This window comes from Ramlibacter sp. (assembly GCF_050250995.1).
In the GTDB taxonomy this organism is placed as follows: domain Bacteria; phylum Pseudomonadota; class Gammaproteobacteria; order Burkholderiales; family Burkholderiaceae_C; genus Ramlibacter.
The window spans coordinates 1-54,205 of sequence record NZ_JBFWNP010000007.1; the positions used below are offsets into that span (position 1 = coordinate 1).

58 protein-coding genes (1 of these 58 cut by a window edge) are annotated in these 54,205 nt (G+C 67.3%); 25 read left to right on the plus strand and 33 right to left on the minus strand.

Translation table 11 applies throughout. The features are described 5' to 3' along the window. Window positions 1–85: 85 nt before the first annotated feature. The gene (locus AB7E83_RS07710) at window positions 86–862 is read right to left on the minus strand and encodes a hypothetical protein (protein WP_428567374.1); all 777 of its coding nucleotides are present in this window, start codon (window positions 860–862) and stop codon (window positions 86–88) included. Between the two features lie 194 nt (window positions 863–1,056). Next, window positions 1,057–1,530 carry a hypothetical protein gene (locus AB7E83_RS07715; protein WP_428567376.1) on the minus strand — a complete coding sequence of 158 codons (474 nt, stop codon included), beginning with the start codon at window positions 1,528–1,530 and terminating at the stop codon, window positions 1,057–1,059. 154 nt (window positions 1,531–1,684) lie between these two features. On the opposite strand from AB7E83_RS07715, the gene AB7E83_RS07720 reads away from it, so the two are divergent. Beyond that, entirely contained in the window at window positions 1,685–2,128 is a 444-nt protein-coding gene (locus AB7E83_RS07720; protein WP_428567379.1) for a hypothetical protein, read from the plus strand. Between the two features lie 321 nt (window positions 2,129–2,449). On the opposite strand, the gene AB7E83_RS07725 is transcribed toward AB7E83_RS07720, so the two are convergent. Then, complete coding sequence (locus AB7E83_RS07725) at window positions 2,450–2,755, minus strand: HigA family addiction module antitoxin (protein ID WP_428567382.1); 306 nt, start codon at window positions 2,753–2,755, stop codon at window positions 2,450–2,452. A 113-nt stretch (window positions 2,756–2,868) separates the two neighbouring features. Beyond that, a complete protein-coding gene (locus tag AB7E83_RS07730; protein WP_428567385.1) occupies window positions 2,869–3,273 on the minus strand; it encodes a hypothetical protein in 405 nt (134 codons plus the stop codon). Window positions 3,274–3,383: 110 nt separating this feature from the next. Between AB7E83_RS07730 and AB7E83_RS07735 the strand changes: the two genes are divergently transcribed. Continuing rightward, window positions 3,384–4,277: a LysR family transcriptional regulator gene (locus AB7E83_RS07735; protein WP_428567388.1), complete on the plus strand. Its 894-nt coding sequence runs from the start codon at window positions 3,384–3,386 to the stop codon at window positions 4,275–4,277. Window positions 4,278–4,279: 2 nt separating this feature from the next. Here AB7E83_RS07735 and AB7E83_RS07740 read toward each other — a convergent pair whose 3' ends face one another. Next, entirely contained in the window at window positions 4,280–4,798 is a 519-nt protein-coding gene (locus tag AB7E83_RS07740) for a YqhA family protein (RefSeq protein ID WP_428567391.1), read from the minus strand. A 187-nt stretch (window positions 4,799–4,985) separates the two neighbouring features. On the opposite strand from AB7E83_RS07740, the gene AB7E83_RS07745 reads away from it, so the two are divergent. Together AB7E83_RS07745 and AB7E83_RS07750 are read left to right on the plus strand one after the other, a co-directional pair. Beyond that, on the plus strand, window positions 4,986–5,327 hold the full coding sequence (locus tag AB7E83_RS07745; protein ID WP_428567394.1) for an HPF/RaiA family ribosome-associated protein: 342 nt from the start codon (window positions 4,986–4,988) through the stop codon (window positions 5,325–5,327). Window positions 5,328–5,580: 253 nt separating this feature from the next. Continuing rightward, window positions 5,581–6,558, plus strand: a complete 978-nt coding sequence (locus tag AB7E83_RS07750; RefSeq protein ID WP_428567397.1) for a Bug family tripartite tricarboxylate transporter substrate binding protein — start codon at window positions 5,581–5,583, stop codon at window positions 6,556–6,558. Window positions 6,559–6,587: 29 nt separating this feature from the next. Here AB7E83_RS07750 and AB7E83_RS07755 read toward each other — a convergent pair whose 3' ends face one another. Then, the gene (locus tag AB7E83_RS07755) at window positions 6,588–6,854 is read right to left on the minus strand and encodes a hypothetical protein (RefSeq protein WP_428567400.1); all 267 of its coding nucleotides are present in this window, start codon (window positions 6,852–6,854) and stop codon (window positions 6,588–6,590) included. A gap of 113 nt (window positions 6,855–6,967) precedes the next feature. Between AB7E83_RS07755 and AB7E83_RS07760 the strand changes: the two genes are divergently transcribed. Next, window positions 6,968–7,738 carry a hypothetical protein gene (locus tag AB7E83_RS07760; protein WP_428567403.1) on the plus strand — a complete coding sequence of 257 codons (771 nt, stop codon included), beginning with the start codon at window positions 6,968–6,970 and terminating at the stop codon, window positions 7,736–7,738. 28 nt (window positions 7,739–7,766) lie between these two features. Here AB7E83_RS07760 and arfB read toward each other — a convergent pair whose 3' ends face one another. Beyond that, complete coding sequence (arfB, locus tag AB7E83_RS07765) at window positions 7,767–8,168, minus strand: alternative ribosome rescue aminoacyl-tRNA hydrolase ArfB (RefSeq protein ID WP_428567406.1); 402 nt, start codon at window positions 8,166–8,168, stop codon at window positions 7,767–7,769. A 7-nt stretch (window positions 8,169–8,175) separates the two neighbouring features. Then, window positions 8,176–9,567, minus strand: coding sequence for an ATP-dependent RNA helicase DbpA (dbpA, locus tag AB7E83_RS07770; RefSeq protein ID WP_428567408.1), 1,392 nt, complete (start codon window positions 9,565–9,567; stop codon window positions 8,176–8,178). Between the two features lie 46 nt (window positions 9,568–9,613). Here dbpA and aat point away from each other — a divergent pair, with 46 nt between their 5' ends. Genes aat through AB7E83_RS07785 form a run of 3 tightly spaced genes read left to right on the plus strand, consistent with a single transcriptional unit; the run spans window position 9,614 to window position 11,911 of the window. Beyond that, window positions 9,614–10,360, plus strand: a complete 747-nt coding sequence (aat, locus tag AB7E83_RS07775) for a leucyl/phenylalanyl-tRNA--protein transferase (RefSeq protein WP_428567411.1) — start codon at window positions 9,614–9,616, stop codon at window positions 10,358–10,360. Next, a complete protein-coding gene (locus AB7E83_RS07780) occupies window positions 10,357–11,103 on the plus strand; it encodes an arginyltransferase (RefSeq protein WP_428567413.1) in 747 nt (248 codons plus the stop codon). The genes aat and AB7E83_RS07780 overlap by 4 nt, the downstream gene beginning before the upstream one ends. Before the next feature lie 10 nt (window positions 11,104–11,113). Next, a complete protein-coding gene (locus AB7E83_RS07785; RefSeq protein ID WP_428567416.1) occupies window positions 11,114–11,911 on the plus strand; it encodes an IclR family transcriptional regulator in 798 nt (265 codons plus the stop codon). A 45-nt stretch (window positions 11,912–11,956) separates the two neighbouring features. Here the strand turns inward: AB7E83_RS07785 and pbpG are convergent, their stop codons facing one another. The 6 genes from pbpG to AB7E83_RS07815 form a co-directional block, all read right to left on the minus strand. Next, window positions 11,957–12,946, minus strand: a complete 990-nt coding sequence (gene pbpG / locus AB7E83_RS07790; protein ID WP_428567680.1) for a D-alanyl-D-alanine endopeptidase — start codon at window positions 12,944–12,946, stop codon at window positions 11,957–11,959. 234 nt (window positions 12,947–13,180) lie between these two features. Then, window positions 13,181–14,863, minus strand: coding sequence for a 2-isopropylmalate synthase (leuA, locus tag AB7E83_RS07795; RefSeq protein WP_428567681.1), 1,683 nt, complete (start codon window positions 14,861–14,863; stop codon window positions 13,181–13,183). Between the two features lie 184 nt (window positions 14,864–15,047). Next, a complete protein-coding gene (gene pssA, locus AB7E83_RS07800) occupies window positions 15,048–15,863 on the minus strand; it encodes a CDP-diacylglycerol--serine O-phosphatidyltransferase (RefSeq protein ID WP_428567419.1) in 816 nt (271 codons plus the stop codon). Between the two features lie 9 nt (window positions 15,864–15,872). After that, window positions 15,873–16,889 carry a ketol-acid reductoisomerase gene (gene ilvC, locus AB7E83_RS07805; RefSeq protein ID WP_428567421.1) on the minus strand — a complete coding sequence of 339 codons (1,017 nt, stop codon included), beginning with the start codon at window positions 16,887–16,889 and terminating at the stop codon, window positions 15,873–15,875. A gap of 31 nt (window positions 16,890–16,920) precedes the next feature. Next, window positions 16,921–17,412 carry an acetolactate synthase small subunit gene (gene ilvN / locus AB7E83_RS07810; RefSeq protein ID WP_428567424.1) on the minus strand — a complete coding sequence of 164 codons (492 nt, stop codon included), beginning with the start codon at window positions 17,410–17,412 and terminating at the stop codon, window positions 16,921–16,923. A 101-nt stretch (window positions 17,413–17,513) separates the two neighbouring features. Further along, the gene (locus tag AB7E83_RS07815; RefSeq protein ID WP_428567427.1) at window positions 17,514–19,289 is read right to left on the minus strand and encodes an acetolactate synthase 3 catalytic subunit; all 1,776 of its coding nucleotides are present in this window, start codon (window positions 19,287–19,289) and stop codon (window positions 17,514–17,516) included. A 227-nt stretch (window positions 19,290–19,516) separates the two neighbouring features. Here AB7E83_RS07815 and AB7E83_RS07820 point away from each other — a divergent pair, with 227 nt between their 5' ends. The 5 genes from AB7E83_RS07820 to AB7E83_RS07840 all read left to right on the plus strand — a co-directional run bounded on the left by AB7E83_RS07820 (window position 19,517) and on the right by AB7E83_RS07840 (window position 22,361). Further along, on the plus strand, window positions 19,517–20,083 hold the full coding sequence (locus tag AB7E83_RS07820) for an RNA polymerase sigma factor (protein ID WP_428567430.1): 567 nt from the start codon (window positions 19,517–19,519) through the stop codon (window positions 20,081–20,083). Beyond that, on the plus strand, window positions 20,083–20,532 hold the full coding sequence (locus AB7E83_RS07825; RefSeq protein WP_428567684.1) for a DUF3619 family protein: 450 nt from the start codon (window positions 20,083–20,085) through the stop codon (window positions 20,530–20,532). Before AB7E83_RS07820 ends, AB7E83_RS07825 begins: the two co-directional genes overlap by 1 nt. Before the next feature lie 169 nt (window positions 20,533–20,701). Then, window positions 20,702–21,265 (plus strand): DUF3106 domain-containing protein, encoded by a 564-nt coding sequence (locus AB7E83_RS07830; protein WP_428567433.1) that lies wholly within the window; start codon window positions 20,702–20,704, stop codon window positions 21,263–21,265. Beyond that, window positions 21,262–21,777 (plus strand): RDD family protein, encoded by a 516-nt coding sequence (locus tag AB7E83_RS07835; RefSeq protein WP_428567436.1) that lies wholly within the window; start codon window positions 21,262–21,264, stop codon window positions 21,775–21,777. Before AB7E83_RS07830 ends, AB7E83_RS07835 begins: the two co-directional genes overlap by 4 nt. Further along, window positions 21,774–22,361, plus strand: coding sequence for a TIGR00730 family Rossman fold protein (locus AB7E83_RS07840; RefSeq protein WP_428567437.1), 588 nt, complete (start codon window positions 21,774–21,776; stop codon window positions 22,359–22,361). The genes AB7E83_RS07835 and AB7E83_RS07840 overlap by 4 nt, the downstream gene beginning before the upstream one ends. Window positions 22,362–22,387: 26 nt before the next feature. Here the strand turns inward: AB7E83_RS07840 and AB7E83_RS07845 are convergent, their stop codons facing one another. Together AB7E83_RS07845 and AB7E83_RS07850 are read right to left on the minus strand one after the other, a co-directional pair. Beyond that, entirely contained in the window at window positions 22,388–22,726 is a 339-nt protein-coding gene (locus AB7E83_RS07845) for a P-II family nitrogen regulator (RefSeq protein ID WP_428567440.1), read from the minus strand. Window positions 22,727–22,741: 15 nt separating this feature from the next. Then, window positions 22,742–24,442, minus strand: a complete 1,701-nt coding sequence (locus AB7E83_RS07850; RefSeq protein WP_428567443.1) for an NAD+ synthase — start codon at window positions 24,440–24,442, stop codon at window positions 22,742–22,744. 43 nt (window positions 24,443–24,485) lie between these two features. Here AB7E83_RS07850 and AB7E83_RS07855 point away from each other — a divergent pair, with 43 nt between their 5' ends. Continuing rightward, the gene (locus AB7E83_RS07855) at window positions 24,486–25,634 is read left to right on the plus strand and encodes a GNAT family N-acetyltransferase (protein ID WP_428567445.1); all 1,149 of its coding nucleotides are present in this window, start codon (window positions 24,486–24,488) and stop codon (window positions 25,632–25,634) included. A 126-nt stretch (window positions 25,635–25,760) separates the two neighbouring features. Then, window positions 25,761–26,558 carry an esterase/lipase family protein gene (locus AB7E83_RS07860; RefSeq protein ID WP_428567447.1) on the plus strand — a complete coding sequence of 266 codons (798 nt, stop codon included), beginning with the start codon at window positions 25,761–25,763 and terminating at the stop codon, window positions 26,556–26,558. A 35-nt stretch (window positions 26,559–26,593) separates the two neighbouring features. Here the strand turns inward: AB7E83_RS07860 and ppa are convergent, their stop codons facing one another. After that, complete coding sequence (gene ppa, locus AB7E83_RS07865) at window positions 26,594–27,130, minus strand: inorganic diphosphatase (protein WP_428567450.1); 537 nt, start codon at window positions 27,128–27,130, stop codon at window positions 26,594–26,596. Window positions 27,131–27,356: 226 nt separating this feature from the next. On the opposite strand from ppa, the gene AB7E83_RS07870 reads away from it, so the two are divergent. Beyond that, window positions 27,357–29,519 (plus strand): sodium-translocating pyrophosphatase, encoded by a 2,163-nt coding sequence (locus tag AB7E83_RS07870; protein ID WP_428567453.1) that lies wholly within the window; start codon window positions 27,357–27,359, stop codon window positions 29,517–29,519. A 16-nt stretch (window positions 29,520–29,535) separates the two neighbouring features. On the opposite strand, the gene AB7E83_RS07875 is transcribed toward AB7E83_RS07870, so the two are convergent. After that, window positions 29,536–30,135, minus strand: coding sequence for a TetR/AcrR family transcriptional regulator (locus AB7E83_RS07875; protein ID WP_428567456.1), 600 nt, complete (start codon window positions 30,133–30,135; stop codon window positions 29,536–29,538). Between the two features lie 109 nt (window positions 30,136–30,244). On the opposite strand from AB7E83_RS07875, the gene AB7E83_RS07880 reads away from it, so the two are divergent. Together AB7E83_RS07880 and AB7E83_RS07885 are read left to right on the plus strand one after the other, a co-directional pair. After that, window positions 30,245–31,069 (plus strand): metal-dependent hydrolase, encoded by an 825-nt coding sequence (locus tag AB7E83_RS07880; protein WP_428567458.1) that lies wholly within the window; start codon window positions 30,245–30,247, stop codon window positions 31,067–31,069. Between the two features lie 67 nt (window positions 31,070–31,136). Beyond that, window positions 31,137–32,570, plus strand: a complete 1,434-nt coding sequence (locus AB7E83_RS07885; protein ID WP_428567461.1) for an aldehyde dehydrogenase family protein — start codon at window positions 31,137–31,139, stop codon at window positions 32,568–32,570. A gap of 6 nt (window positions 32,571–32,576) precedes the next feature. Here the strand turns inward: AB7E83_RS07885 and AB7E83_RS07890 are convergent, their stop codons facing one another. Genes AB7E83_RS07890 through AB7E83_RS07900 form a run of 3 tightly spaced genes read right to left on the minus strand, consistent with a single transcriptional unit; the run spans window position 32,577 to window position 35,157 of the window. Then, on the minus strand, window positions 32,577–33,176 hold the full coding sequence (locus AB7E83_RS07890) for a hypothetical protein (protein WP_428567464.1): 600 nt from the start codon (window positions 33,174–33,176) through the stop codon (window positions 32,577–32,579). Next, window positions 33,173–34,396, minus strand: a complete 1,224-nt coding sequence (locus AB7E83_RS07895) for a M48 family metalloprotease (RefSeq protein WP_428567466.1) — start codon at window positions 34,394–34,396, stop codon at window positions 33,173–33,175. Before AB7E83_RS07895 ends, AB7E83_RS07890 begins: the two co-directional genes overlap by 4 nt. Next, window positions 34,393–35,157, minus strand: a complete 765-nt coding sequence (locus AB7E83_RS07900; RefSeq protein WP_428567469.1) for a hypothetical protein — start codon at window positions 35,155–35,157, stop codon at window positions 34,393–34,395. The genes AB7E83_RS07895 and AB7E83_RS07900 overlap by 4 nt, the downstream gene beginning before the upstream one ends. Window positions 35,158–35,293: 136 nt before the next feature. Here AB7E83_RS07900 and AB7E83_RS07905 point away from each other — a divergent pair, with 136 nt between their 5' ends. The 4 genes from AB7E83_RS07905 to moeA are packed head-to-tail and all read left to right on the plus strand — an operon-like array spanning window position 35,294 to window position 39,060. After that, window positions 35,294–36,055, plus strand: coding sequence for an SDR family oxidoreductase (locus AB7E83_RS07905; protein ID WP_428567472.1), 762 nt, complete (start codon window positions 35,294–35,296; stop codon window positions 36,053–36,055). Between the two features lie 16 nt (window positions 36,056–36,071). After that, entirely contained in the window at window positions 36,072–37,187 is a 1,116-nt protein-coding gene (moaA, locus tag AB7E83_RS07910; protein WP_428567474.1) for a GTP 3',8-cyclase MoaA, read from the plus strand. Beyond that, on the plus strand, window positions 37,184–37,798 hold the full coding sequence (gene mobA / locus AB7E83_RS07915; RefSeq protein ID WP_428567476.1) for a molybdenum cofactor guanylyltransferase MobA: 615 nt from the start codon (window positions 37,184–37,186) through the stop codon (window positions 37,796–37,798). The genes moaA and mobA overlap by 4 nt, the downstream gene beginning before the upstream one ends. Then, window positions 37,795–39,060, plus strand: a complete 1,266-nt coding sequence (gene moeA, locus AB7E83_RS07920) for a molybdopterin molybdotransferase MoeA (protein ID WP_428567479.1) — start codon at window positions 37,795–37,797, stop codon at window positions 39,058–39,060. The genes mobA and moeA overlap by 4 nt, the downstream gene beginning before the upstream one ends. A gap of 27 nt (window positions 39,061–39,087) precedes the next feature. Here the strand turns inward: moeA and AB7E83_RS07925 are convergent, their stop codons facing one another. The 7 genes from AB7E83_RS07925 to AB7E83_RS07955 all read right to left on the minus strand — a co-directional run bounded on the left by AB7E83_RS07925 (window position 39,088) and on the right by AB7E83_RS07955 (window position 47,116). Continuing rightward, window positions 39,088–40,170, minus strand: a complete 1,083-nt coding sequence (locus AB7E83_RS07925) for a WD40/YVTN/BNR-like repeat-containing protein (RefSeq protein WP_428567482.1) — start codon at window positions 40,168–40,170, stop codon at window positions 39,088–39,090. A gap of 3 nt (window positions 40,171–40,173) precedes the next feature. After that, a complete protein-coding gene (locus AB7E83_RS07930; protein WP_428567483.1) occupies window positions 40,174–40,443 on the minus strand; it encodes a MoaD/ThiS family protein in 270 nt (89 codons plus the stop codon). Window positions 40,444–40,507: 64 nt separating this feature from the next. Next, the gene (locus AB7E83_RS07935; protein WP_428567485.1) at window positions 40,508–41,017 is read right to left on the minus strand and encodes a pyridoxamine 5'-phosphate oxidase family protein; all 510 of its coding nucleotides are present in this window, start codon (window positions 41,015–41,017) and stop codon (window positions 40,508–40,510) included. A gap of 128 nt (window positions 41,018–41,145) precedes the next feature. Beyond that, complete coding sequence (locus tag AB7E83_RS07940; RefSeq protein WP_428567488.1) at window positions 41,146–44,307, minus strand: efflux RND transporter permease subunit; 3,162 nt, start codon at window positions 44,305–44,307, stop codon at window positions 41,146–41,148. Between the two features lie 28 nt (window positions 44,308–44,335). Continuing rightward, window positions 44,336–45,745: an efflux RND transporter periplasmic adaptor subunit gene (locus AB7E83_RS07945; RefSeq protein ID WP_428567491.1), complete on the minus strand. Its 1,410-nt coding sequence runs from the start codon at window positions 45,743–45,745 to the stop codon at window positions 44,336–44,338. A gap of 133 nt (window positions 45,746–45,878) precedes the next feature. After that, complete coding sequence (gene rnhA / locus AB7E83_RS07950) at window positions 45,879–46,328, minus strand: ribonuclease HI (RefSeq protein WP_428567494.1); 450 nt, start codon at window positions 46,326–46,328, stop codon at window positions 45,879–45,881. Next, window positions 46,325–47,116, minus strand: coding sequence for a class I SAM-dependent methyltransferase (locus tag AB7E83_RS07955; protein ID WP_428567497.1), 792 nt, complete (start codon window positions 47,114–47,116; stop codon window positions 46,325–46,327). Before AB7E83_RS07955 ends, rnhA begins: the two co-directional genes overlap by 4 nt. Between AB7E83_RS07955 and gloB the strand changes: the two genes are divergently transcribed. Together gloB and AB7E83_RS07965 are read left to right on the plus strand one after the other, a co-directional pair. Continuing rightward, window positions 47,115–47,900, plus strand: coding sequence for a hydroxyacylglutathione hydrolase (gene gloB / locus AB7E83_RS07960; protein ID WP_428567499.1), 786 nt, complete (start codon window positions 47,115–47,117; stop codon window positions 47,898–47,900). The genes AB7E83_RS07955 and gloB overlap by 2 nt on opposite strands. Next, a complete protein-coding gene (locus AB7E83_RS07965; RefSeq protein ID WP_428567502.1) occupies window positions 47,897–49,474 on the plus strand; it encodes a transglycosylase SLT domain-containing protein in 1,578 nt (525 codons plus the stop codon). The genes gloB and AB7E83_RS07965 overlap by 4 nt, the downstream gene beginning before the upstream one ends. Window positions 49,475–49,544: 70 nt before the next feature. Here the strand turns inward: AB7E83_RS07965 and AB7E83_RS07970 are convergent, their stop codons facing one another. The 4 genes from AB7E83_RS07970 to AB7E83_RS07985 all read right to left on the minus strand — a co-directional run bounded on the left by AB7E83_RS07970 (window position 49,545) and on the right by AB7E83_RS07985 (window position 53,075). Then, a complete protein-coding gene (locus tag AB7E83_RS07970; RefSeq protein WP_428567505.1) occupies window positions 49,545–50,522 on the minus strand; it encodes a Bug family tripartite tricarboxylate transporter substrate binding protein in 978 nt (325 codons plus the stop codon). Next, complete coding sequence (locus tag AB7E83_RS07975) at window positions 50,507–51,523, minus strand: NAD(P)-dependent oxidoreductase (protein ID WP_428567507.1); 1,017 nt, start codon at window positions 51,521–51,523, stop codon at window positions 50,507–50,509. Before AB7E83_RS07975 ends, AB7E83_RS07970 begins: the two co-directional genes overlap by 16 nt. A 14-nt stretch (window positions 51,524–51,537) precedes the next feature. Further along, window positions 51,538–52,434 (minus strand): TauD/TfdA dioxygenase family protein, encoded by an 897-nt coding sequence (locus tag AB7E83_RS07980; RefSeq protein WP_428567510.1) that lies wholly within the window; start codon window positions 52,432–52,434, stop codon window positions 51,538–51,540. A gap of 446 nt (window positions 52,435–52,880) precedes the next feature. Next, the gene (locus tag AB7E83_RS07985) at window positions 52,881–53,075 is read right to left on the minus strand and encodes a DUF3606 domain-containing protein (RefSeq protein WP_428567513.1); all 195 of its coding nucleotides are present in this window, start codon (window positions 53,073–53,075) and stop codon (window positions 52,881–52,883) included. Between the two features lie 214 nt (window positions 53,076–53,289). Here AB7E83_RS07985 and AB7E83_RS07990 point away from each other — a divergent pair, with 214 nt between their 5' ends. Continuing rightward, complete coding sequence (locus AB7E83_RS07990; protein ID WP_428567516.1) at window positions 53,290–53,823, plus strand: YXWGXW repeat-containing protein; 534 nt, start codon at window positions 53,290–53,292, stop codon at window positions 53,821–53,823. A 69-nt stretch (window positions 53,824–53,892) separates the two neighbouring features. On the opposite strand, the gene AB7E83_RS07995 is transcribed toward AB7E83_RS07990, so the two are convergent. Further along, a protein-coding gene (locus AB7E83_RS07995; RefSeq protein ID WP_428567519.1) for an ABC transporter permease crosses the window boundary here: on the minus strand, window positions 53,893–54,205 show its 3' end. 527 nt of this gene lie beyond the right edge of the window; the window shows 313 of its 840 coding nt (coding positions 528–840); the start codon falls outside the window, past its right edge; the stop codon is at window positions 53,893–53,895.

Consider the following 54,205-nt stretch of genomic DNA (forward strand, 5'->3'; position numbering starts at 1 on the left):
ATGGAATCGTGCCCGCCATCAGCATGGAACGCTGCCCGCGATCGCATGGAACGCCGCCCGCCATCGGCTGGAACAGCGCCCGCCATCAGCGTGGAATCGTGCCCGTCATCGGGTGGAATACGCAGTCCATCGTGATACCGAGCCGCGTGATCAGGTCGGTGATCGGCTTGAAGGCCGGGTGCGCGCTGATGTCGTATACCGGATGTACGCCGCCCTCGGCGTCGGTGTACGTCAGCGTCACGGGCGTGCCCTCGCGCGAGAGCTCCACCTTGGGCACGCGAAGCACGGCGCCATCGCCCAGCACTGCCTGCAGGCACATCTGCAGCGCGCTCGTGATGGCCGCCATCAGGTCCGCGTGGATCTCGCCCAGGTGCTTCGGATTGCGCTGGTCCACCGCGGCGTGGTGGCGCATGAAGATTTCGGTCTGCTTCACGCAGCACGGCTGCGCCGAGCAGTAGTGCCGGTCGACCTCGCACGACTCGCAGAAGGCATAGCCGTCCGGCTTCGCGGGGAAGAACGTGGCCACCCGAGCGTTGATCCCGTGCTTCATCGCATTGAAGCGCGTGCGTCGCGCCTCCTCGGGCGTTGGGTGCCCTGCGAGATTCGAGGCACTGGCCTGCTTGCCCTCTTCGGTCTTCGGCCCCGTCGCAGCCTGGTGCGCCTTCATCAGCGCGCGCTCCCAGCTCGCCTGCGGCTGCAGCTCCGACCGGCAGTACGGGCAATTGGCCAGGTAGCGCCACGGGTGCGCTTCGAAGTCGGGATCCGGCTCGATGAGACCCGGAGGTGCGGAGAAATTGCTCTCGCAGCCGCCACAGCGGAACGTTACGCGATCGAGCTTGGCGGACCAGTCCTTACGAGCCATGGCGGTGGATCATCCGCAGCGCTGCGTTGCAGAAAAAGGGGCCAAAGCGAAGGCCGGACGAGAAAAAGGCCCCGGTTCACACCGGGGCCTGAAGGGTCTTGTTCGACCGAGGAGACAGGCTGCGCGAAAACAGCCCGACACCCGATCACACCTCGGGGCCGCACCGGGGTCAACCCTTTCCCTACGCACCGACGCTACGGCCAACCGTGAGGCTGCGGAACGCACCACCATGACTGACGGACTGGATGCGCGCTGCGGCCGTTGTCAAGGAACCCGGTGAGCAGGATGCCGCCTTTGTCGATCTTCAGCACCGTGACGCACGTGAGCCTGATAAGCAACTCTCGGCGCCCGTCGTCCGTGAGCGTCGCCTCGTGGATCGGCGGCCCCATGCGCGGGCGCGCCAGGCGCAACCAACCCGCTCTCTTCCCAGCCTGCACCGCCTCCGCGGGGAGCTTCACACCGTCCCGGCGCAGCGGATACACGTCACAGAAAAGCACTGTACAAGAATACAGTATCTGGCGTTCCAGGGTGTTGATCGGGATGTGAGTCCAGAATGTAGAGGCCTCGGCGCAACCAAGGCACACAACGAATCCGAGGAGAAGATCGATGGCAGGCATACCCGCGAAATGCCGCAGTTGCGGATCCATTGTCGAGGCGCGCGGCTTCATCGGAGGTACCGCGAGGGGCGTTCAGCTGGCCGGGAACACTTACCGGCCATGCCCCGAATGCGGAGGGCTATGCGACGTCCTGGACGGAACGTACGACGTTGTCGAGAGCGTCGCCACTCTGCTCTCAGGCCCGGAGACGACGCTAAATGCCCTGATGGCCGCGGCGACGATTGCGAAAGTGGCCAAAGCTGCCGGTGCTTCAGACGAAGAAGTGCTGCAGAAGGCGTCCGTCGCGATGCCCGTGCTGGCCAGCGCCAAGGGCATGCTGCGGAACATGGCGATCGCAGCCCTCTTGTTCATCGGCGAGCGCCTCGCGGAATCCGCCTACGAATGGGCGACCGACTCGGCGCCCGTGACGAAAGGTGAGCTCCATGAAGTCGTTCGGGACGCCGTTGCGCAGGCGATGGAGGCCCGCGACGCAGCTGCGTCAAACGCCGGGATCGAAGAGCTCGAGAGACTTCGGGCAGCATCCGAGCAGCGCCCTCAACTCAAGCTCTCCCCGAACATCACGATCAGTCACGCAACGATGGAGAGGCTGCAGCGCGACGCGATGGCCCGCTACCGCAAGAGTTCAGGCGCCACCGAGCGCGGCGAATAGCGCGGCCGACCGAATGCCGGCAGCTTGAAACACACGCGTTTGGTTCGCAGTGAGCCCGTGACGGGGAGCCAAAATCCGAGGAAAGGCCAGCGATTCGTCGCTGGCCTTTTTCTTTTGGAGGCGCGTTTCCCCGGCCGGCGGAGGCTGCCCTGCTATGAAATCGCTCGATGTGGATGAAAGACCGCGTCTACATCCTAATCAGCAGAGCAGTGACGCGATGCACGTCCACGAGTCGTGGGGCCCCCTGCCTCATGTGGGTCTTCACCCGCGTCGGCAGGAGCCCATTCGGAAATCCGAATCCGAATCCGAATCCGAAGTGCCTCACTGCGCCAAACCAGGCACTCTCTTGATCTGCAGCGGCCGAGCCTCAAGCGCCTTCCTTGCCTGCCATTCGTCATAGACGCACTGCTCCGCCAACCAGAGGTGCGCAGCGCCACCGTTCTCTTCGCCGAGCCACGCTTCCAGACGCAATGCCATTTCGGGAGAAATTGCCGCGCGGCCGTTCAGCACGCGCGACAACGCGACGCGCGTGACGCCGAGTTGCTCCGCGGCTTCGGTCACGCTGAGACCCAACGCCGGCAACACATCGTCGCGCAGCGTCAGGCCGGGGTGGGGGGGATCGAACATACGGGATTGTATACCGTTGCTTTACGGTACTCAGGGGACACCCGGGGTGTCCGTGGTGATCGTTCTGGAACGTCTTGGGCGTCGGTGAAGAGGTCAGCGCAGCGGTAGCCCGATCAGCCCGCCGCCAGCGACGTCCGCGCGCTCGGCCCGCTGCCCCCGCCACGACGACGCCACAGGGCAATCAACAGGTGCAGCCCGACGCCCAGCAGCACGAGCAGCACGCTGCCGATGCCCCAGACCACCCAGGTCGCCACGGTCAGGCCACCGGCCAGCGCAGGCGCGGCCTGCAACAGGCTGTCCACCCATGGACCGAGCGCTGCCATCGCCTGGGTCACGGCCTGCACGAGTTCCGGCGGCACCCACGGTGACAACCATGCCGGCAGCGACAGCGTGCCGGCGCCGGAGAGCGCCCCGGCGTTGGACACGGTCCACACCGCCAAGGCATGCAGTGCCCAGGCGGTCAGCGACCACAGGGCCAGGAGCGAGATGACGACGAACCAGCTGAGGGCGTAGAACATGATGGGTTGGTGGAAGTGCGGTGGGACAGCCAGAGTATGGGGACGGACATGATTCGAACAAACCATGGTCGTTCGCACCTAAGATTCGGTTTTTCCGCACCGGAGCAACCATGCTGAACTATCGCCACCTGCACTACTTCTGGGTCGTGACCAAGGAAGGCGGTTTCGCCCGCGCGGCCGAGCGGCTGGACATGGCGGTGCAGACCATCAGCGCTCAGGTGCGCGAACTGGAGAAGGCGCTCGGCCACCAGTTGCTGAAGCCCTCGGGCCGCGGCGTGGCCCTCACGGAGGCGGGCCACGCCGCCTTTGCACGCGCCGAGGAGATCTTCCAGCTGGGCCAGGTTATCCCCGACGAGGTACGTGAAGCGGCCAGCGGCAAGGTGGCGCGCCTGTCGGTCGGCTTTTCCGACGGCATCTCCAAGCTCGCCGCCCATGCCTTGCTGGAACCGGTGCTCTCCACCGCCAACCTGCGGCTTGTCTGCCACGAAGGCGAGGTCGAGCAGTTGCTGGGCGAGCTCGCGCTACACCACCTGGATCTCGTGCTGGCGGGACAGGCCGCACCCCGCAACCCCAATCTGCGCATGACCAGTGAGCGGCTGGTGCATGCGCCGGTGGAGTGGTACGGCCCCGCGCGCATGGTCGGCAAGTCCGAGCGCGAGCGGTTTCCGCAGTGCCTGAACGACTTGCCCGTTCTGCTGCCGACCGGTCACTCGGCTTTGCGAACAACACTGGATCACTGGTTCGAGACCCAGGGCCTGCGCCCGCGCATCGTCGGCGAGTTCGAGGACAGCGCGCTGCTGGCCGTCTTTGCCGCGCGCGGGCTGGGTGTGTTCCCGGTCAGTCGCATGGGCGCCGACGACATCGGGCTGATGCGGGGTTTGCGCCTGCTGGGCAGTGCCGAAGGCGTGAAGGAGGAGATCCACGCCATCCGGTCGCGGCGCAGCCAGCACCATCCGCTGGTGCAGAAGGTCATGGCCGCCGCGGCGGCCGGCACCGACGGCTGACTCTATGTCTTCTCCCGCGTCAACCGCTCTGCGAACGAGATGCCGATGGCCGAGAGCACGAACGTGAAGTGAATGACGGCCACCATTGTCACGACCTGGATGTTCTCCAGGCTCAGGCCGCTACTCAGGTAGGTCTTCAATGCATGAACGCCCGAGATCGAGATGATGGCGAACGCGAGCTTCAGCTTGAGGTTGTACGTGTTGACGTGGTCCAGCCAGTCGGGCTTCTTCATGTCCGTCTTGTCGAAGTGCCCGGTGGTCACGAAAAGCGAGACACCGGCCAGCGCCACGACCCAGACCAGTTGCGCCACCATCGTCATGTCCACCAGTTCGAGCACCTTGATGATCAGGTCGATCTTCTCGAGCTGCCCGAACAGCAAGGTGCTCATCAGCTTGTAGGTCTCCAGCAGGAACTTGCCGAGGATGCCCAGGATGATCGACACCAGGCCCACATAGAAGAACAGCATGGTGAATCTCATGCCGTAGAGCAGTGACCCGACCCCCGAAAGCAGCTTTTCCATTATTGGTTGACCTTGAGACAGAGCAGACAGCGACAGCAAGCGGCAGCGCGACCGCGTGGAGCGATTCTGAGGCTGAACTCGCGTCGAGACCACTGGTTTTTCCGAAGTTGACGTTCTCGAAACCCTGCTTTTTTCGGGCTGTTCGAAGGCCGACATTGCGCTTGTCCTCAACCAATGGAGAACCGCAATGCAAGTGCTCTTCAAGTCCCGCCACCCGCATGCCGCCGACCTGCGCGGCCTGACCGAGCAGCGTGTGCGCTTCGTGCTGCGGCGCATGGGCTGGCTGGTGCCCCGCGCCGAGGTGCAGATGTCGGACGTCAACGGCCCCCGTGGTGGCGTCGACAAGCGCTGCCAGGTGGAGCTGCGCACAGACGGCGCCGGCTCGGTGGTCGTCACGTCGATGTCGAACGACTGGCGAACGGCGCTGGACAACGCCCTGGCGCGCGCCGCGCGCTTCCTTATGCGGCAATGGCGCCGCAGCAGTGACTCCCGGCGTCAGCGGCAGCGCCTTTTGACCCACGAACGTTGAACCGCTGGATCCTCCGGATCAGGAGGGTCCGGAGGGTCCGGAGGGTCCGGAGGGTCCGGAGGGTCCGATCATGAACAACCGTCTCCGCTTCCTTCCGTAGCGCGCAGTCTGCAACTGCTGCGGCGCCTCCGCTGCAGCGGGTAACTCGTCCCGCCGCGGTCAAACTTCCTCCTTCAGGGGGCGTGCCCCTATAGCCGCACCTCCCGTCGCGCTGCACACTCTCCTCATCAGCAATCCCAGGAGTACCCCGTCCATGCGACGACGCGTCCATCTCGCCCTTCTCGGCCTCGCGGCAGTCACCGCGGCAACGGTCCCTGCGACCGCCCTCGCCCAGACCCCCTTCCCCGAAAAACCCGTCCGCATCGTCGTCCCCTACCCGCCCGGCGGCGCGACCGACGTGTCCGCGCGGCTGCTCGCCGGCGAGATGACGAAGCAGATCGGCCAGACCGTGATCGTCGAGAACAAGCCCGGCGTCGCCGGCGTGATCGGCACCGACATGGTCGCCAAGTCGGCAGCGGACGGCTACACGCTCGTATTCGGCGGGCCGGGCAACCTGACGCTGCGGCCGATCATGGACCCGAACCTCTCGTACAAGGTCGACAAGGACCTCGCGCCGATCAGCCATGTGGTGACCTACGACCATGTCTTCGTCGTGCGCAACGGGCTGCCCGCGCGAAACATCCAGGAGTTCATCAAGGTCGCGAAGGAGCGCAAGCTGACGTACGGCTCCTCGGGCAGCGGCGGGCCGCAGCACCTCGCGATGGAGCTCTTCAAGCACATGACCCAGACCGACCTGACGCACGTCCCGTACAAGGGCGAAGCACCAGCCATGCTGGACCTTGTGGGCGAACGCGTCGATGCGGCCATCATCTCGACGGCCGTGGCCGGCCAGTTGATCAAGGGCGGCAAGGTGCGAGCGATCGCGGCGACCAATCCGTATCGCTCGAAGACCTTCCCCGAACTGCCGACCGTGTCCGAAGCCGGCGTGACCGGCTACGAGATGGAGTCGTACGGCGGCCTCCTCGCGCCCGCCGGCACGCCGGCGCCGGTGATCGAAAAACTGCAACGCGTCGCCATGGCGGCCATGAAGGTGCCGTCGGTCCAGCAGCAGTTTCACGAAGCCGGGCTCTTCCCCATCGGCGGTTCGGCCACCGACCTCACGAAACTGCTGCGCAAAGAGCGCGAGAAGTGGGCGCCGATCATCAAGAGCTCGGGAGTGAAGCTCGAGTAAGCGCGCCGCGAGCGCTTGCGGGGATGACGCTAGAGCGTCCCCGCCGGCTTGTTGATCTGCGAAGCGACCCAGCCGGGCACACTCGCGCCCCGGTCGAGGTCTTGCGGCTCCAGGCCGGGCCCGAGGTCGAGGAGCGCGGGCCCGAGGTAGTCGCCCCAACGCGTCTGGAGCAAGTCCCGGTGCGGATGGTCCTTCAGCACGGCGGCGGCGAACGCGGCCATGGCGGCCACGCGCGCATCGAGGGCCTCGCAGCGCGCGGTCAGCGCGCCGATGGCGTCTGCAGTCTCTTTGTCCACGGCGGCCTCCCGGCTCGATGAGGGTTTCAGCGACTTCCACGGCTGCTCCTTGCAGCCACCTCATTGTGGAACCATCACGCCTTGCGCGCCAGCTAAACTACCGGGGCAGTCCCATGATCCAGTTCGGCAACCTCGACCGCTCCCTCGGCCCCTCGCGCGTGGTCCGCAAGGCCCAGTTCGTCGGCGAGGTCACGAACCTGATCGTGCCCGACAAGAACAGTGCCGCGCCGCGCCCGCAGGCTTTCCTCGTCGAGCAGTCCGCCAACTGGACGCTGCCGACGCACTTCCATCAGGAGCATCAGTTCCAGGTCTTCGTGAGCGGCGGCGGACGCTTCGGCGTGCATGCGGTGCCGCATCTCGCGGTCCACTACGCCTCGCCGCACGCGGGCTACGGCCCGCTGGTCTCGGGCGGCGACGGCCTGGCCTACATGACGATGCGCGCCGTCGGCGACGACACCGGCGCCTGGTACCTCCCGGACAAGCGCGATCACCTCGACAAGCGCGTGGCGAAGCGGCAGGCGCACGGTGCCCCGTCGGGCGCGATGGACTCGGCGACCCTCGCATCGCTTGCAGATCCGCAGACCGAAGTGCTATTGGAGCCGGACGCCGAAGGACTCGCGGCGTGGCTGCTTCGCTGGCCCGCTGGCGCAACCGGCGTATTCCCCGCGGGCGCCGAGCTCGGCGGCGGCCGTTTCGTCGTGGTCCACCAGGGCAGCCTCGTCATGCCCGAGGGCCAGGTCAACGCGCTGGGCGTCGCCTGGGCCGCACCGGGCGACGTGATGCGCGGCACGGCAGGACCGCAGGGACTCGAAGCGGTGGTCGTGCAGTTTCCCGCTGCGGCGCTGCAGTCCTTCCGGGAACAACACGCGCAAGCGTCCACATGAAGGCTCCCCGCGCAGCCGGGCTGCGCCGTCAATCCTCCACGCGCTTGCGCCCGGCCTTGACCTCAGACCGCTGCGCCTTCCCCTGCAGCCGCCGCTGCTTCGACGCATAGGTCGGCTTCGTCGCACGGCGCACCGTGGGCACTTCGGCCGCGGCCGAAACGATCTCCTCCAGCCGCGCCCACGCAAGCGCCTTGTTCTGCTCCTGGCTGCGCGCGGCCTGCGCCTTGAGCACGAGCACGCCGTCCTTCGTCACGCGCCGCCCCGGCATCGCCAGCAGCCGCTCCTTCACGTCCTCGGGCAGGGACGACTTGCCGATGTCGAAGCGCAGATGCACGGCGCTCGACACCTTGTTGACGTTCTGGCCGCCCGGTCCCTGCGCGCGCATGGCGGTGAACTCGACCTCCTCTTCGCGCAGCATCGACGCTTTCATCGGACCCTCAGTCCTTGAGCAGGCGCGCCTTCACGCCGCGCCCCTTGATGCGCCCTTCGTTCAGGCGCGACGTCGCCTCGCGCGCGATGCCGCGCTCGACCGCGACGTAGGTCGCGAATTCGTTGATGTCGATCTTGCCGATCTGCTCGCGCGTGTAGCCCAGGTCGGCGGTCAGCGCGCCCAGCACGTCGCCGGGGCGGATCTTCTCCTTGCGCCCGCCCTGGATGTGGATCGTCGCCATCGGCGGCAGCAGGCGCTCGCCGGCGCCCGGCGTGAGTTCGTCGAGCTTGTGCCACGCCGATTCCCGCCCTTGCAGTTGCTCGATCCGGCCGACCGCGCCCATTTCGTCGAGGCTCGCGAGGCTGAGCGCCAGGCCCGTCTCGCCCGCGCGGCCCGTGCGGCCGATGCGATGGACGTGAACCTCGGGGTCCGGCGCGATCTCGACGTTGACGACCGCCGCGAGGTTCGCGACGTCGAGCCCGCGCGCGGCGACGTCGGTCGCGACGAGCACCGAGCAACTGCGGTTGGCGAAGCGCACGAGCACCTGGTCGCGGTCGCGCTGCTCCAGGTCACCGTGCAGTTCGAGCGCGCTGAAGCCCTGCGCCTGCAGCAGCGCCGCCAGCTCGCGGCAGCGCGCCTTGGTGTTGCAGAAGGCGAGCGTGCTCGCGGGACGGAAGTGGTCGAGCAGTCGCGCGACCGCGGGCAGGCGCTCGGCCTCGCGCACCTCGTACCAGCGTTGCTCGATCTGTTCGTGGCCATGCTGCGCTTCGACCTTCACGGTCACGGGGTCGCGCATGAATTGCGCGGCGAGCTTCGCGATGCCCTCGGGGTAGGTCGCGGAGAACAGCAGCGTCTGCCGCTCGCTCGGGCACTGCCGCGCGACGCGCGCGATGTCGTCGACGAATCCCATGTCGAGCATGCGGTCCGCCTCGTCGAGGACGAGCGTGTTCAGCGCATCCAGCTGCAGGTTGCCGCGATCGAGGTGGTCCATGATGCGACCCGGCGTGCCGACCACCACGTGCGCGCCGTGCTCGAGGCTCGTGGTCTGCCCGCGCAGCGGCACGCCGCCGGACAAGGTGACGACCTTCACGTTGTCGTCGGCGCGCGCGAGACGGCGGATCTCGGTGGCCACCTGGTCGACGAGTTCGCGCGTGGGACACAGCACGAGGGACTGCACGGCGAAGCGGCGCGTGTTCAGGTTGGCCAGCAGCGCCAGCGCGAAGGCGGCCGTCTTGCCGCTGCCGGTCTTGGCTTGCGCGATGAGGTCCTTGCCGAGCAGCGCCGGCGGCAGGCTCTGGGCCTGGATGGGGGTCATCTCCACGTACCCGAGGCGCTGGAGGTTCTCGAGGGTGGAAGGAGACAGCGCAAGGCGCGCGAAGCCGGAATCGTTGGAAGCCATGAGCCCGATCATTCCACACGCGGGCGGTATATAAAGACGGCACCCGATGCATTTGCCCTGGCTGAACCCCGGCGATCCGTTCCCCGAAGCTTCCCAGGCCTGGGATGCGCGGCAGCCCGCACCCGGCCTGCTCGCGGCCGGCGGCGCGCTCGACGTCGAAAGCCTGCACCGCGCGTATTCCTCGGGCATCTTTCCCTGGTTCAGCGAGGGCCAGCCCATCCTCTGGTGGAGCACCGACCCGCGCATGGTGCTGTTCACCGAAGAATTCAGGCTGCACCGGTCGCTGCGCAAGACGCTCGCGAACTTCGTGAGGGACCCGCGCTGCGAACTGCGTTTCGACAGCGCTTTCGACGAAGTCGTGCGCGCCTGCGCGACGAGCGCGCGCGCGGGCCAGTCGGGCACGTGGATCGTGCCGGCCATGCTCAAGGCCTACCGGGCTTTCCACGAAGCAGGCCACGTCCACAGTGTCGAGACCTGGGTCGACGGCCAGCTTCAGGGCGGCCTGTACTGCGTGGCGATCGGCCGCGCGGTCTTCGGCGAGTCGATGTTCACGCGCGCGCCCGACGCCTCGAAGATCGCGCTGGCGGGGCTCGTCGCGTTCTGCCGGGCGCAAGGCATCCCCATGATCGACTGCCAGCAGAACACGCGCCACCTTGCCTCGCTCGGCGCACGCGAGATCGCGCGCAGCGAATTCGTGGCGCATGTCGCACAGGCTTCGGTCTTGCCTGCCGCGCGCTGGGAGTTCGACCCCGTATACTGGCGCGAACTCCTGCCTCCACCGACCCACGTGTGACGCACCTCAAGGATCTCCCGCTCCAGACGCTGCAGTTCTACGCGACGGCGCCCTATCCTTGCAGCTACCTGCCCGGCCGCCAGGCGCGCTCGCAGGTCGCAACGCCCAGCCACCTGATCCACAACGACGCGTATTCGGACCTCGTGACGAGCGGCTTCCGCCGCAGCGGCATGTTCACCTATCGGCCGTACTGCGACGGCTGCCGCGCCTGCGTGCCCCTTCGCGTGATCGCGAACGAATTCGAGCCCACGCGCAGCCATCGCCGCGCCCGGCAACGCCACGCCAATCTGCAGGCGCGCGTGCTCAAGCTGTGCTTCGTGCCCGAGCACTATCACCTCTACCTGCGCTACCAGACCGGGCGGCATTCGGGCGGCGGGATGGACCACGACAGCATCGACCAGTACACGCAGTTCCTGCTGCAAAGCCGCGTCAATTCGCGGCTGGTCGAGTTCCGCGAAACCAAGCCCGACGGCAGCCCCGGCGCGCTGCGCATGGTCTCCATCCTCGACGTCCTGAACGACGGGATCTCGGCGGTCTACACCTTCTACGAACCCGACGCCGCCGCGAGCTACGGTACCTACAGCGTGCTGTGGCAGCTCGACCAGGCCCGCCAGCTCGGGCTGCCCTACGTGTACCTGGGCTACTGGATCGAGGAGAGCGGCAAGATGAGCTACAAGGCCCGCTTCACCCCGCACGAGGTGCTGATCGACGGCCAGTGGGCCCGGGGCGATTTCACAAAGTAAAATGTCGGACATGAGAAAGTCCGACCCCAACGCGCCCGGCACGCCCACCATCCAGGTGATCGAACGCATGTTCGCGTTGATCGACGTTCTTGCGTCGCGCGAGGAAGCCGTCTCGCTCAAGGAAATCAGCGAGAAAACCGGACTTCATCCCTCCACCACGCATCGCATCCTCAACGACCTGGCCACCGGCCGCTTCGTCGACCGGCCCGAGGCGGGCAGCTACAGGCTCGGCATGCGCCTGCTGGAGCTGGGCAACCTCGTCAAGGGCCGCCTGAACGTGCGCGACGCGGCGCTCGCGCCGATGCGTGAACTGCACAAGCAGATCCAGCAGCCGGTGAACCTGAGCGTGCGCCAGGGCGACGAGATCGTCTACGTCGAGCGCGCGTACAGCGAACGTTCGGGCATGCAGGTGGTGCGGGCCATCGGCGGTCGCGCGCCGCTTCACCTGACCTCCACGGGCAAGCTGTTCCTCGCGGCGGACGATCCGCAGCGCGTGCGGGCGTATGCCACGCGCACGGGCCTGGCGGGACACACGAAGAACAGCATCACGCAGTTGCCGGTGCTCGAGCGCGAGCTGTCGAAGGCGAGGCAGTACGGCATGGCGCGCGACAACGAGGAGCTCGAGCTCGGGGTGCGCTGCATGGCGGCGGGGATCTACGACGACCAGAGCCGCCTCGTGGCGGGTCTGTCGATCTCGGCGCCGGCGGACCGGCTCGACGAGAGCTGGCTCGAGAAGCTGCAAGCGACGGCGAACGAGATTTCGTCGGCCCTGGGGCACAAGCCGCCGACGGCGCGACTCGCCGCCTGACGAAAAAAAACCGGCCGAGTCGCCGGTTTTTTTGCGGTTCGGGGATCAGTTGACCCGGCGGACCACGGTGTCCCCGCCGGCCTTCAACTTGGGCGCAGCCGATTCCAGCCAGGTGCGCACGCGCTCGGCGTCGCCGATGCGGCTCAACTTGCCCGCCGAATCGAGGAACACCATGATCAGCTTGCGGCCGGCCACCTTGGCCTGCATGACGAGGCACTGACCGGCCTCCGAGATGTAGCCTGTTTTCTGCAGGCCGATGTCCCAGACCGGGTTGTGGACCAGGCGGTTGGTGTTGTTGAACTTCAGCGTACGGTCGCCGACGTCGACCATGCGGCCGGGCGACGTGGAGAACTCGCGCAGCATCGGATCGCCCGATGCGGCGCTCACGAGCAGCGCGAGGTCGTGGGCGCTCGACTGGTTGCGGCTCGAGAGGCCCGTCGGCTCGACGTACTGCGTGTCCTTCATGCCGAGCTGGCGCGCCTTGATGTTCATGGCGCTCACGAACGCCGCCATGCCGCCCGGATAGGTGCGGCCCAGCGCATGCGCCGCACGGTTCTCGCTCGACATCAGCGACAGATGCATCAGCTCCCCGCGCGACAACGTGGTGCCCACCTTCAGGCGCGAGCTGCTGCCCTTCTCGGTGTCGACGTCGTCCTGCGTGATGGTGATGGTCTCGTCGAGCGGCAACTTGGCTTCGCTCACGATGATCCCGGTCATCAGCTTGGTGAGCGACGCGATGGGAAGCACCGCGGAATCGTTCTTGCGCAGGAGCACTTCATTCGTGTCCTGGTCGATCACGAGCGCCACGCTCGACTTCAGGTCGAGGTCGTCCTGGGTGCCATGCAGGCCGAGGATCTGGCCGAAGGAAGGACGCGGCGGCGCGGCCCGCACGACGGCGGCGCGTCGCGATTTGGCCACTTGCGCGCGCCCGCCCTGGAAGCTCTTGGCGACACGCGGCGTCTTGACGACGTGCCCGTGGGCTTGTTTCTTGACGGCGCGACGCGCACCCGCTGCTTCGGCGGGCGCGGACGGCATGAGCGCCAGAACAAGGGCTGCGAGTGCAACGGTATGTAGGATCGGCTTCAAGGTTGCATCACTCCAAACTACGTTCGCGAAGGCCAGGCCTGCCGGATGAGAACGCGCCTGCGTAGGAACTCGCCGACATGGTGCCAGCAAATCCCCGCAGATTCAAGCACTTAGGAAACTATCCTAAGAAAGTGGAGCGATTGTAAGTAAATACCCTTGGGCCGTCGCACAAACCGATCAGCTTTACTTTGTAACCTGTTGAGCCGATTGGGCGACCGAGCCCATCGTGCGCTGCAAGCCCGACACGATGGCCTTCAGCGACGCCGTCACGATATTGGAATCGCTGCCGACGCCGAAAATGGTGCGCTCGCCGATGCGGATCTCGAGGTACGCGATCGCCCGCGCATTGGCGCCCGAAGCGATCGCGTGCTCGTGATAGTCCAGAACGCGGATCGATTCGCCGGTGGCGGCCGAGAGCCCCTGCACGAACGCATCGATCGGCCCGTTGCCTTCCCCGCGCAGCTTGATCGGGCGGCCGGCGAGTTCGATGTTCGCGGTGAGCTTCGACACGCCGTCGTGCTCTTCCAGCGCAAGGTGCTGCGGCGCCTTCACGGTCACGAGGCCATATTCGCGCTCGAAGATCCTGTAGAGGTCGGCCGCGGTCTGCTCCTTGCCCTCCTGGTCCATCACGGCCTGCACGACCTGGCTGAACTCGATCTGCAGGCGGCGCGGCAATTCGAGTCCGTACTCCGCCTCGAGCAGGTAGGAGATGCCGCCCTTGCCCGACTGGCTGTTCACGCGGATCACGGCTTCGTACGTGCGGCCGAGGTCCTTGGGGTCCAGCGGCAGGTAGGGCATGTCCCAGATGTCCGTTTCCTTGCGTGCGCCGAAGGCCTTCTTGATCGCATCCTGGTGCGAACCCGAAAACGAGGTGTAGACGAGATCGCCGACGTAGGGATGGCGGTCGTGCACCGGGATCTGGTTGCAGTGTTCGACAGTGCGGCGGATCTCGTCGATGTCCGAGAAATCGAGGCCGGGATGGACACCCTGGCTGTAGAGGTTGAGCGCCACGTTCACGAGGTCGAGGTTGCCGGTGCGCTCGCCATTGCCGAAGAGGCAGCCTTCGAGCCGGTCCGCGCCGGCCATCACCGCGAATTCGCCGGCGGCCGTGCCCGTGCCGCGGTCGTTGTGCGGGTGGACGGACAGCACGACGGAGTCGCGGCGCGCCATGTTGCGGTGCATCCACTCGATCATGTCGGCGAAGATGTTCGGCGTGGAGTGCTCCACCGTCGACGGCAGGTTGACGATGCACTTGTGCTGCGGCGTCGGCTTCCACACGTCGGTGACCGCATCGACCACCCGCTTGGCGAACGTGAGCTCGGTGCCGGAGAACATCTCGGGCGAGTACTGGAAGACCCACTCGGTCTTCGGCTGCTTCGCGGCGAGTTCGACGAAGAGCTTGGCCTGGCTGGTCGCGAGTTCGACGATGCCGTCTTCATCGAGCCCGAGCACGACCTTGCGCATGACCGGCGCGGTCGCGTTGTAGAGATGGACGATCACGCGGCGCGCGCCGACGAGCGATTCGAAGGTCGTGCGGATCAGTTCCTCGCGGGCCTGCGTCAGCACCTGGATCGTCACGTCGCTCGGGATGCGGTTTTCCTCGATCAGCTTGCGAACGAAGTCGAATTCGATCTGCGAGGACGACGGAAAGCCCACCTCGATTTCCTTGAAGCCGATCTCGACCAGCTTCTCGAACATGCGCAGCTTGCGCGGAATGTCCATCGGCTCGATGAGCGCCTGGTTGCCGTCGCGCAGGTCGACGCTGCACCACACGGGCGGACGGGTGATCACCTTGTCCGGCCAGGTGCGGTCCGCCAGGCGCACCGGCGCGAACGATCGGTACTTGAGCGCGGGGTTCTTCAGCATCGGCATGATTGAAAGCTCCAGAAAAGAAAAAAGGCCCGCTGCGGGTGCAAGCGGGCCGAGATCGGTGATGGGAAAAATTGCGCGCGCTACCGACTCCGCCCTGTGACGGATAGAAGTAGCGCGAGCGCGATCATCTGCATGAAGTCGAATCTAACACACGATCGCGAAAACGCAAACCGGCGTGTCATTTGTGCAACCCGCGCTCGTCCGGCTCGTCGATGGACGTGCTGATGACGCTGGTGGGCTGGCCCTTGGCCTTGCGCCAGAAATAGACGAAGTAGCCGGAGGTGCCGTAGATCACGAACAGTGCGAAAAGCACGCTCGGCGGATGCGTGCTGATGGCCGCGAAGCCGAGCGCGATGAGCACGATGACCACGAAGGGCACCGACTTCTTCATCTGCACGTCCTTGAAGCTGTAGAACGGCACGTTGGTCACCATGGTGAGGCCCGCGTACAGCGCGATGGCGAACATCGCCCACGACAGGTCGTAGGGCTTGAATTCGAGCTCGGTCATGAGCCAGATGAAGCCCGCGACGAGCGCGGCGGCCGCCGGCGAAGGCAGGCCCTGGAAATAGCGCTTGTCCACGACGCTCGTGTTCACGTTGAAGCGCGCGAGGCGCAGCGCGGCGCAGGCGCAGTAGACGAAGGCGGCGATCCAGCCCCAGCGCCCGAGTCCCTTGAGCGCCCACTCGTAGGCGATGAGGGCCGGGGCCGCGCCGAACGACACCATGTCGGACAGCGAATCCATCTGCTCGCCGAACGCGCTCTGCGTGTTCGTCATGCGCGCGACGCGGCCGTCGAGGCTGTCGAGGATCATCGCGGCGAAGACGCCCGTCGCCGCGAGGTCGAAACGGCCGTTCATGGCCATCACGACCGCGTAGAAACCCCCGAACAACGCCGCGAGCGTGAACAGGTTGGGCAGGATATAGATGCCCTTGCGGCGCTTGCGCACGACTACGCCGTCATCGGGCGTGTCGTGCGGCGTGGAGGCTTCTTGCATCCGCCGAGTTTAATTCCTGCTCTTGTCCACGAGTTTGTTCGCCTTGATCCAGGGCATCATGGCGCGAAGTTTCTCGCCCACGGTCTCGATCTGGTGCTCGGCCATCAGGCGGCGCTTCGAGCCCAGCGTCGGCGCGCCGGCGCGGTTCTCGAGGATGAAGCTCTTGGCGTATTCGCCCGACTGGATGTCGCGCAGCACCTGCTTCATGACCTTCTTGGTCTCGTCCGTCACGATGCGCGGGCCCGTCACGTACTCGCCGTACTCCGCGTTGTTGGAGATCGAGTAGTTCATGTTGGCGATGCCGCCTTCGTAGATCATGTCCACGATCAGCTTCAGCTCGTGCAGGCACTCGAAGTACGCCATTTCGGGCGCATAGCCGGCTTCCACCAGCGTCTCGAAGCCCGCCTTGATCAGCTCGACGGTGCCGCCGCACAGAACGGCCTGCTCGCCGAACAGGTCGGTCTCGGTCTCTTCGCGGAAATTCGTCTCGATGATGCCGGCCTTGCCGCCGCCGTTCGCCATGGCGTACGACAGCGCGAGGTCGCGCGCCTTGCCGCTCTTGTCCTGCTGCACGGCCACGAGGTGGGGCACGCCGCCGCCTTGCGTGTAGGTGCCACGCACGGTGTGACCGGGGGCCTTGGGCGCGACCATCCACACGTCGAGGTCGGCGCGGGGCGTCACGAAGCCGTAATGCACGTTGAAGCCGTGCGCGAAAGCGACCGAAGCGCCTTCCTTGATGTTCGGCTCGACGTCCTTCTTGTAGACCTCGGCGATCTGCTCGTCGGGCAGCAGGATCATCACGACGTCGGCGGCCTTCACCGCATCGGCCACTTCAGCGACCTTGAGGCCGGCCTTCTCGACCTTCGGCCAGCTCGCGCCGCCCTTGCGCAGGCCGACGATGACCTTCACGCCGCTGTCGTTCAGGTTCTGCGCGTGCGCATGGCCTTGCGAGCCGTAGCCGATGATGGCGACCGTCTTGCCTTTGATGAGGCTCAGATCGCAGTCCTTGTCGTAATAGACCTTCATGGTTCTCTCCGGGGAAAAATTGGGTTGGAATTCAGACGCGAAGAATGCGCTCGCCGCGGCCGATGCCGCTCGCGCCGGTACGAACCGTCTCGAGGATAGCGCTGCGGTCGATGGCTTCCAGGAAGGCGTCGTTCTTGGCCTGGTCGCCGGTGAGTTCGATGGTGTAGCTCTTCTCGGTCACGTCGATGATGCGGCCGCGGAAGATGTCGGCCATGCGCTTCATCTCTTCGCGCTCCTTGCCCACCGCGCGCACCTTCACCATCATGAGCTCGCGCTCCGTGTAGGCCCCTTCGGTGAGATCGACCACCTTCACGACCTCGATCAGGCGGTTGAGGTGCTTGGTGATCTGCTCGATGACGTCGTCGGAGCCGGTCGTCTGCACCGTCATGCGCGACAGCGACGGGTCTTCCGTCGGCGCCACTGTGAGCGACTCGATGTTGTAGCCACGGGCCGAGAAAAGGCCCACCACGCGGGAGAGCGCGCCGGGCTCGTTCTCCAGCAGCACTGCGATGATGTGTTTCATGTCCTTGCGGCTTTCCGTCCCCGCGCCCTCCCCCGCTGCCGGTAAGCAAAGCGGGCTTGGCGACCGGTCGGGTCGGCCGTCCTTATAGGTTCGAAAAGTTTCTAGAGGTCTTCGCTGCCCAGCAGCATCTCGGTGATGCCCTGCCCGGCCTTCACCATCGGCCAGACGTTCTCGGTCGGGTCGGTGCGGAAATCCATGAAGACCGTGCGGTCCTTGAGCTTGCGCGCTTCGCGCAGCGCCGGCTCCACGTCCTCGGGCCGCTCGATCAGCATGCCCACGTGGCCATAGGCCTCGGCGAGCTTCACGAAGTTGGGCAGCGCATCCATGTAGCTGTGGCTGTAGCGGCCCTCGTAGTCGAGTTCCTGCCACTGGCGCACCATGCCCAGGTAGCGGTTGTTCAGCGAGATGACCTTGATCGGCGTGTTGTACTGCAGGCAGGTGGAGAGTTCCTGGATGCACATCTGCACCGAGCCTTCGCCGGTGATGCAGAACACCTCGGAATCGGGCTTCGCGAGCTTGATGCCCATGGCGTAGGGAATGCCCACGCCCATGGTGCCGAGGCCACCCGAGTTGATCCAGCGGCGCGGCTCCTTGAACTTGTAGAACTGCGCTGCCCACATCTGGTGCTGGCCGACGTCGGACGTGATGTAGGTGTCGGCGTCCTTCGTCATGTTCCACAGCGTCTCGATCACGTGCTGGGGCTTGATGACCTCGCGGTTGCCGCGGTCGTACTTCAGGCAGTCGCGCTTGCGCCAGCCGTCGATCTGCTCCCACCATGCGCCCAGCGCCTGCGCGTCGGGCTTCAAGCCGCTTTCCTTGATCTGCGTGACGAGATCGACCAGCACGTCCTTCACGTCGCCGACGATCGGGATGTCGACCTTCACGCGCTTGGAGATCGACGATGGGTCGATGTCGATGTGGATGATCTTGCGCTCGTTCGACGCGAAGTGCTTGGGGTTGCCGATCACGCGGTCGTCGAAGCGCGCGCCGACGGCCAGCAGCACGTCGCAGTTCTGCATGGCGTTGTTGGCTTCGATCGTGCCGTGCATGCCGAGCATGCCGAGGAACTTGGGGTCGGCCGCCGAGATGGCGCCCAGGCCCATCAGCGTGTTGGTGCAGGGGTAGCCGAGCAGGTCGGCGAGCGCGCGCAGTTCGTTCGTCGCGTTGCCGAGGATCACGCCGCCGCCGGTATAGATGTACGGACGCTTCGCCGCCATCAGCAGCTGCACGGCCTTGCGGATCTGCCCGCCGTGACCCCTGCGCACGGGGTTGTACGAGCGCATCTCGACCTTGTCGGGCTGGCCCGTGTACACGGTCTTGTTGAAGGAGACATCCTTCGGGATGTCCACCACCACGGGGCCGGGCCGGCCGCTGCGCGCGATGTGGAAGGCCTTCTTCATCACCATGGCCATGTCGCGCACGTCCTTCACCAGGAAGTTGTGCTTGACGATGGGGCGCGTGATGCCGACCGTGTCGCATTCCTGGAAGGCATCGAGGCCGATGGCCGCGGTGGGCACCTGGCCGGTGATGATCACCATGGGGATCGAGTCCATGTACGCGGTGGCGATGCCGGTGACCGCGTTGGTCACGCCGGGGCCCGACGTGACGAGCGCCACGCCCACCTCGCCCGTGGCTCGCGCATAGCCGTCGGCGGCATGCACGGCCGCCTGCTCGTGGCGCACCAGCACGTGCTGGATGGTGTCCTGCTTGTAGAACGCGTCGTAGATGTGCAGTACCGCGCCGCCGGGGTAGCCCCAGACGAACTTGACGTTCTCGGCCTGCAGGGCCTTGACCAGGATTTCGGCGCCGCGGAGTTCGGGGGAGTTCGCGACCTGCGATGCGGCCGCGGCAGAAATTTCTGCCTTCGAGATTTCCATGATGATGAACCTTTCGGGTTTCAACAAAAACCGTTGGGTGCCCCTTCGCCGGCCCTTGTGGGGCTGCGTCGGGACTTAGAACCTCGTGCCATGGGCGGGCCGATTGCGCCGCCGGACCCGGGCTCGTTTGCCTTTTGACTTGCAAGCCGGATTATGGCCGATAATTCCGGGCTTCCCCGCAGCCCATCCATGGGCGACGACAAGAGACGACACTTTCTTCGCAGCCCTTGGCAACCGAACGCGAACTCGCAGACTTCCTCAAGGGCGTCGAAAAGCGGGCCTTCAAGCGCAGCGTCTATCACGTTCGCGACGAGGAGGCCGCGCTCGACATCGTGCAGGACAGCATGATGAAGCTGGCCGAGCACTACGGCGACAAGCCGGCCAACGAGCTGCCCATGCTCTTCCAGCGCATCCTGTCGAACTGCACGCTCGACTGGTTCCGCCGGCAGAAGACGCGCAACGCCCTGTTCTCCAACATGAGCGACTTCGAAGCCGCTTCGGACGAAGGAGATTTCGATCTGCTGGAAACTTATGCGTCCCAGGACGCATCCCAGCAGTCTGAAAGCGCGGAAGATTCCACGAGACGGGCTCAAAACTTGCGAGAAATCGAAGCCGAAATCATGGAATTGCCCGCGCGTCAACGGGAGGCGTTTTTGATGCGTTATTGGGAGGAGATGGACGTGGCCGAGACGGCCGCGGCCATGGGCTGCTCGGAAGGCAGTGTCAAAACGCACTGTTCGCGTGCAGTCCAGGCCTTGAGCAAGGCGCTCAAGGCAAAGGGAATGAAGCCATGATGAAGTTCACCACGCCAACCCCCGGGGTCGGCCCGCAAGATGTATTCGGCCGCCGTGTCGCGGCACGCTTGGCTGCCGGCACTGCCGAGCTCCCCTACGACGTGACCGAGCGCCTGCGCGCCGCGCGCATGCAGGCCCTGGCCCGCCGCAAGGTCGAGGCGAAGCCGGCCCCGGCCGTCTTCGGCATGGGCGGCGCCGCCGCGCTCGGCTTCGGCGACGAGGGTTTCGGCCTGTGGAGCCGCATCGGCTCGGTCGTGCCGCTCGTCGTGCTGGCCTTCGGCCTCGTCTTCATCCATACGATCCAGACCGAACAGCGCGCCTCCGAAGTCGCGGAAGTCGACGTCGCGATCCTGACCGACGACCTGCCGCCCGCCGCCTATACCGACCCCGGCTTCGCGCAGTTCCTGCGCCTGACCGGCGAAGCGCAGGCCCCGCGTGCCGGGGAGTGATTCGCGCATGATCTCGGCGCCGCATCGCGCGCTGCTGCTTTCGGTTCTGTTCGTGGCCGGCGCATCCCCGGCTCTGGCGCAAGTCGTCGCACCTGCTTCCGCGCAAGCCGCCGCAGCCGCTTCGCGCGCCGCCTCCCCGACCGCGGCCCGCCCTGCCAGCGCGGCCCCCGTGCAAGCCCGCAAGCCCGCGCCGGCCCGTCCGGCAAACAGCGCCGCGACCAGGGACGAAGCCAAGCCCACCTGGGCCGAACTCACGCCCGAGCAGCAGGGCACGCTCGGCCCCCTGGCGGGCTCGTGGAAGAGTCTTTCGGCGCCGCACAAGCGCAAGTGGGTCGCGCTCTCGGAGAATTACCCGAAGATGACGCCGCAGGAGCAGGGCAAGCTGCGCAGCCGCATGAACGACTGGGCGTCGCTCTCCCCGCAGCAGCGCACCCAGGCGCGCTTCAACTTCCAGGAAACCAAGCGCGTGCGCGCCGACGACAAGAAGGCGAAGTGGGAGGCCTATCAGGCGCTCTCGCCGGAAGAAAAGCGCAAGCTCGCCGCCGGGGCCGCCGCGGTGAAGCCCCCGCCGCCGCCCACCGCGCCTGCGGTCAAGCCGGTCGCGCCGCAGAAGCTCGCCAGGGTGCCGAAGCCGCAGGAGGGCGACTTGCGCGCACCTCGCATCGCGGCGTCGGAGGCGGTCGAGGGCAACACGCCCGCGCCGGGCGTCCCCGGCGCCGACCTCAAGCGTTGAGCGCCGCGCCCGTGTCCCTCGTGGCGCCCGGCCTCGCGCGGCGCATGGCGTGCTGGCTGTACGAGGGCTTCCTGCTCTTCGCAGCCCTGCTCATCGCCACGCTCGTATTCAGCGTGGCCACGCAGATGAGAAGCGGCATCGCATCGTCGCGCCCGCTGCTCGTCGCCTTCCTGCTCGCCGTGGCCGGCGTGTACTTCTCGTGGTTCTGGTCGAAGGGGCAGACGCTGCCCATGCGCGTATGGCGCATCCGCATGGTCGACCGGCACGGCGCGCCCGTGTCGCAGGGCCGCGCGTTCCTGCGCTACGTGTACTGCTCGCTCTGGTTCGCGCCGGTCATCGCGGTGCTTCAGGCCATGCCGAAGTTCACGCTGCACGAGGCCGGAATCCTCTTCTTCGGCTGGGTCGCGGTCTGGGCGACGCTGAGCCGTTTCCATCCGCAGCGGCAGTTCTGGCACGATGCGATGGCGGGCACGCGGCTCGTCGACGCGCCACGCCCTGCATCTTCCTCATGACCCCGGCCTTTTCCCTTTGCGTCTACTGCGGCTCGCGCCCCGGCAACTCGCCTGTCTTCGAGGCGGTGGCGACCGAGGTGGGCCGCTGGATCGGCGAACACGATGGCCAGCTCGTCTACGGCGGCGGCAACAACGGCCTGATGGGCCTCCTTGCCGACGCGACGCTCGCCGCGGGCGGCCGTGTGGTCGGTGTCATCCCCGCTGCGCTGGTCGAACGCGAATTCGCCAAACGCGATTGCACCGAGCTGCACGTCGTCGAGAACATGCACCAGCGCAAGAGCCTGATGGCCGAGCGCGCGGACGCTTTCCTGGCGCTGCCCGGCGGCATCGGCACCTTCGAGGAATTCTTCGAGGCGTGGACGTGGCGGCAGCTTGGGTATCACGCGAAGCCGATCGGACTTCTGGACACGGGCGGCTACTACGCCGCAATGCTGGCGTTCCTGCGCAAGAGCGTATCCCATGGCTTCATGAGCGAGTGGCAGATGGGTTTGATCACCATCGGCGCCGATGCGCCTTCGCTGCTCGAGAAGCTGGTGACGGATGCCGGCGATGCGCCGCAGCGAATGGAAACGTCGAAAATCTGATCCGGCGAGGCGCGGATCGCGGTCGCCTACACCGCGCTCTCGTCCATCTCCCCCGTGCGGATGCGCACGACGCGCTCCACCGAAGTCACGAAAATCTTGCCGTCGCCGATCTTGCCGGTGCGCGCGGCGCGCACGATGGCGTCGACGCAGCGGTCGACGTCGTCGTCCTTCACGACCACCTCGACCTTCACCTTCGGCAGGAAGTCGACCACGTATTCCGCGCCGCGATAGAGCTCGGTGTGGCCCTTCTGGCGGCCGAAGCCCTTGACCTCGGTCACGGTGAGGCCGGTCACGCCGCACTCGGCCAGCGCCTCGCGCACTTCCTCGAGCTTGAAGGGTTTGACGATGGCGGTGATCTGTTTCATGGCTGGGTCTGTCTCCTAGGCCCTGAATTTACCAGTGATCGGATACCGCCAGTCCTTGCCGAAGCTCCGGTGCGTGACGCGGATGCCCACCGGCGCCTGGCGTCGCTTGTATTCGTTGATGCGGATCAGGCGCGCGACGCGCTCCACCGTCGCGCGCTCGAAGCCCGCGGCCACGATCTCCTCCACGCCCTGGTCGAACTCCATGTAGCGCGACAGGATGTCGTCGAGGATCTCGTACGGCGGCAGGCTGTCCTGGTCGACCTGGCCCTCGCGCAGTTCCGCGCTCGGCGGCCGCGTGATGATGCGCTCCGGGATCGGGCTCTTGCCCGTGCCGTAAGGGTCGTTCTCGTTGCGCCAGCGCGCGAGCTTGAACACCGTCGTCTTCAGCAGGTCCTTGATGACCGCGAAGCCGCCCGCCATGTCGCCGTACAGCGTGCAGTAGCCGGTGGCCATTTCGCTCTTGTTGCCGGTGGTGAGCACGATGCTGCCGAACTTGTTGGACAGCGCCATGAGGATCACGCCGCGGATGCGCGCCTGGATGTTCTCTTCGGTCGTGTCCTCCGGCAGGCCCGCGAACTCCTTCGCGAGCGCCCCTTTGAAGGACTCGAACATGGGCGTGATGCCGATTTCGTCGTAGCGCACGCCCAGTCGCACGCTCATGTCGCGCGCGTCGATCCAGGAGATGTCGGCCGTGTACGGCGAAGGCATCATCACCGCGCGGCACTTGTCCGCGCCGAGCGCGTCCACCGCGATGGCGAGCACCAGCGCGGAATCGATGCCGCCGGACAGGCCCAGCAGTACGCCGGGGAAGCCGTTCTTGCCAACGTAGTCGCGCACGCCGAGCACGAGCGCATCCCACAGGTCGGCCTCGCGGCCGAGATCCTGCGCGAGCGGGCCGGAGACACGAACGCCCGAGGCGGCCGGTGCGCCGGACGCACCCGCTTGCGCGGACACCGTGCGCGCCACGTCGACGAAAAACAGGTCTTCGCGGAACCCGGGCGCCCGCGCGGCCAAACCGCCATCCGCATTGACCGCGAAGGACGCGCCGTCGAACACCACCTCGTCCTGCCCGCCCACGAGGTGCGCGTACACGAGCGGCAGGCCGACGGCCTTGGCGCGCTCGGCCATCTGCCCGATGCGCTCGTTGTCCTTGCCGACGTGGAAGGGCGATGCGTTGGGCACGACCAGCAGTTCGGCGCCCGCCGCATGCGCGAGCTGCGCGGGCTCGTCGAACCAGGCATCCTCGCAGATGAGCAGGCCGACGTTGACGCCTTCGCACTGGAACACGCAGGTGCCCTGCCCCCGCGTGAAATAGCGGTACTCGTCGAAGACCTGGTAGTTCGGCAGCTCGCGTTTCGCGTAGGTCTCCAGCACGCGACCCTCGGCGATCACACTGGCCGCGTTGAAGCGCCGCTGCACCTGCACGGACTTGCTCTTGATCGACGTGCCGTGCGGATGACCCACCACGACGTGCAGGCCTTTCAGGTCGGCGAGCTGGGCCGCCGTCCATTTCACGGCATCATCGCAGGCGGCGGTGAATGCGGGGCGCAGCCACAGGTCTTCGGCCGGATAACCGCAGATCGACAGCTCGGGCGTGACCACGAGCCGGGCGCCCTGCGCGTAAGCTGCACGGGACGCGTCGACGATTTTTTGCGCATTGCCTGTGGTGTCGCCCACGAGAAGGTTGAGCTGGGCAACGCAGATTTTGAGAGACATTGTTGGAGTGAAGAAGGTCTCGAACGATTATGTCACCCGGGTTATGGACTCGCCTGGGTCGGTGACGGCGAACGACTGGAACGCGCTGCTGCCTGCGGAGGCGTCGCCATTCATGCGCCACGAATACCTCGCGGCGCTGCACGGCAGCGGCAGCGCGACGCCCGCGACCGGATGGACGCCGCGCTTTCTCACGCTCTGGCGCGGCGACGAATTGCACGCCGCGTGCCCGCTGTACCTCAAGGGCCATTCGTACGGCGAATACGTGTTCGACTGGGCTTGGGCCAACGCCTATGCGCAGCACGGGCTCGAGTACTACCCCAAGGCGCTCGTGGCCGTGCCGTTCACGCCCGTGCCGGGGCCGCGCCTGCTGGCGCGCGACGACGCGGCGCGCGCCGCGCTCGTGCGCGCGCTCGTGGCGCTGTGCCGGGACGAGAAGCTCTCTTCGCTCCATCTGCTCTTCGCGAACGACGCCGACGTGCAGGCGTGCTCGGAGGCCGGCCTGATGTTGCGCCACACGGTGCAGTTCCACTGGACCAACACGGCGGGCTGGCGCAGGTTCGACGAATTCCTGGCCAGCCTCGCGCAGGAGAAGCGCAAGAAGATCCGGCAGGAGCGCCGCAAGGTGGCGGACGCGGGCGTGACTTTTCGCTGGTCGCGGGGCGTCGACATCGCGGCCGCGGATTGGGATTTCTTCTACCGCTGCTACGACCGCACGTATCGCGAGCACGGCAACGCGCCCTACCTGGAGCGCGATTTCTTCCGCCGGATGGCGAGCGAGCTGCCGTCGTCGTGGCTGCTCTTCGTGGCGGAACATGGCGGCGAGCCCATCGCCTCCAGCCTCATCGCCCTCGGCGACAGCGTCGCCTACGGCCGCTACTGGGGCGCGCTGAAGCGCGTGGACTGCCTGCACTTCGAGGCCTGTTACTACCAGCCGCTGCAGTGGTGCATCGAGAACGGTTTCACCCGCTTCGAAGGCGGCGCTCAGGGCGAGCACAAGATGGCGCGGGCGCTGATGCCGGTGAAGACGACCAGCGCCCACTGGCTGGCGCACCCCGCCTTCGCCGATGCTGTGGAGCGCTTTCTCGAACGCGAGGGACAGGGGATCGAGAACTATCTCGACCACCTTGCGGAGCGCAACCCGTTCCGGGATCCTTCCGCTTCGCCGCCTCCGGCCCGCTCAAGCCCGGGCTGAGGTCCTGGAAAAGTCGCGCACGGAGTCGAGCGCGTAGTGCGCCACCTCTAAACGAGGGCCAACTCGCGCCAATGCGCAGGGCAAAGCTGATAGCTTCTGGCGCACAAGATGCAATGAGCATTCGGCATGGCGATGGCAACAGAGAAGAATCCGGGCGCGCACCTGCCGCCCCCCAGCCTCGCGCTCCTCGCGCTCGAGCTGCGCGCGCCGTGGGAGTTCGGGGCGGTGCTGCCCGCGTGGCCTGCGCTGCGGCGCGCACCCGCGGGTGACGGGCACGCCGTCGTTGTTTTCCCCGGACTCTCGGCCAACGATGCGTCCACGGCGCCGCTGCGACGCTATCTCGCCTCGCTCGGCTATGCCGTGCAGGGATGGGACCAGGGCTTCAACCTCGGCCCGCGCGAGGGCGTCATCGATGCCGCGCGGGCGCAGATCGAACGCGCCGCCGACGCAAGCGGCGGCAAGGTCAGCCTGATCGGCTGGAGCCTGGGCGGCGTGTATGCGCGCGAACTCGCCAAGCTGCATCCCGAGTGGGTGCGCGGCGTCATCACGCTCGGCACGCCGTTCGCCGCGCATCCGAGATCGACGCACGCCTGGCGCATCTACGAATTCGCGAGCGGCCGCAGCGCGCATCGAGAGCACGAGGAAAATGCCGAGCTCGCCGCCGCGCCGCCCGTGCCCACGACCAGCATCTATTCGCGCACCGACGGCATCGTCGCGTGGCAAGGCAGCATCCAGCGGCCCGATCATGCGCAGGTGGAGAACGTCGAGGTGTTCGCGAGCCACATCGGCATCGGCGTGAACCCGAGCGCGTGGTGGGCGGTCGCGGACCGGCTGGCGCAGGCCGAAGGAGCGTGGAAGCCGTTCGACCGCTTCGGCGCGTGGGGCGTCAAGGGCCTGTTGTACCCCGACCCGCACCGCGCCTGATCGCCATCCCCGCGAAGGCTGGGATCACGGCGAGACTACCCGTGCTGCTTCGCGTAGTTCGCGATCCCGTCCAGGATTTCCTGCTTCGCGGACTCCGGGCCTTCCCAGCCCAGCACCTTGACCCACTTGCCCTGCTCCAGGTCCTTGTAGTGCTCGAAGAAGTGGGAGATGGTCTTCAGCCGCATCGGGTTCAGGTCCTCGGGCTTCTGCCATTGCGTGTAGATCGACAGGATCTTGTCCGTGGGCACGGCGAGCACCTTGGCATCGTCGCCGGCCTCGTCCTGCATCTTCAGGATGCCGATGGGTCGGCAGGTCACGACCACGCCGGGGATCAAAGGCACCGGCGTGATGACGAGCACGTCGACCGGGTCGCCGTCGCCGCTGATCGTCTTGGGCACGTAGCCGTAGTTGGTCGGGTAGTGCATCGACGTGCTCATGAAGCGGTCGACGAAGATCGCGCCGGTTTCCTTGTCCACCTCGTACTTCACGGGGTCGGCGTTCATCGGGATCTCGATGATGACGTTGAAGGCTTCGGGAACGTTCTTGCCGGGGGTGACTTGGTCGAGGGACATGGTGGCTGTGATGCGAAGGAAACGAGAGGATCAGGATAAACCCTGATTTTAGTTGGAGCGTCCTTCGCTTTCCGCGAACCGTCGTCGGTACGTCACGGTATTGGCGATATATTCCGCCGGTTGGCCAATCGTCTCCGCGCTGGAGGACCGAGGAAGCAACGCAGCGGATGCACCGGCTGCGGTGCTCTCCGCAACGACCTAAAGCGAACTGAAGGAGAAACTTTCTATGACTGGCAACTCGGCGCTCATACTGGCGCTCGTCTGCGGCCTCGCGGCCGTGGCTTACGGCTTCTGGGCGCGTGGCTGGATCCTCGCGCAGGACGCAGGCAACGCCCGCATGCAGGAAATCGCGGCGGCCATCCAGGCCGGCGCGGCCGCGTACCTCGCGCGGCAGTACCGCACCATCGCCATCGTCGGCGTCGTGCTGGCCATCCTTATCGGCATCTTCCTCGACCTGCAGACGGCCATCGGCTTCGTCGTCGGCGCGGTGCTCTCGGGCGCCTGCGGCTTCATCGGCATGAACGTCTCGGTGCGCGCCAACGTGCGCACCGCGCAGGCGGCCACGCGCGGCATCGGCCCGGCGCTCGACGTCGCGTTCCGCGGCGGCGCCATCACCGGCATGCTCGTCGTGGGCCTCGGCCTGCTGGGCGTCGCGGGCTTCTACTGGTTCCTGGTCGGCAACGGCAACTTCACGCCCGACCGCAAGCTCGCGAACCTGCTCACGCCGCTGATCGGCTTCGCCTTCGGCTCCTCGATCATCTCGATCTTCGCGCGCCTGGGCGGCGGCATCTTCACGAAGGGCGCCGACGTCGGCGCCGACCTCGTGGGCAAGGTCGAAGCGGGCATCCCCGAGGACGATCCGCGCAACCCCGCGGTGATCGCCGACAACGTGGGCGACAACGTCGGCGACTGCGCCGGCATGGCGGCCGACCTGTTCGAGACCTATGCCGTGACGCTGATCGCGACGATGGTGCTCGGCGCCCTGCTCGTGGCCTCGGCGCCCGTCAACGCGGTGCTGTATCCGCTGGGCCTCGGCGCGGTGTCGATCATCGCGTCGATCATCGGCTGCTTCTTCGTCAAGGCGAAGCCGGGCATGGTCAACGTGATGCCCGCGCTCTACAAGGGCCTGGCAGTCGCGGGCGTGCTCTCGCTCATCGCGTTCTACTTCGTGACGACCTGGCTGATCCCCGACAACGCGATCGCCGCGAGCGGCAGCCAGATGCGCCTGTTCGGCGCGTGCGTGGTCGGCCTCGTGCTGACCGGCGTGCTCGTCTGGATCACCGAGTTCTATACCGGCACTCAGTATTCGCCGGTGCGCCACATCGCGCAGGCCTCGACCACGGGCCACGGCACGAACATCATCGCCGGCCTCGGCGTGTCGATGCGCTCCACGGCCTGGCCCGTGATCTTCGTGTGCGTCGCCATCCTGGTCTCGTACAAGCTCGCCGGTCTCTACGGCATCGCCATCGCGGCGACGTCGATGCTGAGCATGGCCGGCATCGTGGTCGCGCTCGACGCCTACGGCCCGATCACCGACAACGCCGGCGGCATCGCCGAAATGGCGGAGCTGCCCGCCTCGGTGCGCGATATCACCGACCCGCTCGACGCCGTGGGCAACACGACCAAGGCCGTGACCAAGGGCTACGCGATCGGCTCCGCCGGCCTCGCCGCGCTCGTGCTCTTCGCCGACTACACGCACAAGCTCGAGAGCTACGGCCAGCAGATCAGCTTCGACCTGTCCGACCCGATGGTGATCGTGGGCCTCTTCATCGGCGGCCTGATCCCCTACCTCTTCGGCGCGATGGCGATGGAAGCGGTCGGCCGTGCGGCCGGCTCGGTGGTGGTCGAAGTGCGCCGCCAGTTCCGCGAGATCAAGGGCATCATGGAAGGCACCGCCAAGCCCGAGTACGGCGTGGCGGTCGACATGCTGACCAAGGCCGCGATCAAGGAAATGATGATCCCGTCGCTGCTGCCGGTCGTGGTGCCGATCGTCGTCGGCCTCGCCCTCGGTCCGCGCGCGCTCGGCGGCCTGCTGATGGGCACGATCGTCACCGGCCTGTTCGTCGCCATCTCCATGTGTACCGGCGGCGGTGCGTGGGACAACGCGAAGAAGTACATCGAGGACGGCAACCACGGCGGCAAGGGCTCCGAGGCGCACAAGGCCGCGGTGACCGGCGACACGGTGGGCGACCCCTACAAGGACACGGCCGGCCCGGCGGTGAACCCCCTCATCAAGATCATCAACATCGTGGCGCTGCTGATCGTGCCGCTGGTGGTGAAATTCCATTCGGGCGATCCGGCGCCCGTGCGCGCCGAGACGGCGCCGGCCGCGATCACGGCGCCCGCCGCGGGTACCGGGGCGGCGCCCGTCGCACCCGCCTCGCGGTAGTCCGCCGCAGCGGCGTTCAGCGCTGCTGCGTCACGGCCCGGACCAGCTGGCTGGCGGGCCGCACCAGCTCCTGCAGGCGGGGGACGCGGTCTTCCTCGATGTACTGCAGCACCAGCTCGTTGATGCCGCCGACGATGGCCATCGCCATCTCGGCGCTCAAGGCCTCTCCCTCGTCGCCCGCGGATCGACCGCGATTCGCCACGGTCAGCACGAAATCGGCGAACGCCTCGTTCACGCGACGCCGCACGGCCAGCCCCTCGAAGCCCATCCCCAGGATCTCGATGAAGAGCGTGCGCAGCAGCTTGGGGTTCTCGGCCATGCTCGCCAGGTAGGCCGACAAGGCGCTTTCGAGCTGCGCCTGCCACTCGTGGTTCGGGTCGATCGCGCCGCGCAGCACCTTCAGTCCGTTGTGGCTCGCGGCCTCGTACAGGGCGATCAGGCAGTCCGACTTGGTGTCGAAGTGCTCGTAGAACGTGCGGCGCGAGACGGCGGCCTCGCGCACGACGTCGGCAATGGTGGTGTCCCGGTACCCCTTGGCAGCCACCGCGTGCGCCATGCCCTCCAGCAACCGCCGGCGGTGCTGATGGATAGGCAATTCGTGTTCTGTCTGGACCATGCCGCGATTCTGACGGCTCGAACGGCCGGTACTTGACTGTACCTGCAATCGAAAGCATGATCGCGGTATCCACAAGTACCGGGCTTCGAGCATCGACGGCCCCTTTCGCATGACCGATCTCGTCGTCCGCCGCCTCCTCGTCGACATGGATGCGCCCATCGCGCGTCACTGGTGCGCGGGCGATCCGTTTCGCACCGCGCTCTTCAATGCGCTGTCGATGAGCTTCCCGGTCGGCGAGCAGTTCTTCATCGATGCCGTACGCGACGGCCTGAAGGCGCTGCCCGCGGCCGAGCAGGAGCGGTTTCGTGCCGAGGTGCAGGGCTTCGTCGGCCAGGAGGCGACGCATCGCCGGCTGCACGGCCTCTACAACGCGCATCTCGCCCGCCTCGGCCTCGACAACCAGTGGGACGCGCGGGCACGCTCGCAGCTCGGATTGTTCGCGGGCACGGATGTCCGGCATGCGCTCGCGGTAACCGCGGCGCATGAACACTTCACCGCGATCTTCGCCGAGTACATGCTGCGCAACCCGGATCTCCTGGGCACGGACGATCCGCGGCTCGCGACGCTGTGGCTCTGGCACAGCGCGGAGGAGGCGGAGCACAAGACGACGGCGTTCGACCTCTATCGCACCCTCGGCGGCAACGAGGAATGGCGCCTCGTGTGGTTCCGCCGGATCACGTGGACTTTCCTCGGCGAACTGCTGCGCCAGACCGCGCTGAACCTTCGGCGCGACGGCACCCTGTGGCGGTGGCGCACCTGGCGCGGCGCGGCGTCGTTCCTCTTCGGCAGGCGCGGCATGGTCCGCAACCTGTACCGGCCGTGGCGCGAATACTTCCGCGCGGACTTCCATCCGGGCCAGCACGATTCGGCGGCGTCGCTCGAATGGCTCGAAGCGAATCGCGGGCAGTACGTGCCCGTTGGTGCGGCCGCATAGGGGCGCACTGGATTCCCGCCTTCGTGGGAATGGCGGGGGACTTCGCGCATTGGCGCAAAATCGCGCCATGCAGCTCCACTACATCGCCAACGCATCGGTCCCCTCGGTCTCCGACAAGACCCTTCCCGTGATCGACCCGTCCGACGGGAAGGCCTACGACGAGATCCAGCGCGGCAATGCCGAAGACGTCGACAAGGCGGTGCGCGCCGCGCGACGCTGCCTCGACAGCGTCTGGTCCAAGCTGAGCGGGGCCGAGCGCGGCCGGCTCCTCATGCGCCTGTCGCAGAAGATCGGCGAGCACGCCGACGAGCTCGCGGCCATCGAACAGCGCGACTGCGGCAAGCCCACCAAGCAGGCGAAGGCCGACGCACTGGCCCTGGCCCGCTACTTCGAGTTCTATGCCGGCGCCTGCGACAAGCTGCACGGCGAGACCCTGCCCTATCAGGAGGGGTACACCGTGCTGACCTGGCGCGAGCCGCACGGCGTGACGGGCCACGTCATTCCGTGGAACTACCCCATGCAGATCTTCGGCCGCAGCGTGGGCGGCGCGCTCGCCGCGGGCAACGTGTGCGTGGTGAAGCCATCGGAAGACGCATGCCTGTCGGTCCTTCGCGTGGCGCAGCTCGCCGCCGAAGTCGGCATGCCCGCGGGCGCGATCAACATCGTCACCGGCTACGGCCACGAGGTCGGCGATGCGCTCGCACGTCACCCCGGCATCGATCACATCAGCTTCACCGGCAGCCCGACCGTCGGCACCCTCATCCAGCAGGCGGCCGCGATCCGGCACTGCCCCGTGACGCTCGAGCTCGGCGGCAAGAGCCCGCAGATCGTCTTCGCCGACGCGGACCTCGACGCCGCGCTGCCGGTCATCATCAATGCCATCGTGCAGAACGCCGGCCAGACGTGTTCCGCCGGCTCGCGCCTGCTGGTCGAGGAATCGATCTACGAGAAGCTGCTCGACCGGCTCGGCGGCGCGTTCGAGAACCTGCGCGTCGGCCCGGCGGCTATGGACCTCGACGTGGGCCCCCTCATCCGGCAGAGCCAGCAACAGCGCGTGTGGGACTTCCTCTCCGACGCTCAGCACGCCAACATCCCCATGGTCGCGCAGGGACAGGTGGTCGACGACGCGCCGCAGACCGGCTTCTACCAGGCGCCGACGCTGCTGCGCGACGTCCCGGTGACGCACCGTCTCGCACAGGAAGAGGTCTTCGGGCCGGTGCTCGCGTCCATGAGTTTCCGCGACGAGAACCATGCGGTGGAACTCGCCAACGCCACCCATTTCGGACTGGTGGCGGGCATCTGGACGCAGGACGGCGGGCGTCAGCTGCGCATGGCGCGGCGCGTGAAGAGCGGCCAGGTGTTCGTCAACAACTACGGGGCGGGCGGCGGCGTGGAACTGCCCTTCGGCGGCGTGAAGTCGTCGGGCTATGGACGCGAGAAGGGATTCGAGGCGCTGTACGGATTCACCACGCTGAAGACGGTGGCGATCAAGCACGGATGACGGCGGCTATCGGACTCGCGCGGTCTTGACGACCGCTTCGGCCATCGGCAACAGCCGCGAATAAAACCCCAGCTCCGGCGCGAGGAAGGTCGCCGCATACAGCTCGTCGCCGTTCGGCGCGACCCACGCCACGCCCCGCAGCAGCAGGTCGTCGCCGCGCCGCGCGAGCGAGAACTCGAATCGCACGCCCCGGTGCCCCGCGAACACCGTCGGCTCCACCTTCGTCACGCGCACGGTGCCCGAGAGTGCGTAGAGCTCCTCGAACAGCGTCACGAGCTTGTCCGGCGGCAGGCCCGAACGGAAGGTCGGCACGCGCGCATCCTTCTCGTCGGACCACCGGAAGAACACCATCGGCTTGCTCACGAGCGGCTGGCCCGACTTCACGCCGCCCCACAGGCGCAGATGGTCGAGCGGCAGTCCCTCCTGCGTCCACGTGTCGTAGGGCTCCGAGCTCCAGGGGTCGTCGATGCGGTTCCAGGCGGCCGGAACGTCCAACGTGAGCTTGCCGCGCACGGTCTGCTCGCCCTCGACCTTCGCCACCGTGGTACACGCGCCGAGGAGCAGCGCAACGAGCAGCGCGAGGAACAGGCCCGGCAGGCGCCTCACGGCCTCATCTCCGACAGATAGGTCTTGATGAGCGACGCATCTGCGGCCTCGGGCGCGAGGGTCAGGTACTTCTCGAAGGCCGGCACGGCCGACGCGACGTCGGAGCGCGACTTGTGCAGCAGGCCCAGCGAGCGGAAGGCATCCGGCGGCGCTTTGAAGATCGCGGTGGCGCGCGTCAGATCGTCGAGCGCGCGCACGTCGTCGCCCTTGTCGTCGCGCAGCCGCAGCACTTCGCCGCGCGCGTACAGCACGTCGGCATCCTGGGGCTGCGACGATGACGGCGACGCGCGCGCCAGCATGCGGTCGAACAGTACGAGGCTCTCCTCGTACTGCCCGCGCTTGATCTCGTCCTGGATCCAGCCGAAGCGAAGCGGCGCGATCGTGCGCTGGTAGTCGGCCGCGCCGACGTTTCCACCTTTGTCGCCCGCGAGCCTGAGCAGCTCGTCGCGGCGATTGCCCACGGGCGGATGGGTCGCGAACATCGCGCTGCGGTCACCCACGCTCTCGCCGCCCGTCACCTTGAGCTCGCCCAGCAGGTTGTCCCAGACGCGCGCGGCCTGCGCGCCTTCGTAGCCCGCCTGTTGCATCAGCCGCATGCCGAGCTTGTCCGCGCGCGCCTCGTGCTCGCGCGAGAACGCGAACAGGCTCGCGAGGATGCCGATCTGTCCGAGCGTGCCCGCCACGCCGCCGAGCAGGCCCACGAGCTGCGCGAGCACCGCGCGGTCTTTCGCCGTGCGCAACTGCTCGACCTGATGCCGCTCGAGGTAATGGCCGAGTTCGTGGCCGACGATCGCGGCGAGCTGGGCCTCGTTCTCGACGCGCAGCAGCAGGCCGCTCCACACGATCATCATGCCGTTCGGCGCCATCGACGCGTTGAACATCGGCATGCGCACGACGTGGATTCGGATGTCCGGGCAATGGCCGTCGGCGAGGCGGCAGGTCAGGTCGCCGAGGTAGCGCGTGAGCGACTTGTCCCGGATCGCGAGCGGGCTGCGGCGCAAGCGCGACTCCTCGCGGTCCATCAGGCTCCACAGGCCGCCCTCGTCGGTGTCCGTCGTCGGACGCGCGAAGCGCGGCGGCAGGCCCGCCTTGTCGCTGCCCGCGATGTCCTGCGCGAGCGCGGGCAGGCCGAGCATCGATGCGATGCCGACGCAGTGCTGGCAGGTCGCGCGCAGGAAGCCGCGGCGCGAATGTCGTTCGGGAGCTTGCGGGACAGTCATTTCAGGGGTGGGAATTTCTCGAGCAGGGCCTTGACCGTCTCCGTCGCGGGTTCGGCCTCGCGCAGGTCGCCCGACAGGCGGCGCAAGTCGTTGAACCACACCACGCGGCCGTCGTTCAGATCGACCAGCGAGGCGTAGCCGACCTGCTCGCCGCCCAGCATGATCGAGCCGAGCAGCGCCATCGCCACGATGGTCGCCTTGCGTTCGTTGCTCGCGTACGAATCGCGGATCCAGGTGAAGAGTGCATAGTCCGCGCCGGTGCGCTCCTTCAGCGGCCGCACGGCGTCGCGGCCCAGCGTCCAGAGCAGCTTGCCGTCCTTCGTCGGCAGCTTCGGGCCGAAACCGGTGTGGTGGTAGAAGACCGACTCCGCCACGTTGCGGTGCAGGGCGAGCACCTGGCCGAAGTCGTCGAGCTGGCGCTCGTCGATGTCGACGATGTTCGCGCCGAGCTCCTGGCGCCGCGCATCGAGCGCGGCGCGGAAGTGCTTCTGCGCGGCCTCGGTCCAGTCCGCGCGCGGCTCCTCGATGCCGCCCGCGCTGATGGAAAAGAGCTCCATTTCGGGCGGCAGGATGAGCAGGCGGGACTGCGCGGGCCGCGCCGTGAAGCCCGGCGCGAGGTGACGCGACGACTCTTCCTCCGCATGCGCCGGCACGATCGCCGCGACGATCGACACAGTGAACAGCGCGGCGAAAAGTAAACGGATGATGAAGCGGCTGGCGACTTTCACGGGCGACTGTGCGGGGGAGCGGATGACGGGCACGACATCTTCCTTCGCCCCCGGGCAAAACCCCCGGGCGCGGCCCGCGGAATACGCAACAATGTCGAAGACGAATTTTTTCTCACGCGCGCGTGCGCGGTTACCAACAGCAAACGACAGCGGACACGAAGGAGATGCGATGCGGGTGAAGGACAAATCGGTCATCGTCACGGGCTCGGCCGGCGGCATCGGCGAAGGGATCGCGCGGCGCCTGGCCGACGAAGGCGCGCAGGTCATCGTCAACGACATCGACGCGGCGCGCGGCGAAAAGGTCGCGGCGGACATCCGCTCCGGCGGAGGCCGTGCCTCGTTCTTCGCCGCCGACGTCACGAAGTCCGCCGAGGTCAAGGCGCTGGTGGACGCCGCCGTGCAGCGCCACGGCCGCCTCGACGTCATGGTCAACAACGCCGGCTGGACGCACCGCAACCGCCCGGCGCTGGAGGTGAGCGAGGAGGAGTTCGACCGTGTCTACGCGATCAACATGAAGAGCATCTACCTCGCGACCGTCCACGCGGTGCCCGCGTTCCGCGCCAACAAGGGCGGCGTCTTCATCAACATCGCGTCGACCGCCGGCATCCGCCCTCGCCCGGGACTCACCTGGTACAACGGCTCGAAGGGCGCGGTCATCACCACGAGCAAGTCGCTCGCGGCGGAGTTCGGCCCCGAGAACATCCGCGTGAACTGCATCAACCCGGTGTTCAACCCGGACACGGGCCTGTCCGCAGAGTTCGCGGGCGGCCCGGTCGACGAGCAGGCACGCGCGAAGTTCCGCGCGTCGATCCCGCTCGGCCGCTTTTCCACGTCGCTCGACGTGGCGAAAGCCGCGCTCTATCTCGCGAGCGACGAAGCCGCCATCATCACGGGGGATTGCAACGAGGTGGACGGGGCGCGCTGCGTCTGAAGCCGATAATCGACGCATGGCCGAGCGCATCATCCCTCTCGTCGACCAGCGTCTCGCCGCGCTCGCCGCGAGCGTGCCGGCCACGCCGATCGCGGCAACGGGGCTGCTGGGCGATGCGCTCGGGCGGCCGCTGCGCGACCTGCGCATCAGCGTCACCGACCGGTGCAACTTCCGCTGCAGCTACTGCATGCCCAAGGAAGTGTTCGACAAGGATTACAAGTACTTGCCGCATGCCTCGCTGCTGAGCTTCGAGGAAATCGCCCGGCTCGCCACGCAGTTCGTCGCGCACGGCGTGAAGAAGATCCGTCTCACCGGCGGCGAGCCGCTGCTGCGCAAGAGCGTCGAGGTGCTGATCGAACAGCTCGCGGCGCTGCGCACCACCGACGGCGAGCCGCTCGACATCACGCTCACCACCAACGGCTCGCTGCTCGCGCGCAAGGCGAAGTCGCTGAAGGCGGCGGGGCTGCAGCGCGTGACGGTGAGCCTCGACGGGCTGGACGATGCCGTGTTCCGCCGCATGAACGACGTCGACTTCCCCGTCGCCGAGGTACTGGCCGGCATCGAAGCCGCGCGCGCGGCGGGGCTCGGGCCGATCAAGGTCAACATGGTCGTCAAGCGCGGCACCAACGAGCACGAGATCCTGCCGATGGCGCGCCACTTCAGGGGCACCGGCATCGTGCTGCGCTTCATCGAATACATGGACGTCGGCTCCAGCAACGGCTGGCGCATGGACGAAGTCCTGCCCTCGGCCGACGTGCGCAAGCTGATCGCCGCAGAACTGCCGCTCGTTCCCCTGGACGCCACGGCCGCCGGCGAGACGGCCGAGCGCTGGGCCTACGCCGATGGCGGCGGCGAAGTCGGCTTCATCTCCAGCGTCACGCAGGCGTTCTGCGGGGACTGCAACCGCGCGCGGCTGTCGACCGAAGGCAAGCTCTACCTGTGCCTCTTCGCGAGCAACGGCCACGACCTGCGCGCACTCCTGCGCGGCGGCGCGAGCGACGACGACATCGCCTCCGCCATCGCGCACATCTGGCAACACCGCGACGACCGCTATTCGGAGCTGCGAAGCACCCTGCCCGCGGATGCTTCGAACGGCGCACGTCGCGTCGAAATGAGTTACATCGGAGGGTGATGGACAAGCACGACATCACCGGCGTGATCCTCGCCGGCGGACGCGGCAGCCGCATGGGCGGCGTCGACAAGGGGCTGCAGAACTTCCGCGGCATGCCGCTCGCGGTTCAGGCGCTCGTGCGCCTGGGCGAGCAGGTGGGGCAGGTCATGATCAACGCCAACCGCAACCTCGGCGCCTACGAGTCGTTCGGCGCGCCCGTGTGGCCCGATGCACTGGCCGACTATGCGGGTCCCCTGGCAGGCTTCCTCACCGGCCTCGAAAACTGCGAGACGCCTTACCTCGTCACGGTGCCCTGCGACACGCCGCTCTTCCCCGCCGATCTCGTCGCGCGCCTTGCCGAAGCGATGGAGCGCGAGAACGCCGACATCGCGATGGCCGCCGCGCGCGAGGAAGACGGGCAGGTGCGCACGCAGCCGGTGTTCTGCCTGCTGCGCCGCGAGCTGCTCGAAAGCCTCGTACGCTTCACGCACGAGGGCGGCCGCAAGATCGACGCGTGGACGGCGCTGCACAGGCAGGCCATCGTCACCTTCGACGCGCCGGGCGACGACCCGCGCGCCTTCTTCAACGCCAATACGCTCGCCGAACTCCACCGGCTCGAGCAGACGCCATGAAGACGCTCGCGCAGATCGCCGCGCAATTGCAGGGCTACGACCCGCAGGCGCTCAGTGCGGACGCGGTCGGCGAGTTTCTCTCGCACCTCGTCGTGCCGGTGCGCGAGACCGAATCGGTCGGCGTGTTCGAAGCGCTGGGCCGCGTGCTCGCGAACGACCTCGTCTCGCCCATCAGCGTTCCGCCGCACGACAACTCCGCGATGGACGGCTACGCATTCGACGGCGCGCAGCTGCGCACGGACCGGCCGCTCGTGCTCGAAGCGGTCGGCACCGCGCTGGCCGGCAAGGCATGGCAGGGAACCGCCGCCGCAGGCCAGTGCGTGAAGATCATGACCGGCGCGATCATGCCGGCCGGGCTCGACACGGTGATTCCGCAGGAGTTCGCCACGGTCGACGGCACGCGCATCACGATTCCCGCGAACGTCGTGCAGCCCGGCGACAACCGCCGCCACAAGGGCGAGGATCTGCATGAAGGCCGCCCCGCCTTGCTGCAGGGCGAGCGGCTCGGCCCCGCGGCCTGCGGCCTCGTCGCGAGCCTCGGGCTCGCGCAGGTCGAAGTCAGGCGCCGCCTGAAGGTCGCGTACTTCTCCACCGGCGACGAAATCCTCTCGCTCGGCGAACCGCCGCGCGAGGGCGCGGTATACGACAGCAACCGCTACACGGTGCATGCGATGCTGACGCGGCTCGGCTGCGAGGTCGTCGACATGGGCGTCGTGCGCGACGAGCCCGCGCTGCTCGAAGCCGCGTTCGCCGAGGCCGCGCGCAAGGCCGATGCCATCATCACCAGCGGCGGCGTGAGCGTGGGCGAAGCCGACTACACCAAGGCGATGATGAAGAAGCTGGGCGACGTCGCGTTCTGGCGCATCGCGATGCGGCCGGGGCGGCCGATGGCGGTGGGCCGCATCGGCGAGTCGGTCCTGTTCGGCCTGCCCGGCAATCCGGTCGCCGTCATGGTGACCTTCCTCGCGTTCGTGCGCCCCGCCCTGCTGAAGATGATGGGCGCGCGCGTCACGGCGACGCCGTACCTTCGGGCGCTCAGCGGCGAAGCGATGCGCAAGAAGCCCGGCCGCACGGAGTACCAGCGCGGCATCGTCACGCGCGAGGCCGACGGCTCGCTGCGCGTGCGCACCACCGGCAACCAAGGCTCCGGCGTCCTCAGCTCGATGGTGCAGGCCAACGGCCTGATCGTCCTGCATCACGCGCAGGGCAACGTCGCCCCCGGCGACGCGGTGGACGTGATGATGTTCGAAGGCCCGCTCTAGGCGCGCCGGCGTCCGACCCCGCGCCCTCTAACCCAGCCGCAGGGCCGCGATCGGCGGGAGGTCGCGCGAGAGGCACTTCCAGCTCGCGCCTTCGTCCTCGCTCACCCACAGGCCGCCGGTCGTCGAACCCATCGCCAGCACGCGACCATCGGGCGACACCGCGAGCGCATGCCGGTACACGAGGTGATACGCATCCTGCTGCGGCAGGCCATCGCCCCGCATCGCGAAGGTCTGGCCGCCGTCGCGCGTCTCGTTGACCACCATCCGGCCGTCCACGGGCATGCGCTGCGCGTCGGAGTGCGCGGGCGCGAACCACGCGCGCTCCGGGTCCGTGGGATGGGCGGCCACCGGGAAGCCGAAATCGCTTGGCGCGGGACGCGGCAGCGGGCTCCACCTCATGCCGCCATCGACCGAGCGATACATGCCGCCATGGTTCTGCGTCCACAGCACGTCGGGCTGCGCAGCGCAGGCGTCGAGCCGATGCACGTCCTGGATGTTCGGATCCTCGCGCCGCTCGGGCGGCATGAACTCCGCGACCATGCCCGAAGACGTGTTGGCCCAGGTCTCGCCATCGTCGCGCGTTTGCCAGATGCCGCCGCAGGATACGGCAACGGTCACGTGGCGCGCATCGCGCGGATCGACGACGATGGAGTGGATGCCCGCGTGGTCGTAGCCGCCGCCCAACCATTCCTTGCGCTCGGGCCGCAGCCACAGGCTTTCCATGAGCTGCCAGCTCGCGCCGCCGTCGCCCGAGCGGAACAGGCCGGCCGGCAGGCAGCCGGCCCACAGCGTGCCGCCCGAGGCCTCCAGGCCCCAGATGAGGTCGACGGTCCACGGCGTCGTGTCGTCGCTCCACTCGCCCTCAGTCGGCTTGGGCGGGAAAGCGGGTGCCGCGGTCTCCTGCCAGCTGGCGCCGCCATCGGCACTCTTCCACACCTTCACGCCGAAGTGGCCGAGCCGCAAGGCGGCAAACCAGGCCCCGGTGGAGGCGTCGACCGCGAACTGCGTGACCGGCTCGCCCGGGAACGCCGGCTTGCCCAGCACCCAGCCGGCCTCCGTGCGGCGCACGACGAACAGCCCCTTGCGAGTGCCGACCCACAACGTGTACATGCATCACCCTCCTGTGAGCGCCTGGATCACCATGACCTTGTCGTCCGGCGCCAGCGCAAGCTCCAGCCGGGCACGGTCCGCGATCATTCGCGCATTGACGAACACCGCCACGTGCTTGCGCACGGCGCCCTGCTCGTCGAGAACGTAGTGGCGCAGCGCCGGCGCGGCAGCGAAGGCCGCATCGAGCGCCGCGCGCAGCGTGGAAGCGTCCACGCGCTGAGGCGGGCACGCAACGTGCCGCGTCAGCGCGGGGGCGAATTCGACCGTGGGCATGGCGGTGCATTGCACACCACCAGACGCCCGCAGGTCAAGCGCGAGTAGTGAACGCGCCGTGCGTTCAGTTGAGATGAAGCTCCTTGTGCTCGCCCAGGTCGTGCGGCGGCTTGCCGGTGACGGCGGCCTTGGCCATGGTGAAGAGCTGGCGCAGCTTGCTCTGCTTCACGTCCCAGTACTCGGCATCGTGGATGCGGACTTCGAGCAGTTCGAGGTCGGGGTCTTCGACGCCGCCCGGGAACCAGGCCTTGGCGATGGGGTTGAAGAGCTCCTTCTTCTTCGCCATGTCCTCGCTGATGGTCGCCGTGCCGGACACCGAAACCCAGCTGTCCTTGTCGAGGTGCGCATAGGAAATGTTGACGTTGCCGTCCTGGCGCAGGCGCTGGCCCATTTCGGTCTTGCGGGACACGAAGAAATAGAGGATGCCGTCGGCCGCGAGCGTCTTGTTCTGCGTGGTCAGCGGATGCGAATGCAGCCGGCCGTCCGCGTGGCGATGCGCGAGCATGCCGAACTTGGTGTCCTTGATGAGCTCCCAGAGCTTTTCGTGAGAGTCGGTGTTGTTGTCGTGGCTCATGCGTACTCCGTGTTGTGCGATCCACGCAGCGTCGCACGGCGATGCGTCACGGAGGGTCGGCCACGGGCCAGCCGCCTTGTGCGGGGAGACCGACATCCGACGGCCGTCACCCCCCGCAAAGGCGCGGATTACTTCGCCACCAGCGGCGGGTGGTCGTGGTGCGCGTGAGGCTCGTCCTGGGCCTCGGCCTTGTTGGCGCCGGGCACCTCGCGGCGCGCGAAGAGCGTGTACATCGTCGGCACCACGAAGATCGTGAGCAGCGTGCCCAGCGACATGCCGCCCACGATCACCCAGCCGATCTGCTGGCGGCTCTCGGCGCCGGCGCCCGAAGCGAACGCGAGCGGTACAGCGCCCAGCACCATCGCGCCGGTCGTCATCATGATCGGGCGCAGGCGCTGCGACGCGGCCTTGACCAGCGCATCGACCATCTCGAGACCCTGCTCGCGCAGCTGGTTCGCGAACTCCACGATCAGGATCCCGTGCTTCGTGATCAGACCCACCAGCGTGATGAGACCAATCTGCGAATACACGTTCAAGGACCCGCCGGTCCACTTGAGCGCGAGCAGCGCGCCGATCATCGACAGCGGCACGGACAGCATGATGACCAGCGGATCGACGAAGCTTTCGAACTGCGCGGCCAGCACCAGGAAAATGAACACGAGCGCCAGCACGAACACGATGGCCAGCGCGCCCTGCGAGTTGCGGAACTCGCGCGACGTGCCGTTGAGGTCCGTCGTGTAGCCGGCCTTCAGCACCTTGGCCGCGGTCTGGTTCATGAAGATCAGCGCCTGGCCGAGCGAATAGTCCGGCGCGATGTTGCCGGTGATCGTGGCCGAGCGGCGCTGGCCGAAGTGGTTCAGCTCGCGCGGGCTCACGCTCTCGCTCACCTTCACCAGCGCCGACAGCGGGATCATGGTTTCGTTGCGCCCGCGCACGTAGATGCTGTCGATGTCCTCGGGCGTGGTCCGGCCGCTCGCGCGGTTCTGGATGATCACGTCGTACTGCTCGGCGTCCTTCTTGTAGCGCGTGACCTGCCGGCCGCCCAGCGTGGTCTCGAGCGCGCGCGCCACCACCTCGACGCTCACCCCCATGTCGGCGGCCTTCACGCGATCGACCTGGATGCGCAGTTCGGGCTTGTTGAGGCGCAGGTCGACGTCCACGCCCTGGATGCCGGGATTCTTCGCGATCTCGTCGAGCATCTGCCGCACGGTGCGGTTGAGGTTCTCGTAGCTGTCGGACGTCTGGATCACGAAGTTGAGCGGACGGTCGCGAAAGCCCTGCCCGAGCGAAGGCGGCGTGACGATGAACGCATTGATGCCCGCGAGGCTGTTGAGCCGGGGCGTCATCTCGCGCGCCATCTCGAGCGTGGTCTTCTGGCGCAGCTCCCAGTCGATCGCGCGGTACACGACGCTGCCCTGCGACACCGTCGGGTTGCCGATGTTGGCGAAGATGCGGTCGAGCTCCTTGTACCCCTGGCCCATCCGCTCCAGCGTGCTCGCGTAGCGGTTGGTGTAGTCGAGCGTGGCGCCGTCCGGCGCATTGATGCTGGCCAGGATCACGCCGCGGTCTTCGAGCGGTGACAGCTCGGCCTTCATCGACGGCCACACGGTGGCGATCAGCCCGACGACCACGAGCATGCCCGCGATCACGATCCAGCGCGCCTGCACCAGCATGCCCTTGAACGAGCGCGGTGCGCCGGCTGCGCGCGGGCCGCCCCAGCGCGCCGTGACGATCCAGCGCAGCAGCCGCTCGTAGCCGCTGGTCACGGCCACCAGGATGCGCTCCATGAAGCGGTCGAACCACGAGGGCTTCGGATTGTGCTTCAGCAGCTTGGAGCACATCATGGGCGTGAGCGTGAGCGCGACGAAGCCGGACACCAGCACCGAGCCCGCCAGCGCGAGCGCGAATTCGATGAACAGCCGCCCGGTGCGACCCGGCGTGAATGCGAGCGGCGCGTACACGGCTACGAGCGTCAGCGTCATCGTGATGATCGCGAAGCCGATCTCGCGCGCGCCCTTGATCGAGGCCGAGAACGGGTCCAGCCCCTCCTCGATGTGCCGGAAGATGTTCTCCAGCATCACGATGGCGTCATCCACCACCAGGCCGATGGCGAGCACGAGCGCCAGCAGCGTGAGCGTGTTGATGGTGAAGCCGAAGAGCGCCATCATGCCGAAGGTGCCGATGAGCGACACCGGAATCGTGACGATGGGGATGACCGACGCGCGCACCGTGCGCAGGAACACGAAGATCACCAGCGCCACCAGGATGATGGCTTCGGCGATCGTGCGGTAGACGTTCTTCACCGAGCGGTCGATGAACAGCGAGTTGTCGTTGGCGATGTCGATGTTCACGTCAGGCGGCAGGTCCTGCTTGAGCTTCGGGATCATGTCCCGCACGCCTCGGGAGAGCGTCAGCGGATTGGCCGTGGCCTGGCGGATCACGCCCACGGACAGGGCCGGACGACCATTGAGGCGCACCGCGCTGCGCTCGTCGGCCGCGCCCTCCTCGACCCGCGCGACGTCGCGCACCTTCACCGGAAAGCCGTTGACGTTCTTGATCACGACCTCGGCGAACTCCGAGGGCCGCAGCAGGTTGGTCTGCGAGGTCACGCTGAACTCGCGCTGCTGCGACTCGATGCGGCCCGCCGGCAGCTCGAGGTTGCTGCGCCGCACGGCGTCCTCGACGTCGAGCGGCGTGAGCTTGTAGCCGGCGAGCTTGTCGGGGTCGAGCCACACGCGCATCGCGTACTTGCGCTCGCCGAAGATCCGCACGTCCGCCACGCCGGTCACGGTCTGCAGCCGCGGCTTGGCGATGCGGTTGATCATGTCGTTGATCTGCAGCGGCTTGAGCGTGTCGCTCGTGAACGCGAGGAAGATGACGGGGAAGGCATCGGCCTCCACCTTCGCGATCACCGGCTCCTCGATCGCCTGCGGCAGGCGGTTGCGCACGCGCGAGGTCCGGTCGCGCACCTCGGCGGCGGCGGCGTCGGCGTCCTTCTCGAGACGGAAGCGCACCGAGATCTGGCTCTGCTCGGCGCGGCTGATGGAGGTGATGACGTCGACCGCGTCGATGCCCGCGATGGAATCCTCCAGCGGCTTCGTCACCTGCGACTCGATCACCTCGGCCGACGCGCCGGGGTAGCGCACGCTGACGGTGACGACGGGTTCGTCGATCTTCGGATACTCCCGCACCTGCAGGCGCGTGAAGCTCACGGCGCCGATCAGCAGGACCAGGAGCGACAGCACGGTGGCGAACACCGGCCGGCGAATGGCAATCTCGGGCAGTTGCATGGCGGTCCCTCTGGAGGGGGCGGGTGTGTCAGGCGCCGGCGGCGGGCGAAACGGGTTTGCGCTGCGGCGGCACGGCGGCAGGCGCAGGCGCGGCGGCGGGCTTCGCGCGCGGCCGGCTCGATTCCGGCAGCCCGGAGGAGCTCGCGACCATCGCGGCGCAGGGATTGCCGCGGCCATCGGCCTTCACGATCACCGCGCCGGCGCCGGCGCGCGGGTTCGCGGCGCTGTTGGAGGTCGGCGCCATCGGCGCGCCGTTGCCGATCTCGAGCACGCGCACGGCCATGCCGTCGCGCTGGATGCGCTGCTGGCCCGCGGTCACGACGAGGTCCCCGGCATTGAGGCCCTGCGTGATCTCGACGCGGCCCGGCTGCCGTACCCCGGTCGTGACCTCGACGCGCTGCGCCGTGCGCATGTTCTGGTTCGCGGCTTCGGACAGCTTGTAGACGTACATGCGGCCGCCCTGCGGAACGATGGCCTCCTCGGGGATGAGCTTCGCGTCGTCGCGCTCGCCGAAGACGGCGGTCACGCGAGCGAACATGCCGGGGCGCAACGCGAGCTGGCGGTTGTCGATGCAGCCGCGCACGCCGATCGAGCGGCCGTTGGCGTCGACCAGCGGGTCGACGGCGAGCACCTGCGCGGAGAAGCGGCGGCCGGGCAAGGCATCGACGTCGATCAGCGCGACCTGGCCGCGCCGCACCTTGGTCTGGAAGCGCTCGGGCAGGCGGAAGTCGACCAGGATCGCATCCATGTCCTCGACGTTGACGACGTCCGCGCCGTCCTTGAGGTAGTCGCCGACATTGACGCTGCGGATGCCGGCGATGCCGTCGAAGGGCGCGAGGATGCGCAGGCGCTGCACGGTCGCGCGGGCAAGCGCGAGCTTGGCCTCGGCCACCTGCATGTTCGCCGAGCTCTCGTCGACGCGCTGGGCGCTGATGAAGTTCTGCGCGACCAGTTCCTGGTTGCGCTTGTGGTTGGCCCGTGCAATGGACAGCTCGGCCTCCGCCTGCTGCAGCTGCGCCTGGGGCAACTGGTCGTCGAGCTGCACCAGCAACTGGCCGCGCCGCACGCGCTCGCCGTCGCGAAAATTGAGCTGAACGACGCGCCCGCTGACCTCGGGCCGCAGCACGACGCCCTGGCGCGACTTGAGGCTGCCGACGGCCTGCACATCATCCGTGAGCTTGATCGTCTCGACACGGGCGACCTCGACGGCCGGCGCGCGTCCGCCGGCCGGCCCGCTCGCGCCGCCGCGTGCGCCCTGCGCGGCCCCGCCCCCGCCACCGCCCGCGATGCCCGCGCCGCCGCCGCCGGTGGGCGCCAGAGGCGCCGCCGCTGCCTCGCCCGCGGGCCGGGCCGGTTTGTTCTGGTACCACCACGCGGCACCCGAGGCCGCAGCGATACCCGCTACGGCGACTACGGTGTAGAGAACCTTCGAAGCCATGGAATGCTTGTGTCCGTCAAAAGTGATCTGGCGGCGCCGGCGTCATTTTGTAACGCAAGGCAAACAAGCAATGTAGCACCGGAAAGTCGATTTACATCCTTTTTACCGATTCACGCGGAGGACGGACGCAGGCTCAGCGTTGGCCCAGTGCCACCTCGACGCCGAGGTTGGCCAGCGCGTCGGCCCGCTCGTTGCCGGGGTCGCCGTTGTGACCCCGCACCCAGCGCCAGTCGATCTTGTGCCCCCCCGTGCGCAGCAATTCGTCCAGCTCCTGCCAGAGTTCCACGTTTTTCACGGGCTGCTTGCTCGCGGTGCGCCAGCCCTTGGCTTTCCAGCCGGGCATCCACTCGGTGACGCCTTTGAGCACGTACTGGCTGTCCAGGTACAAAGTCACCGCGCACGGCCGCTTGAGCGCCTGCAGCGCGCGGATGACGGCGAGCATCTCCATGCGGTTGTTGGTGGTGCCGCGCTCGCCGCCGTACAGCTCCTTGGTCGTCGCGCCGGACTGCATCAGCACGCCCCATCCGCCGGGGCCGGGGTTGCCCTTGCAGGCGCCATCGGTGTAGATCACCACGGGATTCATGAATCGAAACGGGCTCGGTTGTCGTCGCGGCGAAGCCGCCGGTTGGCCAGCGGGACGGGCGCCGTCGCGATGGCCTTCGAAGTTTTCCAGGCGGCGCCGATCATGCGGGCGCCGCGCACGCGCTTGACGGCGACGATGAAGTACGCCGCGCCGAAGATCGGCCACCAGCGCTCGCCCGCGCGGTCCATCCAGTCGAAGCGCGAGAGCCATTTCTCGCTGCGCATCGCCGGACGGTAGCAGCCGAAGGACCCCGACTCGACCTCGAAGCTCAGCAGGCGCAGCCAGTCGCGCAGGCGCCAGTAGCCGATGAAGTCGCCGGCGTCGGGCAGATAGAGCTCGCCGAATCCGAGGCGCCGGTAAAGATGCGCGCGCCGCTGGCGCAGGCCCCAGAGGCTCGCGGGATTCAGGCAGCAGATCACGACCTTGCCCTCGGGCACGAGCACGCGCTCGACCTCCCGCAGCGTCGCGTGCGGATCCACGTTCAGCTCCAGCGAGTGCGGCAGCACCACGAGGTCCACGCTGTTCTCCTCGAAGGGCAGCGCGGCGAAGTTGGCGGCGAAGGCGGCGGCCGGATGCGCGCGGGCGCTTTCGGCGTCGGCGGTGCCTAGCCACTTGTGCGGCATGCGGTTGGTACGCAGCGCATCGAACTCGGGCAGCCCGAGCTGCAGCGCGTGGTAGCCGAAGATGTCCGCCACGGCCTCGTCGAACGCGGCGCGCTCCCATTCGAGCAGGTACCGGCCCGGTGGGGTTTCAAACCACTCCCGCATTCCTATAATCTGGTCGCTCATGAAGTTGATCCCGCTGCCCGCCTTCCAGGACAATTACCTGTGGCTGCTGCACGACGGACAGAAAGCCCTGGTGGTGGACCCCGGCGACGCGCGGCCGGTGGCCGCGCATCTCGCCCGGGCCGGCCTGCAACTTGGCGCGATTCTAGTCACGCATCACCACCAGGACCACACGGGCGGCGTCGGCGAGCTGCGCGACGCCACCGGCGCGCAGGTCTTCGGCCCCGCGACCGAGCGGATTCCCGAGCCCCTGGCCCGCCTGCGCGAGGGCGACGCGATCGAGGTCCTCGGCCTGCGTTTCCGCGTGATCGACGTTCCGGGGCACACGGCGGGGCACATCGCCTACTACTGCGAGAACGTGAACGTCGACGGTGTCGACGCGCCGCTTCTCTTCTGCGGCGACACGCTTTTTTCCGGCGGCTGCGGCCGCCTCTTCGAAGGCACGCCCGCGCAGATGCTCGCGTCGCTCGACAAGCTCGCCGCCCTGCCCGCGGACACGCGCGTGTGCTGTACGCACGAATACACGCTGGCCAACCTGAAATTCGCGCGTGCTGTCGAGCCACAAAATGCCGAGTTGGCCCGATACTCGCACCGCTGCGAGCAAGCGCGTGCATTGGACCTGCCGACGCTGCCGTCGACCCTCGCGCAGGAAAAAGAGATCAATCCGTTCCTGCGCACCCGCCAACCCGGCGTGGCCCGAGCCGCGCAGGCTTTCAATGCCGCCGACCCGCACGACGAGGTCGCGGTGTTCGCCGCCATTCGCCAATGGAAGAACGAATTCAAATGAAACTGCCGCACGTCCCCGGCTTGCGCACCTCGCTGTCGTTCCTGACGGCGCTGATCCTCGCGGGTTGCGCCACGGTGCCCGGCTCGCCCATCGCGCAGCCGCCCTCGCAATCGGTCGAGATCGCGGCGGGCGAGACCCCCTCCCCTCGACCCGCGGCCGCCCCCGCGCCGGTCTATCCGGCGGGCCAGTTGCGCCCCATCGCGTCGCAGGAGGTGAGCTCGCATTCGGTGAAGGAGATCGTTCCGGCGGCCGACCTGTGGGAGCGCATCCGCAAGGGCTTCGCGATGCCCAACCTCGACTCCGACCTCGTGCGCCAGCAGGAGCAGTGGTATGCGTCGCGGCCCGATTACATCCAGCGCATGACGGATCGCTCGCGCAAGTACCTGTTCCACATCGTCGAGGAGCTCGAGCGCCGCAACATGCCGACCGAGCTCGCGCTGCTGCCCTTCATCGAAAGCGCGTTCAACCCGCAGGCCGTGTCGAGCGCGCGCGCTGCCGGCATGTGGCAGTTCATGCCCGCGACCGGCACCTACTTCGACCTGAAGCAGAACGTGTTCCGCGACGACCGCCGCAGCGTGCTCGACTCGACGCGCGCCGCGCTCGACTACCTGCAGAAGCTGCACGGCATGTTCGGCGACTGGCACCTGGCGCTCGCCGCCTACAACTGGGGCGAAGGCAGCGTCGGGCGCGCGATCGCGGCCAACCAGCGGCGCGGCATGGGCACGGGCTACACCGACCTCAACATGCCGAACGAAACGCGCTTCTACGTGCCCAAGCTGCAGGCCGTGAAGAACATCGTGGCCAACCCCGACCAGTTCCGCACCGACCTCCCGGTGATCGAGAACCACCCTTACTTCCAGACCGTGACGGTGCAGCGCGACATGGACGTGCAACTCGCCGCCAAGCTGGCGGACGTCGGCATCGACGATTTCAAGGCGCTCAACCCGCAGCACAACCGGCCCGTGATCCTGGCCGCCGGCACGCCGCAAATCCTGCTGCCCTGGGACAACGCCACGGTCTTCAAGCGCAACTTCGAGGCCTACAACGCGGGCCAGCTCGCGAGCTGGACGGCCTGGAGCACGCCGGCCCAGATGACGGTTGCCGAGGCCGCACGGCGTGTCGGCATGAACGAGGCGGACCTGCGGTCGGTCAACACGATCCCGCCGCGCATGATCATCAAGGCGGGCTCGGTGCTCATCGTGCCGCGCGCCGAGAACGTGCGCACCGACGTCGGCAGCCATCTCGCGGACAACGGCCAGCTGAGCCTGGCGCCCGAGGTCGTGCTGCGCCGCACGACCGTGAAGGCGGGCCGCCACGAGAGCGTGGCGAGCATCGCGCGCCGCTACAAGCTTGCCGCGTCGCAGGTGGCCGAGTGGAACAACGTGGGTGCGGGCGCCGCGTTCAAGCCGGGACAGCAGGTCGTGCTGCACCTGCCGGTGCGCGCCGCCGCGTCGCGCGCTGCGCCCGCGCGGACGCAGGCGCGCGTGCCTTCGAGGGCGGTGAAGCAGACGGTGTCGCGGCCTGCGGCCGCCAAGAAAGCGGTCGCGCGTCCGGCCGCCAAGAAGCGCCGCTGATCGTCCGGTGTGGAGCCCCCGGCGGGCCAGAGCACGTGAAGTCCCGCGCGGGCGAGCCTGTGGCGCCGGCTCAGGGCGCCTTGAAATTCGCCAACCGCGCAGCCTCGGTCCACACCTTCACTTCGTTCTCGTAGATTCGCAACTGTCCTTCGGGACTCGGTGTCGTGGACGGCTCCGCCGCGGCGCCCTTTCTGATGCGTTCGATCACGTCCGGCTGCGCCAGTGCGGCCCTCGCTTCCGCCGCAAGTCTCGCGATCACATCGCGCGGGGTTCCCGGCGGCGCCCACAGGCCGAGGTTGGTCCCGATCTCCAGGTTCGGCACACCCAGTTCCGATGGAGTCGGGACGTTGGGCGCCAGTGGTGAGCGCTGCGCCGACATCACCGTGATCGCGCGAATCCTCCCGGTCTGCATATGCGGCAGAAATGCAGCCACGGTGCCGACGCTCAGATCGATTTCACCTGCAAGCATGGCTTGCAGCGACTGAGCAGAGGACTTGTAGGGAATGCTGCGGCTCTCCACGCCGGTGCGCGCCTTGAACATCTGCATCACGAGTTCGGCCGATTGCGTGCCGACGCCGTGCGTCATCCCGTTGGCCGCGGTCTTGCCGTGTGCGACGAGGTCCTTGAGCGTCGTCGCCGGGAGATCGCCGCGCGCGAGAACGAAGAACGGAGCCGAGGCGACGTGGGCGACAGAGGCGAGTTCCTTGCCGGAGTCGGTTCCGTTGTTCCGATTGAGCAAGGGCAGGACTGCCGACGCCGCACCGAAGAGAAGGGTATAGCCGTCCGGGTCCGCGGCGACGACCGATCTCGTGGCGATCGTCGAGCCGGCGCCGGGCTTGAACTCGAGGATGATGGGCTGTCCCAACCTCTTCGACATCTCCTCCGTGACCGGACGCGCGACGCCATCCATGATGGTGCCTGGAGGAAAACCGATGACAACACGAATCGGCTTCTGCGGCCACGCCTGCGCCGACGCGGCCCCGGTGACAAGTGCGGCGGCGACCAGCAGCGTCGCGCGGAAAAAGGCTCGTCTCATGGTTTGCTCCATCGTGCAGGGATCGGGACTGCCGCTGCGCGGGCAGCTTCGGGATTCCGGATGTTCACGGGTTTACCGTCCAGCCAGTCGAGCGCCATCTGCACGCCAGGCGCAACGATCCATTCGTAGCCCTCTTTCGTGAAGCCTCCCATGTGGGGCTGCATGAGAACCCGTGGATGCGAACGTACCCAGTGGTCGGGAGGTGGCGGCTCGTTCCAGTAGACATCGAGGCCCGCAGCCGCAATGGTGCCCGAGTCCAGCGCGTCCTTCAACGCCGTCTCCTGCACGAGCGCGGCGCGCGCCGTGTTGATGAGTACGGCATGCCGTCGCATTGCTGCGAACTCCTTCGCGCCGAAGAGTCCGGCGCTCTGTGGCGTCGCATTCGCATGCAGGGTCACGATGTCCGACTCACGCAGCAACGTATCGAAGGAAACGCATTCGATCCCCTGCTCCGCGGCACGATCGGGTGTGTACTGCGGGCTCCAGCCGACGACCCGCATGCCCATCGCCTTGCCGACGGTCACGACGATCTTCCCGACCTTGCCGGACGGCCCGACAACACCTAGCGTCTTGCCAACCACGCCCTGGCTGATGCGGGTCTGCCAGCCGCCGGCCCGCATGTGCGCCTGGTTCTCGATCACGCTCTTGAAAAGTCCGAGGATCAGCGCCCACGTCACCTCGGAGGTCGCGTGATGCGGTTCCTTCGGCACGGTGTTCGCAGGTGCGCAGCAGACGAGTATGCCGGCGCGGGTTGCGGCCGCCAGGTCCACATGCGGGTCCAGCCGGGGTCCACACACCGAAAGGAGCTTCAGCGACTTCGCGCCGACGCGTGACAACACTTCCTCATCGAACATCACGCGATCGCGGATGGTGATGGCAATGTCCGCGCCGGCGAGACGCTCGACGACCTCGTCGGCCGAACGTGCCTTGGTGGTGAAGATGGCCAGGTCCGCACGCCGCTGGAGCGCCTGCACTTCGGACATCTCCTTCGCGTGGTCGAGGTAGTCTTCCATCAGGACGATGCGTGTCAAGCTGCACCCTCCTTGCGCACCGGCGCCGGCCGCGGCATCGCAGGCCCGTAGGGCCGCTCCCCCTCTACCTGGATGCGTCGCATCGATCGCGCGAATCCCTTGTAGTCGTTCAACGCATAGTGGTAGGTCGCCCTGTTGTCCCACAGCAGCAACGCGCCCCGGGTCCAGCGGATGCGGCAGGTCAACTCCGGTCGCACCGCGACGGCTCGGAAGTACTGCAGCAGCGGCGCACTTTCTTCCTGCGTCATGTCCTTGAAATGGAACGCAAGCGGCCCCGGCGCCCACAGCGCCTTCCGGCCAGTTTCGGGAATGATGCGCACGAGCGGATGCTCCGCTTCGATACTGCCCGCGTCATAGTCGAACATGTCCTTGTTCTTGTCGTGGTACGCCATGTTCACGTGGCCCTTGCCCTGGTACGCGATCTTGCCGCTGTGAACGAGGATGAGGCTGTCCGCCAGCGACTTCATTCCCGGCGACAGGCATTCATAAGCCTCGTAGAGGTTGCAGAACATCGTGTCGCCCCCTTGCGGCGGTACATCGATCGCATACAGGAGGCTTCCAAGCGGCGGCCTTTCCATTTGCGACCCGTCGGCATGCCAGTGGCCCCCGATGTTCGGGCCCGTGTCGTCAGCCTTTCGGTCCACCATATAGATGTACTTGTCACCGAGAAGCCCCACCGTCTTGGTGAGAGGGCCGAAGCGGCGGGCAAAGGCAATCTGCTGCTCGGCGTCGACTTCCTGGCCGCGCATGATGATCACGAGGTGCTCGCTGAAGGCACGCCGCACTTCCTGCATCACGTGTTCAGGAACTTCACCGGAGGCATCGACCCCCTGGATTTCCGCGCCGAGCGAGCCGCCAAGTGGGCTCACGCGGATGTACTCGTAGGCCTGCAACTTTCGCTCCTGATATCCTGCTATCGGTCGGCGGCACGTAGGTCCATGAAATCCCGCGCCCCCTGCTCCACCTCGGCTGCGCGCATCTGGGTCGCCATCAGCTGCGGGGATGCGCTTCGCGGAAGCTGCCCACCCGGGCTGCCCTCGAGCAGTGCGTTCATCGCATCGTACATCGCCTGCACGATGCCGCAAAGCGGGTGGCCGCTCGAGTGAAGTGGCACCCTCTGCGTGGCGAGCCACGAGACCTTGCTGGAGCCTGAGGCGTGTGGAGAAGGAAGGGGTTCGCACCCCCATGGCACGAAAAGAATAACATTGCCGACGCCTGCTCCTCCGAGCCCCGGAAAGCGCGCGGCGAGGCTTCTGCCATGCATTGCGGTCATGGCCCCCCGCCGATTGACGATACGTCCGTTCCCGGTGGTCGAATCTATAGCAAAGCGCCCATCCTTCTAACTCTCGGGCAGCTCCTCAACCCCGTCGAGAATGCGCTCGACGCGCGCCGCGCCCGATCCCACGCGTGCCACGATGCGCTTGAGCTGCTCCTCGCTACATTCGAATTTGCCGGCCCAGTAGCGAATTTCCATCGGGTCGCTCAGATCGATTCGGCTGCGATCCGCCGGGAGCGCTTCGAAGACATACGCCATGCCCCTGCATCCTTTCCATTTTCATCGGCTCATTGAACGCCGACGCGCGCAAGCGCCTTGACCGTCACATCCGAAACAATACGTAAGCGGCGGCCTACGACCCGGCAGACCCGGCAGACCCGGCATGCGCCGACAAAGGTGGGAGACTTAATCCGATGGTTCCTGAGGGTTGGCCCGGCGAGACTGGGTTCATTGCAAATCAAGGAGTCATGCGATGAACATGAAGAAGACACTGCTCGCCCTTGCCGCCGCCGGCACGCTGATGGGCATGGGGACCGCCGCGAATGCGCAGATCCAGATCATCACCGAGGTCGCGCCGCCCGTCGCGCGCTATGAGGTCGCTCCGGCCCCGCGAGCGGGCTACGTCTGGGAGGCCGGCCACTATGAGCTGCGCAATGACCGCTACGTGTGGGTGGAAGGCCGCTGGCTGACCGCGCGCTCGGGCCACATCTACGACCAGCCGCGCTGGGTGCAGCGCAATGGCCAGTGGCAGTACGTCGCGGGCAACTGGCGCCGCGGCCCGATGGGCGACCGCGACCGCGATGGCATCCCGAATGCGTACGACCGCGACCGTGACGGCGATGGCGTGCCCAATGCCTACGACAACAACCGCGGCCGCCGCGACCGCTTCGGCCCCAACGGCGACCTGGACCGCGACGGCATCGCAAACCGGAGCGACCGCGACCGCGACGGTGACGGCGTGCGCAACGCGCGCGACCGCTATCCGAACGATCGACGCGCGTCTTGATGCACGCATGAGCGAAAAAAAGGGGCCTCGGCCCCTTTTTCGTTTGCGGTGTCGTTTGCGGTACTGCGTCTACAGCTTCTCGGTCTCCCCCGCCCTCGGCTGCCACTTCATCAGCCGCCGCTCGATGCGTCCCACGAGCCCGTCGAGCACCAGCGCGAACGCCGTCAGGACCACGATCCCCGCGAAGACCGTGTTCACGTCGAACGTCCCTTCGGCCTGCAGGATGAGATAGCCGACGCCGCGCGCCGACCCGAGATATTCACCGACCACCGCGCCGACGAAGGCGAGCCCCACCGACGTGTGCAGGCTCGAAAAGACCCAGCTGGTCGCGCTCGGCAGGTACACGGTCCGCAGCAGCTGTTTCCGGTTCGCCCCGAGCATG

Excerpts from the sequence above, each read along its gene's own strand:
- AB7E83_RS07710 (WP_428567374.1), bottom strand. The coding sequence starts at position 862 with ATGGCTCGTAAGGACTGGTCCGCCAAGCTCGATCGCGTAACGTTCCGC.
- AB7E83_RS07715 (WP_428567376.1), bottom strand. The coding sequence starts at position 1,530 with ATGAAGCCGCGCGCCTCGACAATGGATCCGCAACTGCGGCATTTCGCG.
- AB7E83_RS07720 (WP_428567379.1), top strand. The coding sequence starts at position 1,685 with ATGGCCGCGGCGACGATTGCGAAAGTGGCCAAAGCTGCCGGTGCTTCA.
- AB7E83_RS07725 (WP_428567382.1), bottom strand. The coding sequence starts at position 2,755 with ATGTTCGATCCCCCCCACCCCGGCCTGACGCTGCGCGACGATGTGTTG.
- AB7E83_RS07730 (WP_428567385.1), bottom strand. The coding sequence starts at position 3,273 with ATGTTCTACGCCCTCAGCTGGTTCGTCGTCATCTCGCTCCTGGCCCTG.
- AB7E83_RS07735 (WP_428567388.1), top strand. The coding sequence starts at position 3,384 with ATGCTGAACTATCGCCACCTGCACTACTTCTGGGTCGTGACCAAGGAA.
- AB7E83_RS07740 (WP_428567391.1), bottom strand. The coding sequence starts at position 4,798 with ATGGAAAAGCTGCTTTCGGGGGTCGGGTCACTGCTCTACGGCATGAGA.
- AB7E83_RS07745 (WP_428567394.1), top strand. The coding sequence starts at position 4,986 with ATGCAAGTGCTCTTCAAGTCCCGCCACCCGCATGCCGCCGACCTGCGC.
- AB7E83_RS07750 (WP_428567397.1), top strand. The coding sequence starts at position 5,581 with ATGCGACGACGCGTCCATCTCGCCCTTCTCGGCCTCGCGGCAGTCACC.
- AB7E83_RS07760 (WP_428567403.1), top strand. The coding sequence starts at position 6,968 with ATGATCCAGTTCGGCAACCTCGACCGCTCCCTCGGCCCCTCGCGCGTG.
- arfB (WP_428567406.1), bottom strand. The coding sequence starts at position 8,168 with ATGAAAGCGTCGATGCTGCGCGAAGAGGAGGTCGAGTTCACCGCCATG.
- dbpA (WP_428567408.1), bottom strand. The coding sequence starts at position 9,567 with ATGGCTTCCAACGATTCCGGCTTCGCGCGCCTTGCGCTGTCTCCTTCC.
- aat (WP_428567411.1), top strand. The coding sequence starts at position 9,614 with ATGCATTTGCCCTGGCTGAACCCCGGCGATCCGTTCCCCGAAGCTTCC.
- AB7E83_RS07785 (WP_428567416.1), top strand. The coding sequence starts at position 11,114 with ATGAGAAAGTCCGACCCCAACGCGCCCGGCACGCCCACCATCCAGGTG.
- pbpG (WP_428567680.1), bottom strand. The coding sequence starts at position 12,946 with ATGCCGTCCGCGCCCGCCGAAGCAGCGGGTGCGCGTCGCGCCGTCAAG.
- leuA (WP_428567681.1), bottom strand. The coding sequence starts at position 14,863 with ATGCTGAAGAACCCCGCGCTCAAGTACCGATCGTTCGCGCCGGTGCGC.
- pssA (WP_428567419.1), bottom strand. The coding sequence starts at position 15,863 with ATGCAAGAAGCCTCCACGCCGCACGACACGCCCGATGACGGCGTAGTC.
- ilvC (WP_428567421.1), bottom strand. The coding sequence starts at position 16,889 with ATGAAGGTCTATTACGACAAGGACTGCGATCTGAGCCTCATCAAAGGC.
- ilvN (WP_428567424.1), bottom strand. The coding sequence starts at position 17,412 with ATGAAACACATCATCGCAGTGCTGCTGGAGAACGAGCCCGGCGCGCTC.
- AB7E83_RS07815 (WP_428567427.1), bottom strand. The coding sequence starts at position 19,289 with ATGGAAATCTCGAAGGCAGAAATTTCTGCCGCGGCCGCATCGCAGGTC.
- AB7E83_RS07825 (WP_428567684.1), top strand. The coding sequence starts at position 20,083 with ATGAAGTTCACCACGCCAACCCCCGGGGTCGGCCCGCAAGATGTATTC.
- AB7E83_RS07840 (WP_428567437.1), top strand. The coding sequence starts at position 21,774 with ATGACCCCGGCCTTTTCCCTTTGCGTCTACTGCGGCTCGCGCCCCGGC.
- AB7E83_RS07845 (WP_428567440.1), bottom strand. The coding sequence starts at position 22,726 with ATGAAACAGATCACCGCCATCGTCAAACCCTTCAAGCTCGAGGAAGTG.
- AB7E83_RS07850 (WP_428567443.1), bottom strand. The coding sequence starts at position 24,442 with ATGTCTCTCAAAATCTGCGTTGCCCAGCTCAACCTTCTCGTGGGCGAC.
- AB7E83_RS07855 (WP_428567445.1), top strand. The coding sequence starts at position 24,486 with ATGGACTCGCCTGGGTCGGTGACGGCGAACGACTGGAACGCGCTGCTG.
- AB7E83_RS07860 (WP_428567447.1), top strand. The coding sequence starts at position 25,761 with ATGGCGATGGCAACAGAGAAGAATCCGGGCGCGCACCTGCCGCCCCCC.
- ppa (WP_428567450.1), bottom strand. The coding sequence starts at position 27,130 with ATGTCCCTCGACCAAGTCACCCCCGGCAAGAACGTTCCCGAAGCCTTC.
- AB7E83_RS07870 (WP_428567453.1), top strand. The coding sequence starts at position 27,357 with ATGACTGGCAACTCGGCGCTCATACTGGCGCTCGTCTGCGGCCTCGCG.
- AB7E83_RS07875 (WP_428567456.1), bottom strand. The coding sequence starts at position 30,135 with ATGGTCCAGACAGAACACGAATTGCCTATCCATCAGCACCGCCGGCGG.
- AB7E83_RS07880 (WP_428567458.1), top strand. The coding sequence starts at position 30,245 with ATGACCGATCTCGTCGTCCGCCGCCTCCTCGTCGACATGGATGCGCCC.
- AB7E83_RS07885 (WP_428567461.1), top strand. The coding sequence starts at position 31,137 with ATGCAGCTCCACTACATCGCCAACGCATCGGTCCCCTCGGTCTCCGAC.
- AB7E83_RS07895 (WP_428567466.1), bottom strand. The coding sequence starts at position 34,396 with ATGACTGTCCCGCAAGCTCCCGAACGACATTCGCGCCGCGGCTTCCTG.
- AB7E83_RS07905 (WP_428567472.1), top strand. The coding sequence starts at position 35,294 with ATGCGGGTGAAGGACAAATCGGTCATCGTCACGGGCTCGGCCGGCGGC.
- moaA (WP_428567474.1), top strand. The coding sequence starts at position 36,072 with ATGGCCGAGCGCATCATCCCTCTCGTCGACCAGCGTCTCGCCGCGCTC.
- moeA (WP_428567479.1), top strand. The coding sequence starts at position 37,795 with ATGAAGACGCTCGCGCAGATCGCCGCGCAATTGCAGGGCTACGACCCG.
- AB7E83_RS07925 (WP_428567482.1), bottom strand. The coding sequence starts at position 40,170 with ATGTACACGTTGTGGGTCGGCACTCGCAAGGGGCTGTTCGTCGTGCGC.
- AB7E83_RS07930 (WP_428567483.1), bottom strand. The coding sequence starts at position 40,443 with ATGCCCACGGTCGAATTCGCCCCCGCGCTGACGCGGCACGTTGCGTGC.
- AB7E83_RS07935 (WP_428567485.1), bottom strand. The coding sequence starts at position 41,017 with ATGAGCCACGACAACAACACCGACTCTCACGAAAAGCTCTGGGAGCTC.
- AB7E83_RS07940 (WP_428567488.1), bottom strand. The coding sequence starts at position 44,307 with ATGCAACTGCCCGAGATTGCCATTCGCCGGCCGGTGTTCGCCACCGTG.
- AB7E83_RS07945 (WP_428567491.1), bottom strand. The coding sequence starts at position 45,745 with ATGGCTTCGAAGGTTCTCTACACCGTAGTCGCCGTAGCGGGTATCGCT.
- rnhA (WP_428567494.1), bottom strand. The coding sequence starts at position 46,328 with ATGAATCCCGTGGTGATCTACACCGATGGCGCCTGCAAGGGCAACCCC.
- gloB (WP_428567499.1), top strand. The coding sequence starts at position 47,115 with ATGAAGTTGATCCCGCTGCCCGCCTTCCAGGACAATTACCTGTGGCTG.
- AB7E83_RS07955 (WP_428567497.1), bottom strand. The coding sequence starts at position 47,116 with ATGAGCGACCAGATTATAGGAATGCGGGAGTGGTTTGAAACCCCACCG.
- AB7E83_RS07965 (WP_428567502.1), top strand. The coding sequence starts at position 47,897 with ATGAAACTGCCGCACGTCCCCGGCTTGCGCACCTCGCTGTCGTTCCTG.
- AB7E83_RS07970 (WP_428567505.1), bottom strand. The coding sequence starts at position 50,522 with ATGGAGCAAACCATGAGACGAGCCTTTTTCCGCGCGACGCTGCTGGTC.
- AB7E83_RS07975 (WP_428567507.1), bottom strand. The coding sequence starts at position 51,523 with ATGGAAGACTACCTCGACCACGCGAAGGAGATGTCCGAAGTGCAGGCG.
- AB7E83_RS07985 (WP_428567513.1), bottom strand. The coding sequence starts at position 53,075 with ATGGCGTATGTCTTCGAAGCGCTCCCGGCGGATCGCAGCCGAATCGAT.
- AB7E83_RS07990 (WP_428567516.1), top strand. The coding sequence starts at position 53,290 with ATGAACATGAAGAAGACACTGCTCGCCCTTGCCGCCGCCGGCACGCTG.